Genomic DNA, 41,412 nt, shown 5'->3' on the forward strand with positions numbered 1-41,412 from the left:
GTCGACCTACACCTATCTAGTCAACGGCCACGGTCCGCGCGACAACTGGACCGGCCTGTTCACGCCGGGCGAACGGGTGCGGCTGCGGATCATCAACGGTTCGGCGATGACCACGTTCAACGTCCGGATCCCGGGCCTGACGCTCACCATCGTGCAGGCCGATGGCATGAACGTCCGCCCGGTGACGGTCGACGAGTTCCAGATCGGCGTAGCGGAAACCTATGACGCGATCGTCACGCCAGCGGAGCCAAGTGCCTATACGCTGGTCGGCGAAAGCGTCGACCGGTCCGGCATGGCGCGGGCGACGCTCGCCCCGCGCACCGGCATGGCGGCGGTCGTTCCCCCGCTCCGCCGGCGGCCGGTCGCGACGATGAAGGACATGGGCATGGCGATGGATCATGCCGCGATGAACCATGACGCGATGGCCGACATGCCCATGGACATGAAGATGGACATGCGCGACCTGTCGAAGGCGCCGGGTGTGAAGAAGGGTCCGGGTGTCCAGACGATCGCCCCGATGCCGGTCGATCGCACCGGTGATCCGGGTCAGGGCCTGGACGATGTCGGCCACCGCGTGCTCACCTACCGCGATCTCGTCGCGCTGGATCGCAACCCCGATCTGCGCGCGCCCTCCCGCACGGTGCAGATCCACCTGACCGGCAACATGGAACGCTATATGTGGGCGCTGGATGGCGAGAAACTGTCGGAGGTCACGGCGCCGATCCCGTTCCGCGCGGGGGAGCGTGTCCGCGTGACCCTGGTCAACGATACGATGATGGGCCACCCCATCCACCTGCACGGCCATTATTTCGAACTGGTCACCGGCCACGGCGCCTACAGCCCGCGCAAGCACACCGTCATGGTGCAGCCGGGCGGCATGGTCCGCTGGGACGTCACCGCCAATGCCGGCGACTGGGCGTTCCACTGCCACATGCTCTACCACATGCACGCCGGGATGATGCAGGTCGTGCAGGTCCGCCCGGTCGCGGGCGCGGCGGCATGACGGGGCTGCGCTTCCTTCCGGCCATCGCCACCGTCGCGGTCGTCGCCGCCGGACCGGTCCCGGCCCAGAGGGCGATGGACCATGCCATGATGCCGGGCATGGCCATGCCCGCCGGGAAACCCGCCGCCAGGCCGAAGGCCACCTCCGGGAAACCGGCCGCCGGACCGGCTGTCGACCCCCATGCCGGTCACCGCAGGATGCCGGCCACGGACATGGCGGCTCCCCCCGCGCCCGATCCCCATGCCGGTCATGTCATGGGTGCGATGGCCGGCATGCCCGGCACGCCCGGTGCGCCGCCGCCCTCCGGCGACACCATGCCGGCCACCGGAACGGACCAGAAACCCGGCAACGCCCCTGCCCCCGCGCCTCTGCCAGGCTTGGCGGCGTCGCGCTATTACGGTGCCACGGCGATGCAGGACGCGGACCGCGCGCTGCGCCGTGAACATGGCGGGATGACCTATGGGCAGCTGATCTTCAATCTGGCCGAATATCAGGCGCGGCGCGGCGGCGACGGCTATCGCTGGGACGGTTCGGCCTGGTTCGGCGGCGATATCGACCGCCTGACCGTCAAAACCGAAGGTGAGGGCACGTTCGGCCGACCGCTTGCGCAAGCGGAGGTCCAGGCACTCTACAGCCATGCGCTCGATCCCTATTGGAACCTCCAGGCCGGCGTCCGCCATGATTTCAGGCCTGACCCGTCGCGGACCTATGCGACACTCGGACTCGAAGGGCTGGCCCCCTATTGGTTCGATGTCGAAGGCGCGCTGTTCCTGTCGGACAAGGGCGATGTGCTGGGCCGGGCCGAAGCGTGGCATGACATCCGCATGACGCAGTTCGTCGTGCTGCAACCCCGGATCGAAGCCAACCTGGCGGCGCAGGATATCCCGCGCGACGGGATCGGATCCGGCCTGACTGATCTCGAACTCGGCCTCCGCCTGCGCTATGAACGGTCGCGCCAGTTGGCGCCCTATGTCGGCCTGTCCTGGGAACGCCAGTTCGGCGACACCGCCCGCTCAGCCCGGTCGCGCGGCGATGACACCGGCGGGTTCAGCCTCGTCGCCGGCATCCGGACCTGGTTCTGACCGTCACCCGATACCGGCACCGGATGCCGGTATCAGGCGCGCCGGACTCCGGCTATTTCCCCGTCAGCGCCTGCACCATCAGCTTCCAGTGCGCCACATTGTCGTCCAGCGCGGCGATCGGCAGGCGTTCGTCCTTGCCATGGGCGCGCAGGTCGACCGGCACCCGCACCCACTCGCCCCCGACGCCGTACACCGCCACGCCCGCCGCGCGGAACGGACGTGCGTCAGACGCACCGGTCGACATTTCGGGATAGACCTGCATCCCGGGGTGCAGCGTGGTGACGGCCTTGGTATAGGCGGCGGTCACGTCGCTGCGCAGCGGCGATGCCAGCGACGCCGGGTTCGCGTCCAGCCGCGTGACTGTCACCGCCGGGTCGCCCGCCACCCGCTGCAACACGTCGCGGATCGCATCCGGCGTGATGCCGGGAAAGATGCGGCAGTTGACGGTCGCGGTCGCCAGTTGCGGCAGTGCGTTGTTCGCATGCCCGCCGAACAGCCGGGTCGCGACACAGCGCGTCCGCGTCAGCCCGACATAGGTCTCGTCCGCCTCGACCGCATCGGCCGCGGCGCCGTCGTCCGGGTTCGCCAGCCAGCGCCGGATCGCGTTCCCGGCCGCGCCGGTTTCGATCTTCGCCACCGCCGTGAAATAGGCGCGCGACGTCTCGTTCATCTGCGGCGGGAAGCGATAGGCCTCCAGCCGTTCCAGCGCATGCGCCAGTTGATAGATGGCGTTGTCCGCCCGCGGCTTCGATGAATGCCCGCCGCGGTTGGTGACGCGCAGTTCGTAATCGGCATAGGTCTTTTCCGCCGTCTGCACCGTCGCACCCAGCGGCTTGTCGCCTTCCGTAAACCCGATGCCGCCGCCGTCCGCGTTCAGGCCATATTCGGGCCGACCGAGCCGATCCAGCCATTCGGTCGCACCGCGGGTCGCGCCGATCCCGTTCGTCTCCTCGTCCCCGGTGAAGAACAGCACCAGGTCGCGCGTCGGTTCCCAGCCACTGCTGCGCAGGTCGATCAGCGCCTGCGCGATACCGGTCAGCCCCGCCTTCATGTCGATGGTGCCGCGCCCGTAATAATAGCCGTCACGCACCGTCAGCTTGAACGGATCGGTGGTCGAATCCTCCCGCTTGGCCTCCACGACATCCATGTGTCCCATCAGCATGATCGGCCGCCGGCCGCCCGCCGCCGCCGCCCGCCACCGCACGATCAGCGCGGCGGTATCGTCGGCCTGGCTGCCATCCTTCGCCTGGGTGCGATACGGCACCACCTCGACATCGGCGGCCGGAAATCCCGCCGCCTTGAACTGATCGGCAAGGTAATTCGCCATCTCCGGCACCTTGCCCCGGCCGACCACCGTGGGCGTGTCGACCAGCCGTTCGAACATCGCCAGCGTCGCGTCGTGTCGCACGGGGCTGATCGGCCCGGCCAGCGCGGGCGCCGTCGCCAACATGGTCGTGAGGAAGGTGGCGAGGGGCAGGGCAGAACGGCGCATCATGATCTCCGGCTGAAACCGACGTGCGGTGCTAACGCCCATCCCCGCCGCCGGCAATGGCGCCACCAGCCAGGCCGAGGCCGATGCCCGCAACGACCATGCCGGCTTGAGGCGCAGGCACGCCTCGCCTACCGTGGCCGCAACCTGTTGTTCAAAGGGGCCTTGACCATGAATCGTCGCCAGTTTGTCGGATCCGCCAGCGCCGTCGCGCTCACCGCCACGGTCGCACGGGCGCAAGTCCCCGCCGCCAGCGACGCGGACCGGCAACTCGACACCGCGTTCGACCAGATCTTTCAGCAGACGGTCACGCGCGCACCCGAACTCGCCACCTCGCTCGGCCTTGACAAGGGCGCACTCGCCGCGGCCAAGGGCCAGCTGTCGCCCCGCACGCCCGAAAAGCGTGCGCGCGACATCGCGGAAACCAAGGCCGCGATCGCGCGCCTCGCCGCCTTCGATCCCGCCCGGCTGTCCCCGCCCGCGCAACGCAATCTCGAAGTCGTCCGCTACACGCTGGAAACGCAGATCGCGTCCGCCGACACCTTCGGGATCGACAGCGCGATCCGGCCCTACCGGATCTTCCAGCAGGGTGGCGCCTATTTCTCGGTGCCGGATTTCCTCAACACCGCGCACACGATCGCAACGAAGGCCGATGCCGACGCCTATCTTTCCCGGCTGGATCAGTTCGCCACCGTGCTGGATCAGGAAAGCGCGCGCCAGAAGGAAGAAGCCGCGCGCGGCCTGCTCGCCCCCGCCTGGTCGCTCGACCTCACCCTTGGGCAGATGCGCAAGCTGCGGAGCCAGCCCGCCGCCGGCGCCAGCATCGTGCAATCGCTCGTCCGGCGCGCCGCCGCCAAGGGCATCGCCGGCGACTGGCAGGGTCAGGCCGCGCGCATTCTGGAAACCAGGGTCTATCCCGCGCTCGATCGCCAGATTGCGATGATCACGGCACTGCGCCCGACGACGCGGCCCGGCGACGGCATCTGGCGGGTGCCGCGCGGCGACGCCATCTATGCGATGGCGCTCGCCCAGGCGACCACCACGACGATGAGCCCCGACGAGGTCCACCGCCTCGGCCTGCAACAGGTCGCGGACATCAGCGCGCAGCTCGACACCATCCTGAAGACGCAGGGTTACAGCACCGGCACCGTCGGCGAACGGCTCGCCAAGCTGAACGTCGCGCCGGATCAACTCTATCCCAACACCGCCGCGGGTCGCGAACAACTGATCGCCGGCCTGAACCAGGGGGTCGAGGCGATGTACAAGCGACTGCCGCAGGCGTTCGCGACCGTGCCGACCCAGCCGCTCGAAATCCGCGCGGTACCGGTCGAGATTCAGGATGGCGCCTCGAACGGCTATTACAACCGCGCCTCGCTCGACGGCAGCCGGCCGGCCATCTACTTCGTCAACCTCAAGGACGTCGGCGACTGGCCAAAATACTCGCTGCCCTCGCTCACCTATCACGAGGGCGTGCCCGGCCATCATCTCCAGATCAGCCTCGCCCAGGAATCGAAGGACATCCCGACACTCCGCAAGATCGGCTTCTTCTCGGCCTATTCCGAAGGCTGGGCGCTCTATGCGGAACAGCTGGCGGACGAACTGCAGGCCTATGCCACGCCGCTCGAACGGGCGGGCTATCTGCAATCCTTCCTCTTCCGCGCGACGCGACTGGTGGTCGATACCGGGATCCACGCCAAGCGCTGGAGCCGGGAAAAGGCGACGGACTACATGGTCGCGACCACCGGCTTCGCCCGCCCGCGCACCCAGCGCGAGGTCGAACGCTACTGCACCCAGGCCGGCCAGGCGTGCAGTTACAAGGTTGGCCACATGGCCTGGACCCGCGCCCGCGCAAAGGCCGAAGCGGCGCTCGGCGCCGCCTTCGACCTCAAGCAGTTCCACGAGGTGCTGAAGGAAGGCGCCATGCCTCTCACCCTCCTGGAACGCCGAATCGACGATCGCATCGCCGCGCAGAAGAAGGGGTAAGGGGACGCAGGCAAGGCGACGATCTCACAAGGTGATCGCCGCCTTCAGCCCCAGCACGCCGACATCGCCCGCGTCGCGCACGCCGCCCGGCTGGTGGATCCATTGCAGGTTCGGGCGGATTTCCAGCCAGTCGAGCGGCTGGATGCTGTAATAGAGTTCGGCCGCATATTCCGCGTCGCGCCGGGGCTGATCCGGCATGGTCAGGCGATCGTCGGCGGCGGCCCGGCCGTTGACGTTGGTCCGCGCGACGCCCAGCCCCAGGACGTCGCCCGGCACCGCCGGCATCAACCCCTTGTAGAACAGCCCCAGCGCGATCTGGTTGTCGGTCACCGATGTCTTGCGGTCGGTCTGCGTCAGATTGGCGAACATGCCGAGCCCGGTCAGCGACTTGCCGTCCTTCGATGTCCCGGTCAGCTGCCGCTGGACCGCGACATAGACGCCGTAGCGCCCCGATCGCCGCAGCGGCGCCATCCCCGTGATCGCGATCGGCCGGCGGTCGATGTCCAGCCGCACATCGTCGCTATCCGCCGTCGCGATCCAGCCTCCGATCTTGTAGGACGCGACCCGGCCATCGTCCCCGCCGCGCGACCATCCCGCCTCCACCGGCACCAGCACCCCGGTCGCGCCCTTGAAATGGCCGATGAAGAAACGTTTGCGCAGGTTGCGGGGGTTGATCTCATACGCCCCGCCCTGGACGTAGAAATCCTCCTTCACATCGACCCGGACCCGCGCGCCCCACTGGCTGACCGGCCAGTTGTACCAGTAATCACCCGCCACATTGCCCGGCTGCGCACCGCAGAAACTCAGATTCTGGAAATGGCAGGAAAAGACCGCGAAGTCTTCGCCGGGGTTGGTCCGCCCCAGCTTCACCTCGACACGGCTACCCAGGCGTTGTTCATACCATAGTTGCGTCACGCGCAACGTCTGCCCGCGGCCATAGATTTCCTGCACCTGTTGCAACGCGTTCAAGCCGGCGTCGCTGGTCAGGTCCTGGCCCCGCCGCCAGGTGATCGTCGCCTGGAACGCGCCACCGGTCAGCCCCGCCAGCTTCTCCAGGTCCAGCAGCATGCCGACATCGAACTGCCCGGTTTCGCGGAACAACCGTCGCTCGCCGCCCGTGACGTTATACCCGCTTTCCGATGCATAGCGCGCGGTCACGCCGATCCCCCGCCGGCCTAGCCGGGTGCGGATCTGTTGCCAGTCGCCGATCAGGCCCGGCGGCGGCGTGCTTTGCGTATCGCCGATCAGCGCGGATGGCGACGTGTCGCGCGCCCGCGTCACCGCCAGGCGCGGTCGCTGTTTCGTGTCGGCGGATGCGGTTTGCGGCGCGGTCGGCTCCGGTGCGGGCGCACCCAGGTCGATCGCCTGCGCCTGCCCGGATGCAGCGCTGCCCAGGGCCGCGGCCCCCAACAGCATCCGCATCCCGATCCTGTTCGCCGCCGTCATCCCCGCCCCCTGCCATGCCATCACCCGCCCCTGCGCGGTGTCCTCACCGGACAACCGCCGATGCGCAGGAAAGTTCTTCCTCGCCGTCCGTCGGTCGGAAGAACGGGTCGGTCGTGCCGCAGCTGGCACCTCGGGGGTTCAGCCGCCCGCTTCGGGCACCGGCGCGCCCAGCGCCTTGGCCGCACGCCGTACGGCATCGTCGTCCGGTGCCTCCGGCAGGTCGGCGCCGGGCGACAACGCCTCATCGGCGATGCCCGGCCCGGTGCCGGCGATCGTTTCGTCGACCGCCCGTTCGTTCGCGCCGTCCGTGATCTTCTCGCGATCCGTCATCATCTATCCCCGTGACTGCCCTGCGACGGGCCGGCATCCGGCCGCATCATCCATCGCGTTGCCACGGCCAGGATCGGCAGCGCCAGCAATCCCAGCATTATCGGGCTCGGCCGGCTGCGCTCCAGCGGCCCGGACAGCCGCCGCCAGCCACCGGTGACGCCGCGTCCGTCCCGCACCGGCTCCAACGTGGCGCCGGGTCCATCCTCCGCCGGCTGCGTCTCCAGAAACCCGCGATGCAGCAGGCGCCCCGTCATGCGCGTCGTCAGCGCGGGCGCGATCCGTTTCTGCGCGGCGGCAAACTTTCCCGCTCCGCCGATGATCGTTTCCGCCACCGGCCGCCGCGCCAGCTTCAGCACCGCATCCACCACGCGCTCCGGTGGATAGACCGGTGGCGCCGCGCGCACCCGCTGCCCACTGTAATTGGCGGCATGTTCGAAGAAGGGCGTGTCGATCACCGACGGCAGGATCGTGCAGACGTGGATATTTGGCCGGTCCAGCAACTCCTGCCGCAACGCTTCCGACAGCCCACGGATCGCGAACTTGCTGGTGGCATAGGCGGTCGAATCCGGTTTCGCGATTCGACCGACGATCGACGCATTGTTGATCAGGATGCCATGCCCCTGCCGATCGAACACCGGCATCACCGCGCGCGCACCATGATAGGCACCCAGCAGGTTGGTCGCGATCACCCGGTGCCATACCGCGACCGGGATCGCGTTCAGCTTTCCGAACACGCCGACCCCGGCATTGTTGAACCACAGGTCGATCCGACCGAAGTGTTCGACGGCGCGGCGGGCCACCGCCGCCACGGCGTCGGCATCACCGACATCGGTCGGCACCGCGATCGCCTGGCCACCGATCGCGACGCATTGCTCCGCCACCTCGGCCAGCACCTCGCCGCGCCGCGCCGCCAGCACGACCGCCGCCCCGCGCTCGGCAAAGGCGAGCGCGGTCAGTCGGCCGATGCCACTCGATGCGCCGGTGATGACCACCACCTGCGGTTCGTTCGGTCTGCGCACGCTGTTTCCCATTCTATCCGTCCCGGCCCGATGCCGCGTTGCCGGTGGCGGCATCGCCGGTCGATCCGCCGCCGGTGCCAATGCTGCCGGCACCCGTGCCCGGCCCGCCGCCCGGTGCCGTGCCGCTTGGCTGGAGCCCGGTCGACAACGCGTTGCCACCCGCCCCGGTGGCGGCGGGCGCCGCGCTCGGCCGCTTCAGGTCGACGGGCTGCTCCAGCCGTCCCGGCGTATCGGGCGCATCGGTCGGGCGGGTGTCGGCCGATATGTCACGGTCAGGCATCAGGATCGCCCACCATGGCCGGCATTCTGGTTGCCGGTACGGCTGGCGCTGCTGTCGCCATTGTCCTGCTTCTTGTTTCCGCCGACATCCTCCTTGCCGTTCTTGTGGAAATCGCCCTTCTTCTTGTGGTCGGTCATGTCACGTCTCCATCGTCAGACTGCCGGGATCCGCGCCGGCCGAATGCCGCCAGCTGTTCCGGGCCCTGCGCGTCCGGCGCACCGGTCACTCCGGACGCGTCGTCGCCCTTGGAATAGCGTCGCCGCTGGCCGTCACCGGGGTCGTCGCTCATCGCATTGTTCTGGTTCTGGGTCAGGCCGTCGCCCTCCCCGACATGGCTGCTCTTCGACATGCCGCTTCTCCTGTTCAGGATTTGCCCGCACCGGACCTGCTGCCGCCCGAACGGCCGCCGCCGCCCTTGCCGCCGGTACCGGATCCGTTGCCACCCGATCCTGCGTCACCCCCCTTGCTGGGGATGCTGCCCGCGTTTCCGCCCGCGCCCTTCTGCGCCATGTCGCTGCTCCTGTTCCGTGGAATAGGTGGTCAACGGACCAGACGAGCAGACGTTTCAGGAAATACCGTATCTTATCATAAGCATAGCTGATCCAAATCAGCCCCGGTCCATCACTGCCATGCAACCCGCGTCGCGGCTGGCACGTTGCAGCCGCATCATGAACCAGGGAGAATCCTGATGCGTCTACCCCATGACACGCTGGTGCTGGTCGCCGATGGCCGCAAGATGCTGATGTTCCGCAACCAGGGCGACGCCGACGCCCCCAACCTGATCGTGGAGGATGTCGAAACCAGGTCCAACCCCGCCGATCGCGATCAGAAGACCGACGCGCAGGGGCAACGCCCGTCCAGCACCGGCTATGGCCAGGATTCCACGAGCGAAGCCGATTATCACCAGCTGGAGGAGAACCGCTTCGCCGCCAGCACCGCGGACACGCTGAAGGATCGCGCGCTGCAGGGTGAGTATGACCGGCTCGTCGTGGTCGCCGCGCCCAAGCTGCTCGGCGAACTGCGCAAGCATTATCACAAGGAAGTCCAGACCCGACTGACTGCGGAGATCGCCAAGGATCTGACCGGACATCCCAAGGACAAGATCGAAGCCATCATCGCCGCCGAATGAGTGGTCGCCCGCCCCCCTGTTCCATGATCCGGAGATCCCGATGTCCGATACCGTCGCCGAACTGCTGGTCGACACGCTTGCCGAGATCGGGGTCCGCCAGGTCTTCGGCATCGTGGGCGACGCTCTCAATCCCTTTACCGATGCGATCCGGCGGCAGGACCGCATCGAATGGATCGGCGTCCGGCACGAGGAGGGCGCCGCGCTCGCCGCCGCCGGCCAGGCAAAGCTGACCGGCCGGCTCGGCGTCTGCTGCGGCACCACCGGGCCGGGCGGCAACCATCTGGTCGCCGGCCTCTACGAAGCCCGCAAGGATCATGCGCCGGTCCTCGCCATCTCCGGCGGGGTGCCGGCGGCGATGCGCGGCACCGATTATCTTCAGGAGGATACACCCGACCTGCTGTTCCGCGATGTTGCCGTCTACACCCAGACGATCTCTTCACCGGAACAGGCGCCGGCCGTATTCCACCAGGCGATTGCGGAGGCTTATGGCGCGCGCGGCGTCGCGCATCTCAACATTCCGCCCGACGTGTTCGGCGCACCCGCGGGCAAGGCGGTACCCAGCCTGTCCACGCTGCGCGCGCGCCCTGATGTCGCGCCCGCCCCTGCCGATATCGACGCCGCGGTATCGCTGATCGCGCAGGCGAAGAGCATCGCCATCTTCTGCGGCGCCGGGTGTCACGGTGCGGCGGCCGAACTGATCGCCCTGTCCGAACGGCTGAAGGCGCCGCTGCTCCACACCTACCGCGCCAAGGACATGCTGCCCTATGACGAACCACACTGGATGGGCGGTGTCGGCCTGATCGGCGGTCGTCCCGGCGTCGACGCCGTCGTCGATGCCGATCTGCTGCTGATGCTCGGTACCGATTATCCCTATACCGATTTCCTGCCGAAGCATGGTCGCGTCATCCAGATCGACGAACGCGCGTTCGCACTCGGTCGGCGCACGCCGATCGCGCTCGGCATCGTCGGCTCGGTCCGCCCTGCACTGCTGCAGCTTCTCGATCGCCTGCCTGCGCGTCAGGATGACAGCTTCTTTCAACAGGTTCGCACCGCGCGCGCGGCGTGGGACCGGATGCTGGACGAAAAGGCCGATCCCGGGCGCAGCGGGAACAAGATTCATCCGCAGGCGGTCGCGCGGCTGATCGGCGATCATGCCGCCGCCGATGCGGTCATCGTCACCGACACCGGGGAAGTGACGCTCTGGGCCGCCAACTGGCTACGCCAGACCGGGCGCCAGCGGATCAGCGGGTCGTTCAACAATGCCGCGGTCGGCACCGGCCTCGGCATCGCCAACGGCGCGCAGGCGCTCGATCGGAACCGTCAGGTGATCTGCCAAGTCGGCGACGGCGGCTTCACCATGTTGCTGGGCGAATTCATGACGACGGTCGAACACAAGCTGCCGGTGAAGGTCGTGGTCTACGACAATGCCGGCTGGGGCCTCGTTCATCTTGAAATGGAGCGGGCCGGCGTTCCCGCGGCACCGGGCGCCAGCTTCCCGAACATGGATTTCGCGGCGTTCGCCCGCGCCTGCGGTGCCGAGGGGTTCACCGCGCGGGACCCCGCGGCGCTTGCGGACACCATCCGCCGCTTCCTTTCGGCACCCGGCCCCGCGATCCTCCATGCCGTGGTCGACCCGGACGAGATCCCCGCCATGCCCCATATCGGGGTGGATCAGGCGTGGAAGTTCGGTATCGCGAAGGTCAAGGAAACGCTGAACACCCTTCGCGGACGGTAGATCGGCGTCGCGGTCGCGGGCGGCAGGCTCAGGCCCGCCGCCGCCGCGGCCGCCGTTCCCTCGGCCGCAACATCGCTTCTATCGCCTCCAGTGTCTTGCCGCGTGTTTCCGGAACGAACCGCCGCACGAACAGGATATTGCCCACACCCACCGCGGCGAACAGGAAATAGGTCAGGCTCAGCCCCAGCCCCGCGACCATTAGCGGGAACAGGAACCCGACCGAGAATGTCGCCAGCCACAGCGCCAGCCCTGACAGCCCGATCGCCAGCGGGCGCACCCGCATCGGGAAGATTTCCGACAGCAACACCCACGTCGCGGGCGATACGAACGCCTGCTGAAACGCCAGGAACGTCGCCATCAACGGCAGGACGACGAACGCGCGCATCGCCGACTGGCCCATCATGTTCGATACCACCCCGATCGCGACCAGCGCGCTCGTCGTCCCGCACAGCCCGATCGTCAGCAGCGTCCGCCGCGGCACTTTGGGCAACAGATAGATGCCAAGGAAGGTCGCCGCCACCGATATGACGCCGTTGGAGATGTTGGCCAGCAACGCGCCGTCGCGTCCGAACCCCGACTGGGTCAGGATCTGCGTTCCATAATACATGATGGAGTTGACGCCGGTCAGCTGCTGAACGATCCCGATGCCGATCCCGATGAACAGGATGCGGCGGATCCACGGTTCGCGCAGCACGGTCAGGTCGATCCGCGCCGCCCCGGCATCAGGGTCGCCGATCGCGCGCTCGATCTCCTGCATCTCGGTATCCACCGCCTTGGCATCGCGGATGCGCCGCAACGCCTTGCGCGCGCGGTCCATCTGGTGATGCGCGACCAGCCAGCGCGGGCTTTCCGGCACGCCCAGCATCCCGATCAGCAGGCCGATCGCAGGGATCAGCGCGACCGCCAGCATCACGCGCCACACACCGGCATGCTGCCCCCAGCGCAGGCTGATGAACGCGTTGCACGCAAAGGCCAGCAACTGCCCAGACACGATCATCAACTCGTTGGTGGTCACTAGCCGGCTGCGTCCGCCCGCCGGTGCGATCTCCGCCAGATAGGTCGGAACCGAAACCGACGCGCCACCGACCGCCAGCCCCAGCAGGAACCGCGCGGCGACGAGGCTCGGAATACCCGGCGCCAGCGCCGACGCGACTGTCCCTGCGATGAAGACGATGGCCAGCGTCAGGATCGTGCGGCGACGGCCGGATCGCATCGATATCGGCCCGGACAGCAGCGCGCCGAACGCCGCGCCCAGCAACAGCGAACTGGTGACCATCCCTTCCGTCAACGGCGTCAGACGCAGATCCTGCTGGATATAGATCAGCGCGCCGTTGATGACGCCGGTATCATATCCGAACAACAATCCGCCGAGTGTCGCCACCAGCGTGATCCGGCGGAGCTGCCCGCCCGGGCTGGGCAGGGGTGCCACGCCATCGCCGGCGGAACTGGATGGGGAGGACGTTGCGGACATGCGACACTTTCATTCGTGCCCCGCGTCGACGGCGTCCGTCCGCGGGCGTTTGGCTTGGGATCAATCTTCAAATCCCGAAGCGATGTATAAGTTTCGCAAAATCATGATAGATCCCGTAATTTATTGTTCCGTACTCCTAACAACCATCATACATCTACATCATCAACAATATGTGGAACGTCACGTCAAGATTATGGTTCATCCTGGGATAGCCGATAAGGGCTGATCTATAGTTACGGGTGGATCATGAGGAAGGATGTTCTTGGCATACGTCATGCTACGGCGCCATGGGCGGCATTGCTGCTGGCGGGATTGACCGCCTGCACCACGTCGACGCCCTATCAGCCGATTTCCAGCGCGCATGCGTCGGCCGGCGGCTATGGCGATCAGCAGATCGAACCCAACCGCTTTCGCGTCACCTTTGCCGGCAACAGCATGACCTCGCGCCAGACGGTCGAAACCTACCTCCTGTACCGGGCCGCGCAACTCACGGTGGAACGCGGGCAGGACTGGTTCCAGATGGCCGATCGGAACACGGAACGCCGCAGCAATACCTATGTCGATCAGCCGTTCGGCCCGGGCCCCTTCGGCTATTGGGGGCCGAGCTGGCGGTATCGCGGCCGCGGCTTCGGCTGGCGCGGGTGGGATCCCTTCTGGGGAGACCCGTTCTGGGATAGCACGGTCAATGTCCGGACCGTCGACCGGTACGAGGCGACCGCCGAAATCGTGACGGGCCGCGGTCCCAAACCCAATGATCCTCGTGCCTTCGATGCGCGGGCGGTGCTGGCCAATCTCCGCGCCACGATCCAGCCACCCCGCTGATCGTCACCCCGCCAACGGCGACTGCGCATAATCGGCCAGCAAGGCGGCGGCATCGTCATAGACGGCGATCGCCCCCGCCCGGCGCAGGGTCGCGTCGTCGAACTTCCCCGACCGGACCGCGACCGCCGCGACGCCGCATTTGCCGGCCGCTTCGATGTCGTACGGTGTATCCCCCACCACCAGCGCCTGATCCGGCGCCAGCCCGGTCTTCTTCAGCGCGGTCGCGAAGATGTCGGGCGCGGGCTTGGTCCGTTCGACGTCGTCGGAACTGGTGGTCGCTCCGACCATCGCCTCCGCGCCCAGCAACGCGACATAATGCTCCAGCTCGGCCTGCGACGCGGATGACGCCAGCACCACCTGCTGCCCTGCGGCATGCACCGCCGCCAACAGATCGTGCGCACCGGGAAACGGCCGGACTTCGTCCAGATAGCGTTGCTTGAACACCGTCCCATGCACCTCTCCCAGCTGCGTCTGCGCGGCCGCGTCCAGTTCGGGCAGCAGGGTCGGCACCAGCATGTCGGTGCCCTTGCCGATCTGGTCATGGATCACTTGCCGGTCGAACGATCTGCCGATGCTGCGGAACGCCTCCTCCCATGCCAGGACATGCTGGTCGTTGCTGTCGACCAACGTGCCGTCGATATCGAACAGGATCGCCTTGATCGTCATGATTTCAATCCTTGTAACAACGACTTGGTCAGCGGGCGACACCGGGCAATGTTCCATCCGCGGGGATCATAACGACGACTGATGCGTCTCCTGCCCATGCTGCTCCCGTCCCTGCCCGACTGTCGCCGCGCCGCGCCGTGCTGACGTTCGAGCTTCTGCTCGGGCTGTTCGCGTTCTGCCTCGCGCTGGCGCTGGTTGCGCGTCGCATCGGGGTCCCGCTGGCGGTGGCGCTGGTGCTGGGCGGGATGGCGATCGCCTTCCTTCCGGGGCTTCCGCACATCGCGTTCGAACCGGAACTGGCGCTCGCGCTGTTCCTGCCGCCGCTGCTGCAACTCAGCGCCTATCGCACGGATTGGCCCGCGTTCCGCACCAATCTCCGCCCGATCCTGCTGCTGGCGACCGGCGCGGTGCTGTTTACCGCCGCGGTGGTCGCGTGTGTCGCCAAATGGCTGATCCCCGATCTGCCCTGGGGTGCGGCCATTGCCCTGGGCGCGATCGTCGCACCGCCCGATGCGGTCGCCGCCGCCGCGGTGCTGCGCGACCTGCGCCCGCCGAAACGCATCGCGACCGTGCTGGAGGGGGAAAGCCTGCTCAACGACGCGGCCTCGCTCGTCCTCTATCGCTTCGCGGTCGGCGCGACCATCGCCGGCACCTTCGATCTGAAAGAGGGGGCGCTCGCCTTCCTGCTGTCGGCGGTCGGCGGCACGCTGGTCGGCTATGCCATTGGCCGGCTCGCGATGTGGATCTTCTCGCGGATCGACGAGACCCTGCACGACATCACGGTCAGCGTGCTGGCCGGTTTCGCCGCCTATTTCGCGGCGGAGGCGGTGCATGCGTCGGGCGTGCTGGGCGTCGTCGCCTGTGGCCTGGTGCTCGGCACGCATCAGCATCAGGCGTTCACCGCGCATACCCGCCTTGCGTCCGGTGCGGTCTGGAGCTTTCTGGAATTCGCATTGACCAGCCTGGTGTTCATGCTGATCGGGATGCAGCTGCGCGGGATCATCGATCGGCTGCCCAGCTACGCTCCGGCGCAGCTCGCCACGCTGGCGCTGGCGACATCCGGGGCGCTGATCCTCAGTCGTTTCGCCTGGATCATGCCGATGACCTGGATCCCGCGCCTGCTGTCGCGGCGGTTGCGCGAACGCGATCCCGCCCCGCCTGCCAGCCATCTGGTCGTCATATCGTGGGCGGGTATGCGCGGCGTGGTCAGCCTGGCCGCCGCGCTGGCGCTGCCGATGCGCTTTCCAGGCCGCGACATCATCATCTTCCTCGCCTTCTGCACGATCCTGGCGACGCTGGTGGTGCAGGGGACCACGCTCGGCCCGCTGATCCGCCGGCTCGGCCTCACCCGCCCGGACAATGACGGGGTCGACCCGCGTCAGGTGACCCTGCGTCGCCATGTCGCCGAAGCCGCGCTCAACGCGGTCGAGGAACAGACCGTCGACGATGATCGCGATCCCGCCGCCACCGAACTGGTTGCCCACTACCGCGATCGTGCGCAGCAGGCCGCACGGCTCGACGACGGCGCCGAACCGGAGGCGAACCGCGCCGCCGCGCAGCTCACCCTCCGCCTGACGGCGGTCGAGGCCGCACGTTCGAAGCTTGCGGCGCGGCGCCAGGATCATGACGACGACGCGGCCCTGGGGCTGATGACCGAACTCGATCTTGAGGAAGAACAGATCCGCCGCGAACTGATCGCGCTCAGCCAGCCTGCCCCGCGTCAGCGCTGATCCGGCCCGTCAGTGCGCGACCATCGCCCCGTCAACCTGCGTCAGTCGCCGGCGCAGCCGCAGCGTCGCGCGCAACCCCTCCGGCTCCAGTGCGAAGGTCACCGCACCGCGCAGCTGGCTGCGCACGATCCCGGTGGCCATGCGCCAGCCGAAACCGGTCGCAACCTCCGAATGGACGACCGGCCCGCCACGCTCGATCCACTCGATCGTGACCGACTCCGCATCGGGCATCCACCACCGGATATCCACGCGGCCATTGGGCGCCGACAGCGATCCATGCACCACCGCATTCGACAGCATCTCATGCAGGACCAGCGCCAGCGGCTGCACCTGCGCCGGTGGTATGGCGATCGGATCACCGCCGGCCATGATCTGCTTTCGCCCGAACGGCTCCATTTCCGCGCGCACGATCGTATCCAGGTCGACATCCTGCCATCCGCCCGCCGCCAGCAGGCCATGGGCACGCGCCAGCGAATCCACCCGCCCCTGCACCGCACGGGCATAGCTGGCGGAGTCGTCCGCCTGGCTCAGCCGGACGATGCCCTGCACCAGCGCCAGCGCGTTCTTCGCGCGGTGGTCCACTTCCTTCAACAACCGGTGTTCGACCTGTTCCAGCGCCTGCGCCTGCCGCCGGTCGGTCACGTCCATCTGCGACGCGAAATGATAAACTAGCTGCCCGTCATCGTCATGGATCGGGCTGATATGCAGCTCGTTCCAGAATGCGGTCCCGTCCTTCCGGTAATTCAACAGTTCGATCGTGATGTCGCCGCCCTCGGCCAGGCGGTCGCGCAACGTCTGGATTGCGGCGGGGTCGGTCCGCGGCCCCTGCAGGAAGCGGCAGTTGCGACCGACCACCTCGTCCGCGGTATAGCCGGTCAGTTTCAGGAACGCGCTGTTCGCCAGCACGATCGGGTTATCGGGCTGCAACGGGTCCGACACGATCATCGGCATCCGCGTGCGCTCGACCGAGATCAGCGCCAGCGCGCTGCGATCCACCAACCCGCTTGCCGATGCCGCCGCGGGGTTGTCCCCTGTCAGACGGGATGCATGGCGGGCCTTGTCGATCACGAGCGCGGCGAACTTTCAACGGGTTGTGAGAGGATGTGCGGTTTGAACGCCCCGTCTTCCTGTCGGTTCACGACAATCGTCGTTCGGCGTTCCGAAACACCCTCTTGCCCCCGCCCCGCGCCGCATCGGGCGGGTCCGCCGCGCGTCAGCGATGTTGCCAGAGCTGCTCCATCGCCTCCAACGTCCGGCCTTTGGTTTCCGGCACGAACCGCCAGACGAAGATCGCCGCCAGCACGCTCATCCCGGCATAGACGAAATAGGCGAAGCCATGGTTCAGCCACGCGTTCAGCGCGGTCGATCCGTCCATCACCTCGAACGTCGCGGATACGAACAGGTTGGAAATCCACTGCGCCGCCACCGCGATCGCCATCGCCTTGCCCTTGATCGCGTTCGGAAAGATCTCGGCCAGCATCACCCACACCACCGGACCCCAGCTGAGCGAGAAGGCGGCGATATAGACCATCACCGCCACCAGCGCCCATTGCCCGACCGATCCGCTGGCGAACAGCAGGCCCAGCGCCAGCATCGATACCGCCATCCCGACCGCGCCGATCATCAACAGCGGCTTGCGCCCCCAATTGTCGACGGTCACCAGCGCGACCAGCGTGAAGACGGTCATCACCAGCCCGACGACGATCGTCTGCAACAATGCGACATTGCCCGACACGCCGGTATTCTGGAACATCTGCGGCGCATAATAGAGCACCGCATTGATGCCGACGAACTGCTGAAAGATCGACAGCGCCAGCCCGACACCGATGACCGTCCAGCCATAGGACCCCAGCGGACGCGTCTTCTCGACCAGCGTCCCCTCGATCTCGCGCAGGATCACGTCCGCTTCGCTGGCGGTGGTCAGGCGCGTCAGCACCGCACGCGCTTCTTCCGCCCGGTTCTTCAGCACCAGCCAGCGCGGAGAATCCGGTACACCGAACAGCAGGACGAAGAACAACGCCGCCGGAATGACACCCGACAGCAGCATGTAGCGCCACCCCTCCGCCAGCACCCAGACCTCGTCGCCCTGCGCCGCGATCGCCCAGTTGACGAAATAGACCAGCGTGATCCCGCTGACGATCGCGACCTGTTGATAGGTCACCATCCGCCCGCGCACGTCGGCCGGCGCGATCTCCGCGATGTAGAGCGGCGACAGCACGGAAGCGAGGCCGATGCCCACCCCGCCGATCAGGCGGTAGAAAATGAACCACGGCAGCGCCGCCGGCCCCATCCCGCCAACCACGCCATGCCCGAATTCGGGGAAGGCCGATCCGACCGCCGACAGGATGAACAGGACCGCGGCGACCAGCATGCCGCCCCGCCGTCCGATCCGGTTCGACAGCGACCCGGCAATCCCGGCGCCCACCGCGCAGCCCAGCAGCGCACACGAAATCGTCCACCCGGCCAGGCCGGATGCCGCCACCTCGCTCAATCCGCGCGGTGCGATGAAATTCGCCTTGATCGCCCCGACTGCGCCGGAAATTACGGCGGTATCGTAACCGAACAACAACCCGCCCAGCGCCGCCGTGATCGTCAGGCGCGTCAGCAGCGCCTGGTTATGGTCTGTCCTCGTCGACACGCGTCTCTCCCGATTGCGGATCTTGTGCCCGCGTCAATCCCTGTTTGATCTCACATCCGGCCAGCCCCGGCGTCGTGACCGGAAACGCGAACAGCGCACCGGCCAGCGGCTGTGCCGCCAGCGCCTCCGCGTCCAGGCCCTGGCGCGCCGTGGTGGCAAAGGCGGTGCACAGGTCCGGCCCGCCGAACGCCACCTTCGTCACGTTCGCGACCGGGAACCGAACGCTGTCCACCAGCGTCCCGTCGGGTGCATAGCGCCGCGCGCTCCACCCGCCGTACAGCCCGACCCAGACGTGCCCATCCGCATCCATGCTGACCCCGTCCGGATGGCCGTCCGCCGGATCGATCGTCGCGAAGACACGCTGCCCGCTCAACCGGCCCGCCTCGTCCAGGTCGAACGCGTGGATCGTGCGGCCCAGTGTGTCGACATGGTACAGGATGCGCCCGTCGGGGCTGACCGCGGGGCCATTGGTGATCGTGCACTGCCCGCCCATCACGCGCGGCACCCCATCGGCATGCAGGCGGTACAGCGCGCCGCTGGCATCGCTCTCGCCATTATCCATCGTCCCGAACCACAAACGCCCGGCCGGGTCGACCACCGCATCGTTCAACCGATTCCGGGGCAGATGCGGCTCCACCTCGGCCAGCGGCGCGAACGCGCCCGTTCCCGGATCGAACCGGTGCAGCCCATCCGACAGGCCGACCACGAATCCGCCATCCGCCGCGGGCAGGCAGAAACCCGGCATGTCCGGCGCGTCCCAGCTCAACTGCCCACCGGTGGCGGGATCGAACCGGTGCAGCTTGCGCCGCTTGATATCCGTGAACCACAAGGCGCGGTCGCGTTCGACCCACACGGGACCTTCGCCCAGTTCCGCACCGACGTCCCAAACAGGCTCCGCCGTCATACCGTCCGTCATCATCGCCATCCCGCATCCACGAAATAATCATGCGCAGTACACATACGCGCATCATCCGAAGCGAGGAACAGGGTCAGTGCGGCGACGTCGGCCGGCATCACCCGCGCCTTCAGACACTGGTTCGCAAGGATGCGGGCTTCCTCCTCCGCATCGTGCCACAATGCGTCCTGCCGCGGCGTGCGGACGCCGCCCGGCACGATCGTGTTGACGCGGATGTTCGCCCCGCCCAGGTCGCGCGCCATCGCACGCGTCATGCCCTCGATTCCTGCCTTCGCGGTCTGGTACAGCACGATATCGGGCAGCGCGAGATGCCAGCTGATCGATCCGAAATTCAAAATCACGCCGCCGCCCGCGCGCTGCATCGCCGGCACCACCGCCTGCGCGCAGAAGAACAGATGGCGCAGGTTGACGGCGATCCGCTCGTCCCAATACTCCGGCGTCACGTCCGCGATCGCGTGGCGATCGTCGTTCGCGGCATTGTTGATCAGGATATCGATCCCGCCGAAATCCGCCTCGATCCCCGCGATCGTGCTGCGCAGGGCGGCGAGATCGCGCAGGTCGCACGGCCGAAACCGCGGCGGGTGCTCCGCATCACTCAGCCGCGCGACCAGCGCCTCCGACGCATCGGCCGCAATGTCCAGGAACGCGACCCGCGCGCCCTGCCGCACGAACGCTTCGGTCAATCCTTCGCCGATCCCGGATCCGCCGCCTGTTACCAGGACACGCTTGTCGCGCAGGCTGGGATAGGAAGCCCGCATCGCCGCATCCAGCGTCTTCGGTTCGCTCGTCATGATGGCCCTCACTCCGCCGCCGCCGGCAACAGGCCGCGGCCGGCCAGGTTGCGGATCAATGCCGATATCCCGAACGTCCATGGCGGCGCCGCCTTCGCGGTCGTCACACGGTTGACCAACATGCCCAGCGCCGGCGTCGCGATCCGCACCACGTCACCCTCGCGGTGCGTGAAACCGCGTCCCGCCACATCGCGGTCCTGCACCGGCGCGAACATCGTACCCAGGAACAACACGAATCCGTCGGGATATTGATGTTCCGACAACGCCTGCGCCACCAGATCGGCGGGATCGCGGCTGATCTGGTCCATCGAACTCGATCCGGTCAGAACATAGCCCTCCGGCCCGTCGATGGTCAGGTCGATCACGGCGCTGCGGACATCGTCCATCGTGAACCGGTCATCGAACAGCCGGATGAACGGCCCGATCGCGCAGGACGCATTATTGTCCTTCGCCTTGCCCAGCAACAACGCGGAACGTCCCTCGAAATCGCGCAGGTTGACGTCGTTGCCCAGTGTCGCCCCCACCGCGCGTCCGGCGGGATCGACCACGATCACGATCTCCGGCTCCGGATTGTTCCAGGTCGAATCGGATCGCACGCCGATGTCCGCGCCCCATCCGACCGACGACAGCACCGGCGCCTTGGTGAAGATTTCCGCGTCCGGGCCGATCGCGACCTCCAGATATTGCGACCAGCTGCCTTCCGCGATCAACGCGGCTTTCAGCGCGCCGGCCTCCGCCGACCCCGGCTTCACCGCGCGGATGTCCCCGCCCATGCTCGCTTCCAGCCTGGACCGGAACGTCAGCGCGGCATCCGCATCGCCCCGCGCGCGTTCCTCGATCACGCGTTCCAGTGCGGACACCGCAAAGGTCACGCCCGCCGCCTTCACGCATTGCAGGTCGATCGGCGCCAGCAGCGTGGGCCCCGCCGCGCCGTGGCCCTGCGGCGCCAGCGTCAGCATGTCCAACGGCCCCAGATCGCGGCCGGTCAGCGTCAGGAGATCCGTACGGGCCAGCAGGTCGGCGACCGTCGGCGCCGTCCGGGATACGTCATGGGCGACCCCGCCGCGCACCAGCACCGGGATCGGTCCGGCGCCCTGGTCGATCCGCCCGACCAGCACCGCATCGCGCCAGTCGGCCGGCAGCCCGGTCTCGATCAGGTCGAAGGTCATGCCTCCGTCTCTCCCACTCTTCCATTATGATAGCGCTAACAGACTGCCTGCCCCGGCGTTTGTCAAGGGCGTGGATCAGGCGTTCGCGCGATCCGCCACGCTCGACCCGCGCTCGATCAGCTCGAACCCGATGCTTTCCATCGCTACCGGTGTCGGCACGTCCGCGCGAACCCCGCGGATGCGATCGCACAGCAGATCGACGGCGCGCCGCGCCATCTGCGCGATCGGCTGGCGGATCGTCGTCAATTCCGGAAAAATCGCGGTCGCCAGCTGCGTATCGTCGAACCCCGCCACCGCCAGGTCGCGGGGCACGTCCAGGTGCAGGCGGTGCGCCATCGCAGACACGCCCGCCGCCATGTCGTCGTTGCTGGCGAAGATCGCGGTCGGCCGATCGCTCAGCGCCAGGATCCGCGCCGCCGCCTCCACGCCCGATTGATAGGTGAAATAACCCTGTTCGATCCACGCCGGGTCGATCGGCAGCGCCGCGGCCGCCATCGCGCTGCAATAGCCACGCTCGCGCTCGGCGCTGGCGGTCTGGTTGGGATGACCGCGCACGAACGCGATCCGGCGATGCCCCAGCGCGATCAGATGCGCCGTCATCTGCCGTGCCGCCGCGTGATCGTCGATGCGGATCGCCGCTCGCCCCGCGCCCGGCCGTCCCGACGCGATCAGGACGAACGGCATGTCCGCCACGTCCAGCAACGCGCACAGGTCCGCCGAATCGCATAGCGGCGGCGGGATCAGGATCCCGTCCACGCCGGCACGCTGCAGCTTGCGGACGGCGCCTGCCGCTCCGGCCTCGTCCCCGCACTGCTCCAGCACCAGCTGCGATCCCAGCCGCCCGGTCTGCATCAGCGCACCGATCAGCAACTCGCCCAGATAGCTGGAACTGGGGTTGTTATAGAGCAGCCCGATCCGCATCGTCTCGGCACTCGCCAGCGTGCGCGCGGCATGGTTCGGCGCGTAATTCAGCGCCCGGATCGCGTCGGCCACCTTGCTGCGCGTCGCCGGGCGAACATTGCCGCCGTCGTTGATGACCCGCGATACCGTCATGGCGGAAACGCCGGCGATCCGGGCCACGTCCGCGATCGTCGCCTTGCCGCCGCCACGCCGTACGCTCCGCTCCGCCAATCGCATGGTCCTCATCCGGCCTGATACCCGAATGCCTTCAAACCAGCGGCCCTGCAATCATCGCCGCAACGATCATGGACGAACGAAACGGTCGCTTCCGCTTATCCCGCGACGGCCGCTTTCCACGCGGCCACCAGCGCGCGCGCCTTGTCCGCCACGGCCGCCACGCTGTCGCCGGGCCGGAACAGGGCGCCGCCGACGCCGATGCCTTCGGCCCCACCGGTCAGCCATGCCCCGATATTGTCGGCGCCCGTGCCGCCCACCGCCCACAGCCGGACATGCTTGGGCAACACCTCGCCGACCGCCTTCAGGTAAGCCGGGCCAAACGCCGTCGCCGGGAACAGCTTCAATCGCCGCGCGCCCGCCGCGATCGCCGCGAAGGCCTCGCTGGGCGTCGTGAAGCCGGGCATCACCTCCAGCCCTGCCGCCACCGCATGCGCGATCACCACGGTGTCGGTGTTGGGCGTCACCATCAGCCGTGCGCCGGTCGCGGCCAATGCGCTCGCCGCTTCGGTGGTCAGCACCGTTCCCGCGCCGATCAGCGCGCGTCCGCCATGGGCGGCCTGGATCGCACGGATGCTGTCGAACGGATCGGGAGAATTCAGCGGCACTTCGATCAGCAGGATGCCCGCCTCCACCAGCGCGCCGGCGACCGCCACCGCCTCGTCCGGCCGCACCCCGCGCAAGATCGCCACCACCGGCGGCGCACCCTGCGCCAGCACGCTGTCCACCGTCATTCCGTTCATGTCCGTCATCATCCTGCCTCCGCCAGCAATCGCAGCCCGGCCAGCGCCGCCGCCGATCCATCACATAGGTGCGCGACGCGGTCGTGCCGCGCCAGCGCCTGGACATACAGTCCGGCCAGCACCGGATCTCCGACCAAGGTCAGGCTGTCGACATCCGGAATCGTCACCAGCGCTTCCCGTACTTCATGGCCGATTGCCAATCCCGACAGGAACCCGATGGCCCAGCCGCGCGACCGGCCCAGCCGCAGCTGCGCACTGCGTGCTTCGAACAGCGCGCCGAGCATGCCGCCGGCGTCTGACCGCGCCAGCCCGGCGGCGAACCCGGCCTCGCCGTCGCCCGCATCCGCACCGGCACGCGTCAGCGTGGACCGGTCGCGCAGCAACGCGAACAGTTCGCCGGTCAGGAATGTCTGGAACCGGATCACCCGTCCCGCCTCCACCAGCGCCCATTTGCCATGCGTACCCGGCAGCGCGATAGCGTGCCGCCTCGTCGCCAGCGCTGGCGCCAGCGCCATCGCGCCGAAAATCTGCGTTTCCTCGCCGCGCATGACGTCGGGTGCGCCGTTCACGCGGGTACAGGCCAGCCCCGGCGCGATCCAGACGGACAGATCGCCGGCCACCACCGTTGCCATCTCGGCCCGCCAGCCCGCGACATCCACCGGGCATTCCACGTAACCGACCTCCGCCAGCCCGTTGCGCGATCCCACCATTCCGCACAGCAGAACGTGCGTGTCGCGCAGACCCAGCGCGCGCCACGGCGCCAGCGTCGTCATCAGCGCGTCGGACGGGCTGCCGGTCAGCGTCCCGATCCCCGGTCCGTCCAATTGATCGATCACCGCTCCGCCGCGCACGCGGAACAGGCGCAGCCGCGTCGTGCCCCAATCGCCATGGATCTGGTCGTCCGGCCCCCATGCCGCTCGGTCTTCCATCGTCCGTCTCCTCCAGCGGCTTGATCCGGCCTCTGTTATTCCATAGGTAATTGTCGGACAAGAAGCATCGGCCGAAGCGCCGGGGGGAGACGATATCATGAACGCGCATCGATCCGGACTGCGGACCTTGGCCACCGCCTGGCTGCTCGCCACCCTGCCCGCATCGGCCATCGCCCAGGGCCCTGCCGTCGATGCGACCCTGACGGTCCATGCCGATCGTCCGGGTGCGAAGATCAATCGCCAGATGTTCGGACAGTTCGCCGAACATCTCGGCACCGGCATCTATGGCGGCCTGTGGGTCGGCGAATCGTCGAAGATCCCGAACGTGCGCGGTTTCCGCAAGGACGTCGTCGGCGCCCTGCGCGCGTTGCAGGTTCCGGTGGTGCGCTGGCCCGGCGGTTGCTTCGCCGACGAATATCATTGGCGCGAAGGCATCGGCCCCCGCGCCAAGCGCCCGGTGAAGATCAATACCCATTGGGGCGGCGTCACCGAACCCAACACCGTCGGCGTGCATGAGTTCATGGACCTGGCCGAACAGATCGGAGCCGAACCGTATATCGCCGGTAACGTCGGCAACGGCACGCCCCAGGAAATGGCCGAGTTCGTGGAATATATGACCGCCCCCGCCGGCACGCTGGCCGACGAGCGCGCGAAGAACGGCCACAAGGCGCCGTGGAAGGTGCCCTATTTCGGCGTGGGTAACGAGCTTTGGGGCTGCGGTGGCGAAATGCGGCCCGAATATGCCGCCGATCTCACCCGCCGGTACGCCACCTTCATCAAGGCGCCGGCCGGCACCCGCATCCTGAAGATCGCCAGCGGCGCCAATGTCGACGACTATAACTGGACCGAGGTGATGATGCGCCAGGCCGCCGAACGCGTCGACGGCCTGGCGCTGCACTATTACACCTTCGGCGCAGGCTGGAAGAACAAGGGCTCGGCCACCGATTTCGACGAAGACGGCTGGGCACACATCCTGTCGAACACGCTCCGGATGGAAGACCTCATCACGCGGCATTCCGCGATCATGGACAAATATGATCCGCAGAAGCGCGTGTGGCTGCTGGTCGACGAATGGGGCACTTGGTACGACCCGACGCCCGGCAGCAATCCGGGCTTCCTGCAACAGCAGAACTCGCTGCGCGACGCGCTGGTTGCGGCACTCAACATCAACATTTTCGCGCGCCATGCCGATCGCGTGAAAATGGCCAACATCGCGCAGATGGTGAACGTGCTGCAGGCAATGATCCTGACCGAAGGCGACAAGATGGTGCTGACGCCCACCTATCATGCCTTCGATCTCTACAAGCCGTTCATGGACGCGACCTATCTGCCGATCGACCTGAAATCACCGTGGTACAACAAGAACCAGTGGACCATGCCCGCGGTCAGCGCCGCGGCCGTGCGCGGCACCGATGGCAAGGTCCATGTCGCGTTGGTCAACCTGGATCCCAACAAGGCCGCGACCGTCTCCGCGAAACTGGCGGGGTTGACCGCCACGGCCGTCACCGGCCGGCTGCTCACCGCACCCGCGATGAACAGCATCAACACCGTCGCGCAGCCGAACGTCGTCCGTCCCGTCGCCTTCACCGGCGCACAGGTCGCCGGCGACACGCTGTCGGCCACGCTCCCGCCGATGTCGGTCGTGATGCTCGACCTCAACTGACGCAGAAAAAACCCCCTCCTTTCCTGGGAGGGGGTTTGGGTTTGAGCTACCGCAAAGCCATCGGCACGACGGGCTGCGGCGCTACCCCTCAGTCCTCGAACGGCTCCACCATCACCCGCGCACCGCGCAGATAGGCGTCGGCCACATGGCGCAGCGGGGCGACATCGACATCGCTGGCGCCGTCCGCGATCAGCGTGGCAAAGCGATCATAAAGTCCGCGATATTCCGCTTCGGGCGCCGTATCCTGCAACACCCCGGCGATCGTCAGCACGCTCCCGCCCTTCGACAACACCAGTTCGCCGTCGTCGGTGTCGACCCGGATGTCCCAGGTCTGCGGCCCGGTCTGACGGAAATCGAATGCCGCGTTGATCGGCACGCCTGCCTCGTCGCGGAACGACAGGTCCGCCGCGATCGCCGCCTGACAGTTCGACGGAAAGGACAGCGTCCCGTCCAGCAGGAAGAACGGACGCGGCAGGATATGGGTCATGATCGACAGGGCGTTGATCCCCGGATCGAACACACCCAGGCCGCCGGCTTCCCAGATCCATTTCTGGCCAGGATGCCATACCCGCACATCTTCCTTCCAATCGATCGTGACGGATCGGATCGCGCGCTCGGCGATCCAGCCCTTCGCGGTCTCGACGCCCGACGCATAGCGCGAATGCCAGCTCGCAAACAGCGTCACGCCGTGCGCCCGCGCCAGTTCCGCCAGCGCCTCGACCTCGCTCAGCGTCGCGCCCGGCGGTTTTTCCAGAAACACATGCTTGCCCGCCAGGATCGCGGCCCGCGCCGCATCATAACGCGCCTGCGGCGGTTGGCAGAGCGCGACCGCGTCGATCGCGACATCCCCGGCCAGCATCGCGTCGATATCATGATAATGCGGCATGTCGGGCAGCCCGGCGCTCCGGCTGGCGATCGCGACCAGTTCATAAGCGGGCGATGCCGTGATGACCGGCACATGCTGGTCCTGGGCGATCTTGCCCAGTCCGACGATCGCGATCCTGACAGCCATTTCAGAGTACCTTGATCTGGACCGGCGTGGGTTCCGCCACGGCGATCGGGTTTAGCACCGGCCGCGTGAACGGCGCGGCCGATATCTCGAACACGTCGCCTGCCTGCGTCTGCACGCCTTCGCTGAACGACAGGGTCGCCGTGCCATAGAAATGAACATGGACATCACCGGGCCGGCGAAACAATCCATATTTGAAATGATGATGTTCCAGGTTGGCGATGCTGTGCGACATGTTCGCCTCACCCGACAGGAACGGCTTTTCCCAGATCACGGCGCCGTCGCGCAGGATCCGGCTGGTACCGCGCACATCGTCCGGAAGATCCCCGACCAGCAATTCCGGGCCCAGCGCTGCCGGGCGCAGCTTCGAATGCGCCAGCCACAGATAATTGCCACGCTCCGTCACATGATCGGAAAACTCGTTCGCCAGCGCAAAACCCAGGCGCACCGGAACACCTGCGGCGTCGATCAGGTAGATACCGGCGATTTCCGGTTCCTCGCCGGCGTCCAGCGCGAACGATGGCGACAGCAACGGCGCGCCCGGCGCCACCAGGCAACTGCCGTCACCCTTGTAGAACCATTCCGGCTGCACGCCTTCGCTGCCGTCCGCCGGCTTGCCGCCCTCGACACCCATCAGGAACATCTTCATCGAATCGGTCGGTGCGGCATCCACCTTGGCGGCGCGGTGCATCTTGTCGCGCCCCTCGGCCGATCCCAGGTGCGTCAGGCCGGTCCCGGTCATCGCCAGATGCGCGGGATCGTCATGATCGATCGGCGGCAACAGCGTCACTGCATCCAGATCGATGATCGCGCCGTCGCCGGCGGCCGCGACGGCGTCGGCCAGGCCGCGCCCCGCCGCCATCGCATCCAGCGCCAGCGCGCGGACGGACACCGCGCCGGGCACCATCCGCGCCTGCCCATCTTCACGAATGGCCGCGACGCCGCGGACACCATCCGCATCCCGATATTGAACGAGCGACAGACGCATCGGACCTATTCCTCTTCCTGATGTTTTCGTGTCGGCGCGGCGGATCAGGCCGGCGTCACCACACCGTCGATCCGCCGTGTCACCTGCCACGGATTGGCGTCGCGCAGGACGGGCGGCAGCAACGAGTCTGGGATCGACTGATAACAGACCGGCCGCAGGAAGCGTTCGATCGCCAGTGTGCCGACCGACGTGGTCCGCCCGTCCGACGTCGCCGGGAACGGGCCGCCATGCACCATCGCATGCGCCACCTCCACGCCGGTCGGCCAGCCATTGGCCAGGATCCGTCCCACCTTTTGCGCCAGCACCGGCATCAGGCGCGCCGCCATGTCGGCATCGCCGGCATCATGGTGCAGCGTCGCGGTCAGCTGCCCTTCCAGCGCGGTCAGGACGGCAGCGATCTCGTCGGCATCACGGCACGCGACGATGATCGAAGACGATCCGAACACCTCATGCGCCAGTACCGCATCGCCCAGGAAGCTCTGCGCATCCGTGCGGAAAATCGCACCCCGCGCCTGGTTGACCCCGTCGCCGACGCATCCGCGCGCGATCGTCGTCACCGCGGCGTGGCTTTCCAATGCGGCCACGCCCTGCTCGAAACTCGCATGGATGCCGGGCGTCAGCATCTGCACCGGCTTCGCCTCGGTCAACGCCGCCGCGGCGGCCTCGGCAAACGCGTCCAGTTCCGCTCCGGCAATCGCCAGGACGACGCCGGGATTGGTGCAGAACTGCCCCGCGCCCATGGTCAGCGACTGCACGAATGCGGGCGCCAGCGCCGCCCCGCGCGTCCTGAGCGCTTCCGGCAACAGGATCACCGGGTTGATGCTGCTCATTTCGGCATAGACCGGAATCGGCTCGTCGCGGCCCGCCGCGATCTTGACCAGCGCCAGCCCGCCGCCCCGCGATCCGGTGAAGCCCACCGCCTTGATCCGCGCATCGGCCACCAGCCCGCCGCCCAGCGCATTGCTCGTACCCGGCAGCAGGGAGAACACGCCTTCGTGCAGGCCACAGGATTTCACCGCCGCCTGGATCGCGCGCCCGACCAGTTCGCCCGTGCCCGGATGCGCGGGATGCCCCTTCACCACCACCGGGCAACCTGCGGCGAATGCCGACGCGGTGTCGCCACCCGCAACCGAGAAGGCAAGCGGGAAATTGCTCGCGCCGAACACCGCGACCGGGCCGAGCGCCACATTGCGGCGGCGCATGTCGGGCCGTGGCAACGGCGCCCGATCGGGCAAGGCGGGATCGATCGTCACATCCAGGAAGTCGCCGGCGCGCACCACGCTTGCGAACAGCTTCAGCTGCCCCACGGTCCGCCCGCGCTCTCCCTCCAGGCGCGCGCGCGGCAAGCCGCTTTCGGCCATCGCCCGCACGATCAGGTCGTCGCCGATCGCCACGATCGCATCGGCGATCGCCTCCAGGAACGCCGCGCGCGTGTCCAGATCGGTTTCCGAAAAGCTGGAATACGCCGCCGCCGCCAGCGCGCATGCGGCATCGACCTCGGCCGCGCCGGCCTCGGCGAACATCGGGTCCAGCGTGGCGCCGCTCGACGGATCGACCGCGGCGAACTGCTCCCCGCCGTCACGCTCGGAACCGCCCAGAAGGATCTTGCCGTTGATCATGTTCGTTCCCGCTTCGTCTGATTACTCGGACAAGCGGTTAGCGGCTGGCCCCGCCGCGTGCAAGGTGAACCGCGCATGCAGCATCACCGCCAGCAACAGGATCAGCGGCACCGCCAGCGTCAGCGCCGCCCCGCGCGGATCGGGCACGAACCCCGACAGCGCCGCCGCCTGCGCCGCGATCCCGCCCGCCTTGCTGGCGCCCGCCACCAGTCCGGTCGCGCGCCCGCGCATCGCCGCCGTGCTGCTTTCGGCCGCGAACGGCAACAGCATGGCGATCGCCGCGTTCACGCCGACCAGCACCAGCAACGCCCCGCCCGCGACCCACCCCGCGACCGCGACCAGCAGCAGCCCGGCCAGCGTCAGCGCCATCGCCGCCATCACCGCGCGGGCGCCGCCGATCCGCTCGTACAGGATCGTCGCGGGCAGGATCGTCAGGAACGCCACGAACGCCGCGCTGGCCAGCAACTGCCCCGATGCGCCGACCGCCAGCCCCGATGCCGCCAGCATCGCCGGCAACCAAAGCAGGAACCCGAAATTGACGAGGCCCCAGATCAGCCCCGTCGCGACCAGGATCGGCAAAGCATGCCGCCCGAACCCGCCGTCGCGCCGGCCACGGTCCGGTGCGGCGGCCTCCACCGTCAACGCCCCGCCATAGCGCGCCAGGCTGGCGCGTGCCGCCGCCGTCCGCCCCTGCGCGATCAGGTGATAGGGCGATTCCGGCAGGCGGAAACTGCACGCCAGCACGAACAGGCCGGTCGGCAACCCGATCAGCCACAGCATCCGCCATCCGAAGATCGGCTCCAGCACCGACGCAAGGCCGCTCGCCGCGAAGAATCCGCCCGCCGAACCCAGCCCGCCGACCAGGACCAGGAAGAATCCGCGCCGCCGGATCGGCAGCAATTCGGTCAGCAGCGCATAGGCGACCGGCAACAGCCCGCCTGCCGACGCCCCCATCACGAAACACATCGCGATGTTCCAGCCGAGCGTCGGCATCGCGCCGCAGACCGACGTGCCGACGAACAGCAGCGTCGACAGCAGGATCGCCGCGCGGCGCCCCTGATGATCCGCAAACCATCCCCATAGCAGCGATCCCACCGCCGTACCGGTCAGCGCCGCGAACGGTAGCCAGGCGATCGTGGCGCGCGGCAGGCCATATTCAGCCACCATCCCCGGCACCACGAAACCCAGGGTCGCCGGCTTCATCGTGTCGATCACCAGCACCGCCACCAGCACCGCGATCAACGTCCAGTGCCGCGCCGTCAGCCGTAGCGGCGGCACCACCCGCACATCCACCGCCGCCGTTCCCGCCGGCTGCCACAACGACCCCGCCGCCAGCAGCGTGCCGACCGCGATCAGGGCCATGCCCGCCCGCATCGCACCGTCGAACGCCATCGCCATCAACCGCCGCCCGGCGGCCAGTTCGGGCAGGAACATCGCCAGATGCAGCCAGACTCCCGCCGTCAGCAGCAGGCACCCCAGCGCGAAGACGGCACCACGGCGGCGGCGATCCGCGATCACTTCGCCCACGGCGCCCGGACTTTTGAAGGTTTCATGCCGTCTCCCTTTTCAGGGGCCGGCTATGCCGCGCCGCCCGCGCGCCCACAAGTCGCGGATGACGGCGTTCCGCATCAAAGACGCGCTACCGCAGCCCGACGGCGCGCCGCACCGCGCTCCAGGCGACCAGCTTGAAGTTCTGCGTGGCCGGAGCGTTGTCGCCGTCCTGCGCCACCATCAGCCCGCCGGGATAGGCCGGGCCGAAATCGCCCAGGATCACATCGATCCCGTCGGTTTCCGATGTTCCATCGACGGTGCCGTCGCCGATCCGGAACCGTCCGGCAAACCGCATGTCCGGCAACCGGTACAGGGCATAGCTGCTGTCGCCCTGGCTCGATACCACCAGATACCCGCCCGCGCGCCCCGCGGGGGCCAGTGCCATCCCCTCGGCATCGGCGAACAACTGGGCGGTGTCGACCTTGGCCACCGAGCGGGGCGTCGTCGGCGCGCCGGGATCGGCATCGAACCGCCACAATCCGACATCCTCTTCGGATACATAGAGCTGCCCGGTGCGATCGTCGGCGACGCAGCCTTCGGATTGCGTCCCCAGCTTCAGGCTCCGCACCCGTCGCGCACTCGGCACCGCGCCGCTCAGGTCGAACGCCATCTGGTCGATGCGGCCATCCTTCATCACCACGAACCCGAACAGCGCGCCATCGCGCTTCCGCTGCCACAGGCACATGCCATAGGCTTCCCCCGGGCCGACCGCCACGGACGCCAGCGGCACCAGCCGGCGCGCGGCGGTGTCCAGCCGGAACAGCGCCATCTTCGCCTGGGTGACATCGGCCCGGTCGCTGGCCGCGATCAGCACGCCCGACACCCCACCGATCCGCACGCCGCTCCGCAGGTCGACATTGTTCAGCCGCGGCGACGCGCTGAAATCCAGTCGTTTGCCGGCCAGGTCATACAGGTGGAGCCCCGCGCGCTTGTCGGTCGCGACGATCAGGCTGCGCGCCGGATCGACCGGGTTGCGCCAGATCGCCGGATCGTCGGCCGCATCGTCGCCGCTGCCGACCGGATCGGTCTCCGCCACCGCCTGCACCACCGCGGTCGCGGGCGGCATCTCGGCCGGCGCGCTGACACATCCGCAGAGCACCGTAAGGCAGAGCACCACCGCCCGCATCAGAAGTTCACCCGGACACCACCGGTGTACCGCCGGCCGAACGTCTCATGTTCGATCGTCCGCGCGCTGATCCCCGCATAGCGTCGCCCCGGGCCGTTGAGCAGGTTCGCCCCGTCGACATAGATCTCGACATTGGGGGTCAGGGCATAGCGCGCCGACGCATCCAGCTCGTCGTCGGTGTCCCAATATTGATTGCCGCCGTCGCCCACCGCGCCCAGCGCGTCGATCCAGGGCGTCCGCTTCTGATAGCTGACCCGCGCCGAAAATCCGTGTTTCTCGTAATATCCGCTCAGGTTATACGAGAATTTGGACGTGCCCGGAAACCGCACCTTGCTGCCGTCCGGTGTGTTCGCATTGCTCTTGTTGTAGGTCGCGTTGGCCTGGATGCCGAACCCGCCCATCCAGTCCGGCAAGCCCAGATCGCCGACGAACGGGTCCAGCTGCTGCTGGAACGCACCTTCCACGCCGTAGATATAGCCGTCGCCGCCGTTGATGATCGTCGACAGCGCATATTGCGACCGGTTGACGCCACCGGTGTTCAGCACATCAAGCCCGAAGGTGCGCGTGTCGTTGAACAGCACGTCACGCACGTCCTTGTAGAAGGTGCCGATCGATACGAACCCCTGCGGCTGGACATACCATTCGAAATACAGGTCGACGCCGCGCGCCTTCTCCGGCTTCGCTTCCGGGTTGCCGCCCGACACGGTCTGATTGGCGTCGTTCACCGTGAAATTGGGGCGCAGATCGTCATAATCGGGCCGTGCCGCGCCGGTGTTGAACGACAACCGCAGCTTCTTCGACCGATCCAGGTCAAAATTGAAATGCAGGCTGGGATAGACCAGCGTCCGGCTGCTCGCGATGTCGACCCGCGTCACCGTGGCTCCGATCGTCGGCGTGGCGGCACTGTCGTTGCGGATATGCTCGATCCGTGCGCCGCCGACGATGTTGCCCCAATCGAACTTGGTCAGCGCCATCGCGTAGCCGGCGAACACTTCCTCGCGTACCTTGTAGAAGTTCCCGGTCTGCGGAACGAAGGTCCCGATCGCACGCGCCTTCGCCACCAGATCTTCCACCCGCTCCTCGCCGAAATAGCGGAAGTCGTAGCCCAGCGGGATCTTGCCGCGGAACGGACCGGAAATGGCGATCGCGGAAAAGTCCCGGTCGATGCCGGCCGTCGCAAACTGCTGCGCACTGTTCAGCGTCAGCAGCAGTTCGTTCGCCTCCTTGGTCCGGCGATCATATTGCCCGCCCAGCGACAACACCGTCTCACCCCCGAACAGGTCGCTGGCATAGGACAGGTCGATCTTGCCGGTATAGGCGCGGGTCACGTCCTCCGCCTGCAATGACGTCAGCGCCGACAGCGTGCGGGGGAAATCCTCGATCTGCCGCACTGCCGCGCCGGCGCCATAGGTGCCGTTGGCGTTCACGACCGTGCGGAACAGCTGCACCTTCGCCAAGTCCGGGTCGGTCAGGTCATAGGCGACCGTCGGCCGGTCGCGGGCCGCGCTCGGGCTGTCATAGTTCAGCTGCGCCGGCACCGACCGGTCGTCGACCGACCGCGTGTAATTGGCGCGCCACCGCAGCTTCAGGCGATCGAAGGCATGATCCCCGCCGATCGTGTTGGTGAAAATCGACTGCTTGAACTTGCGGACGTTGAACCGCGAATTGATGTCGATGCCGTACACCGTGCCCTGATAGGGCGTATTCCCGGTGCAGATGTCGGCATAGCCCGTGCTGCCCGCCGCCGGTGCCGCGGGGCCGCTGGTCGGGCATGCCGTCGTCGCGGTCGGCACGCGTGCCTGCTGATCGTCCAGGTCGAAGATGTAGTTGGATCGCAATTCATGGTCGGTGAATGCGGAATAGATGGATGACAGGAAGAAGCGATTGTCCCCGTCCGGCTTCCATTCCAGCTTGGCCGATGCCGAATAGTTGCGCCGTGTCAGGCGATAAAGCTTGTTTTCGGTTTCGCGCGCCCACACCCGGTCGGCGGCGCCCGGCCGCCGATCCTGCGATACGGTTTCCCAATCCGTCTCGAAATTGTCGGTCACCATCCCGCGCTGATAATAGCTGCCGGACACCAGTACGCCGAACTCGCCGATCCCGGTGTCGAACCGGTTGGCGAGTACGACCGAGCTATCATATTCCACGGTGTCGCCCAGCGCGACATAGCCGGCGCCGGCCTTGCCCGCGACATGGAAGCCTTTGTAATCGAATGCCGACCGGGTGACGATGTCGACATTGCCGGCGATCGTCTCGCCGGTCATGTCGGGCGTCACCGCCTTGCGCACCACGATCTGCGCGGCGATCGCCGACGGGATCGAATCGAACCGCGCGTCGCGGCCCTCAGGGCTCACCACGTTGATCCCGTCGAACGACAATGTCGTCCAGTTGATCGGCGCGCCGCGCAGGTTGATATAGCGCGCCTGGCCCTGATCGCGCTGCACCGCCACGCCAGGCAGGCGGCTGACCGCCTGTGCGATATTCTGGTCCGGCAACCGCCCCACCGCGTCGGATGCCACGACGCTCACCAGCGCTGGCGACGCCTTCTGGATCGCCAGCGCCGCGGCCTGCGACTCCGCGATCGGGCGGCTGCCGAGGATCACGATTTCCGACCCGTCGTCGTCCACCGCCGCGGCCGGCGCGGTGTCCGCCGCCCATGCCGGCGCGACGGCGATCAGCGCGGTTCCCGCCGCCAGGATGATGCGCAGCGACCGGGCACCGGCGGAGCGCCGGTTGAACAGCATGGACACGATGTGATTTCCCCTCAGACGGTGGCGTCTGTCGGGGATCGACTAGGGTTGCACCATGACAGCGCCATGGCCGGAACATGACCGAACAGTTACATCTGCGTTACGATCCGGTTACCAGAGGATCCCCTTGACCGGCTCCAGCGGCGACGGCGGCGAATCGCCGATTGCTTCCAGCAGGTCGATTTCGATCGTCCGGCACATCGCGGCCAGGGGCACGTCGTGCACGTCGTTGGCGAACGGATCGACCAGGTCGTCACCGATCTGCAGGATCGCCAGGAACATCAACCCCGCGACCGTCGACCCGACGGGTGTCGCCAGGCCCAGCGTCTCGACCAGCCCGATCGGCAACAGCACGCAGAACAGCCGGGTGAACAGCGCCGGAAAGAAGCGGTACTGGCTCGGCAGCGGGGTATTCTTCAGCCGCTCCATGCCGCCCTGCGCATTGGCGATGTCGATCAATACCTGTTCCAGCTGCGCCTGCTGGATCGTATCCAGATGCCCGCGGCGCTGCGCCTCCGCGATCCGCCGGGCGGTCCCATCCAGCAGGCCGTTGGGCGGGTTCTGCCGGCCTAGTCCTTCCTCTGCCTCGTCCGCCGACAACAGCCGCAACACGTCCGGGGCGGGGTCCTGCTGGCGCAGCCGGCAGCGCAGCGCATGGACATAGGCAATCTGCCGCAGCACGATCGTCCGCTTCAGGTCGATCACGCCGGGTCGATCATCGTCCAGAAAGGCGTTGGCCGCGCGCGCCAGGCTGCGCGACGCGTTGATCATCGCGCCCCACAGGGTGCGCCCCTCCCACCAGCGTTGATAGGCGCTGCTGTCGCGAAACCCCAGGAACAGCGCCAGCGCCGATCCGAACAGCGTCAGCGGCAGCGACGGCGCCTTGAACGGCAGCACATAATAGACGAGCGTCACCGCCACATCCCAGATGAACAGCCCCAGCAGGGGGCGCCAGACCTCCTGCACGATCCGGGTCAGCCGCGGTGTATCCGGAATGATCATGGTCGCCGTTCCCTTTCGATGATCCGTGCCTATGCCGCGAACGCGGCAACGCTGTCACCCTTCATCGGTGCCGCCCTCTCGACTTCGCGCGCGGCAGCGGCCATGACGCGGCGATGATGACGGGCAAGCGCATCCTGCTGATCGTCGGTGGTGGTATCGCTGCCTACAAGGCGTGTGACCTTGTCCGCACGCTCCGCCATGCGGGCGCCACCGTCACCTGCGTCCTGACCGATGGCGGCGCCCGGTTCGTTACCGCGATGACGCTGGCCGCCTTGTCCGAACAACCGGTCCACACCAGCCTGTGGGATCTGGACGAGGCCGAAATGGGCCATATCCAGCTCAGCCGTCAGGCCGATCTGATCGTCGTCGTTCCCGCCACCGCCGATCTGCTCGCGCGCATGGCGGCCGGGCTGGCCGATGATCTCGCCACCACCCTGCTGCTCGCCACCGACAAACCGGTGCTGGTCGCCCCCGCGATGAACGTCCGCATGTGGCTGCACCCCGCGACGCGCCGGAACATCGCCACGCTGCGGACGGATGGCATCATTGTTCTCGATCCGGACGATGGTGCGATGGCTTGTGGCGAATATGGCCCCGGTCGTCTGCCGGCGGTGGATGCGATAGCCGCCGCCCTCGCCGGCCACTTTACGATTGCGCAACCGCTGGCCGGCCGCCATCTGCTGGTCACCGCCGGGCCGACCCATGAACCGATCGATCCGGTCCGCTACATCGCCAACCGCTCGTCGGGCAAACAGGGGTTTGCGATCGCCGCCGCGCTCGCGGACCGCGGCGCGCGCGTCACGCTGGTCGCCGGCCCGGTCGCATTGCCGACACCGCCCGGGGTCGACCGGATCGATGTCGAAACCGCACGCGACATGGCGGCGGCGGTCGACGCCGCTCTCCCCGCCGATGCCGCGATCCTGGTCGCCGCCGTCGCCGACTGGCACGTCGCCCCACTCACGCAAAAGATCAAGAAGACGCGCGACGGTACGCCCGCGCTCGTCCTCCAGGAAAATCCGGACATTCTCGCGACGCTCGCCAACGGCCCCCGCCGCCCCCGCCTGCTGGTCGGGTTTGCCGCGGAAACCGAGGATGTGATCAGCCATGCCACCGCCAAGCGCGCGCGCAAGGGATGCGACTGGATCATCGCGAACGACGTATCCGGTGATGTGATGGGCGGCGACCGGAATCATATTCACCTGATCAGCGCCCATGGCATCGAAAGCTGGGATCCGATGTCGAAAACCGCGGTCGCCGAACGGCTTGCCGATCATATCGTGGAGGCTTTGGCATGACCGACATCCGCATTCGCCTGCTGCGCCTGTCGCACGGTGCCGGCCTCCCCCTGCCCGCCTATGCCACCGCACAGGCCGCGGGGCTCGATGTCGTCGCGGCGGAGGATCTGACCATCCCGCCTGGCGGCCGCGCCGCTGTTCCCACCGGTTTCGCCATCGCCATTCCCGACGGATATGAGGTGCAGGTCCGGCCGCGTTCGGGCCTCGCGCTGAAGCACGGCGTCACCTGCCTCAACTCCCCCGGTACGATCGACGCGGACTATCGCGGTGAAATGCGGATCATCCTCGCCAATCTCGGGTCGGATTCCTTCGTGATCGCGCGTGGCGACCGCATCGCGCAACTTGTTCCCGCCCCGGTCCAGCGCGCCACCCTGATCGAGGTCGCCGAACTCGATGAAACCACGCGCGGCAGCGGCGGCTTCGGCTCCACGGGCGGCTTCGGCTCCACGGGCGTTTGATGCCCGCACAGTCGCTTCGACGTGAAGCTACGCCTTCTCGACAAGCTCGAAGCGAACGGAAATAGCGATATCATCCCCCTTCCCCGTTCGGTTCGAACTGGTCCAAACCCTCCAACCGGCTCAAGAAACCTGTCACCATGCTGACTGACGCACAGCTTGAACGCTATGCCCGCCACATCGTGCTGCGCGAAATCGGCGGCGGCGGGCAGCAACGCCTGCTGGATGCGCATGTCGCGATCGTCGGCGCCGGCGGAATTGGATCACCGCTGATCCAGGGGCTTGCCGCCGCCGGCATCGGCCGGTTGACGGTGATCGATGACGATCATGTCGCGCTGTCCAACCTCCAGCGCCAATATCTGTTCGCCACCGCCGATATCGGCCGCGCAAAGGTCGCCGCTGCTGGCGATGCCGTCGCCCGTCTCAACCCGGACGTCCGATTTTGCCCGCTTGAACAACGGCTTGGTGCAAACAACTTCGACAGCTTCGCGGGTGATGCCGGCGTGATCGTCGATGGATCCGACAATTTCGCTACCCGTCTGATGGTGGCCGATGCCGCGCTCGCCCGCCACCGCCCGCTGGTGTCCGCCGCGGTCGGCCAGTTCGAAGGCCAGATCGCCGTCTATCGCGGCTGGGAGGCTGACAAGCCCTGCTACCGCTGCCTGGTGGGTGACGATCCCGATCGCGGCGATGCCTCCTGCGCGGATCAGGGCGTGCTCGGCGCGCTCACCGGCGTCCTCGGCAGCCTCGCCGCGATCGAGGCGATCCGCCAGATCGTACCGTTCGGCGACGACACCGCCGGCAAGCTGCTGCTGGTCGATGCGCTCGCCTTCCGCTTTCGCACCATCACGATCGCAAAGGATCCCGCATGCCGATGCGCGGCCTGACCATCGTCGTCGCGGATGTGTCGTCCGAACGCTTCCGCACGGCACTCTCGCTCGCCAGCGCGACCGCCGCGCTCGGCGCTCGCGCCCGCATCTTCCTGCAAGGGGAATCGGTATCGATCCTGCGCGAGCCGATCGTGGGGTGGGAGGATGACGCCTGTGCCAACGCCGGCCTGCCCACGCTTCGGGCGCAATATCGCGACGCGCGCGATCTCGGCGTCCGCTTCATCCTCTGCCAGTCCGGCCTGCACCTCACCGGCGCGGAACCCCGCGACTATGATCCCGCCACCGAATTTGCCGGCATGGTCAGCGTCCTCACGGATCTCGGCGACGACCGCCTGCTCGTCGTCTGACCTCAGCCCGCCACGATCCGCGTCCGAAACCAGTCCGCCAACTCCGCCTCGGTCAACTCGCCGGCGGCCAGCGCCAGGAACGCCACCACGACCTCGGCGTCCGTCGCACTCAGCGCAAGACCGTTGAGAACCAGGAAGGTTTCGCTCACCACCGCCGCCGTCCGCTTATTCCCGTCGACGAATGGGTGGTTGCGCGCAATACCATAAGCATAGGCCGCAGCTAGATCGGCCGCATCCGGTTCGCCGTAAACCGCAAGATTCTCCGGTCGCGCCATCGCGCTCTCGACCAGTCCAGCGTCGCGCACGCCCTGTCCACCGCCATGCGCGGCCAATTGCGCCTCATGCGCTGCCAGCGCCGCACGCGCACTCACCCATTTCCACGTCATGTTCGGCTTACTTGGCGAGTTCGCGCAAGGCCGCACGCCGGCGATGCATCACCTCGCGCGCGACCTCCATCTGCTCCTCGAAATCCGCTTCATGCCGCCGCAGTTCGATCGCGTCCTGCGTCGCCGTAACGCTAAGCGTGTCGCCCTGCGCCACCTGCAACTTGGCAAGGACCTCCTTCGGGAGAATGACTCCGGTGGAATTACCGACGGCGACGAGTTTGACGGGCTTGTTCATACAGCAGTTATAACAGTGCTCGGCAATCGGAACAAGCCCTCCGCAATCACTCCGCCGCCGCCTTCTTCGCGGCCGGCTTCCGCGCCGGTGCCTTCTTCGCCGCCGCCGGCTTCGTTGCGGCCTTCTCCGCTGCCGCCTTCTTCGGTGCGGCCTTCTTCGCCGCCGGCTTCTTCTTGCCCTTGGCCGGCCCCTTCGCGGCACGTTCCGCCAGCAGCGCCAGCGCCTCGTCGGCCGTCATTGTCGCCGGATCGGCGGTCTTCGGCAGCGTGGCGTTGGTTTCGCCATCGGTGACATAGGGGCCGAACCGCCCTTCCATCAGCTTGACCGGCTTGCCCGTCACCGGACTGTCGCCAAATGCCGCCAGCGGCTCCTTTGCCGCGCCGCGTCCGCGCCCGCCGCCTGCCGCGGCTTCCGCCAGCTTGACGACGGCGGCATTCATCCCGGTTTCGAATACGTCGGCGGTGGTCTGCAACCGCGCATATTTGCCGTCATGCAACAAATAGGGTCCATATCGCCCGATTGACGCGGTGATGTCCTTGCCCGTCTCCGGATGCGCGCCCACCGTCCGCGGCAGCGACAGCAGCTTCAGTGCCCCTTCCAGGTCCACCTCAGCCCCGAAATCCTTCGGGATCGACGCGCGCTTGGCATCCTTCTCGTCGCCCAGCTGGACATAGGGCCCGAACCGCCCGGTCCGCCGGCTGACCTCCAGCTGCGTCTCCGGATCGATGCCCAGCGCGACCGGCCCGGTATCCGCGCCCGCCTCGGCTCCGCCCGCCTGCGCGAACCGCCGCGTATATTTGCACTCGGGATAGTTGGAACAGGCGACGAACGCCCCGAACTTCCCGCCACGCAGCGCCAGCTTGCCATCGCCGCATGCGGGGCATGCCCGCGGATCGCTGCCATCCTCCTTCTCCGGGAACAGATAGGACCCCAGGAACTGGTCCAGCTCCGCCGTCACCTCGGACGGCTTCTGCTCCATCACCTCGGCCGTCTTCGGCTTGAAATCGCGCCAGAACGCATCCAGCACCGCCTGCCACTGCGCCCGTCCACCCGACACATCGTCCAGGCTGTTCTCCAGCCCGGCGGTGAAATCATAACTGACATAGCGCTCGAAAAACCGTTCCAGGAACGCCGTCACCAGCCGCCCGCTCTCGTTGGGCGTGAATCGGTTCTTCTCGACCGCGACATAATCCCGGTCCTTCAACACCTGCAGCACCGACGCATAGGTCGATGGCCGCCCGATGCCCAGTTCCTCCATCTTCTTGACCAGGCTCGCTTCGGAATAGCGCGGCGGCGGCTGCGTGAAATGCTGCTCGGCGCTGACCGACTTGCGCGCCGGGCCGTCGCCCGCCTGCATCCGCGGCAGACGGCGGCTTTCCTCGTCCTCGGCATCGTCGCGGCCTTCCTCGTACAGCGCGAGATATCCGGGGAACAGCACCACCTGGCCGGTCGCGCGCAGGCCGTGCTGGCCTGTGCCGTCGAGCAGCTCGATCGTCGTCCGCTCCAGCCGGGCGGACGCCATCTGGCTGGCCATCGCGCGCTTCCAGACGAGGTCGTAGAGACGCGCATGGTCGCCAGAGCCGGCCTTGTC

40 protein-coding genes are annotated in these 41,412 nt (G+C 67.5%); 12 read left to right on the forward strand and 28 right to left on the reverse strand.

Annotated features, from left to right (window positions below; all coding sequences use genetic code 11):
* Together VF649_RS03525 and VF649_RS03530 are read left to right on the forward strand one after the other, a co-directional pair.
* A partial coding sequence (locus VF649_RS03525; RefSeq protein WP_331010575.1) for a multicopper oxidase domain-containing protein occupies positions 1-1,003 on the forward strand: 1,003 nt, incomplete at its 5' end.
* 212 nt (positions 1,004-1,215) lie between these two features.
* Complete coding sequence (locus VF649_RS03530) at positions 1,216-2,085, forward strand: copper resistance protein B (protein ID WP_331010576.1); 870 nt, start codon at positions 1,216-1,218, stop codon at positions 2,083-2,085.
* Between the two features lie 52 nt (positions 2,086-2,137).
* Here VF649_RS03530 and VF649_RS03535 read toward each other — a convergent pair whose 3' ends face one another.
* Positions 2,138-3,577: a M20/M25/M40 family metallo-hydrolase gene (locus VF649_RS03535; protein WP_331010577.1), complete on the reverse strand. Its 1,440-nt coding sequence runs from the start codon at positions 3,575-3,577 to the stop codon at positions 2,138-2,140.
* A gap of 168 nt (positions 3,578-3,745) precedes the next feature.
* Here VF649_RS03535 and VF649_RS03540 point away from each other — a divergent pair, with 168 nt between their 5' ends.
* Positions 3,746-5,557, forward strand: a complete 1,812-nt coding sequence (locus tag VF649_RS03540; protein ID WP_331010578.1) for a DUF885 domain-containing protein — start codon at positions 3,746-3,748, stop codon at positions 5,555-5,557.
* Positions 5,558-5,581: 24 nt separating this feature from the next.
* Here VF649_RS03540 and VF649_RS03545 read toward each other — a convergent pair whose 3' ends face one another.
* The 7 genes from VF649_RS03545 to VF649_RS03575 all read right to left on the reverse strand — a co-directional run bounded on the left by VF649_RS03545 (position 5,582) and on the right by VF649_RS03575 (position 9,142).
* A complete protein-coding gene (locus VF649_RS03545) occupies positions 5,582-7,057 on the reverse strand; it encodes a carbohydrate porin (RefSeq protein ID WP_331010579.1) in 1,476 nt (491 codons plus the stop codon).
* Between the two features lie 84 nt (positions 7,058-7,141).
* Positions 7,142-7,333 (reverse strand): hypothetical protein, encoded by a 192-nt coding sequence (locus VF649_RS03550; RefSeq protein ID WP_331010580.1) that lies wholly within the window; start codon positions 7,331-7,333, stop codon positions 7,142-7,144.
* Positions 7,333-8,352 carry an SDR family oxidoreductase gene (locus VF649_RS03555; RefSeq protein ID WP_331010581.1) on the reverse strand — a complete coding sequence of 340 codons (1,020 nt, stop codon included), beginning with the start codon at positions 8,350-8,352 and terminating at the stop codon, positions 7,333-7,335. Before VF649_RS03555 ends, VF649_RS03550 begins: the two co-directional genes overlap by 1 nt.
* 13 nt (positions 8,353-8,365) lie before the next feature.
* The gene (locus VF649_RS03560) at positions 8,366-8,632 is read right to left on the reverse strand and encodes a hypothetical protein (protein WP_331010582.1); all 267 of its coding nucleotides are present in this window, start codon (positions 8,630-8,632) and stop codon (positions 8,366-8,368) included.
* A complete protein-coding gene (locus tag VF649_RS03565; RefSeq protein WP_331010583.1) occupies positions 8,632-8,769 on the reverse strand; it encodes a hypothetical protein in 138 nt (45 codons plus the stop codon). Before VF649_RS03565 ends, VF649_RS03560 begins: the two co-directional genes overlap by 1 nt.
* Positions 8,766-8,981, reverse strand: coding sequence for a hypothetical protein (locus VF649_RS03570; RefSeq protein ID WP_331010584.1), 216 nt, complete (start codon positions 8,979-8,981; stop codon positions 8,766-8,768). The genes VF649_RS03565 and VF649_RS03570 overlap by 4 nt, the downstream gene beginning before the upstream one ends.
* A 14-nt stretch (positions 8,982-8,995) precedes the next feature.
* On the reverse strand, positions 8,996-9,142 hold the full coding sequence (locus VF649_RS03575; RefSeq protein WP_331010585.1) for a hypothetical protein: 147 nt from the start codon (positions 9,140-9,142) through the stop codon (positions 8,996-8,998).
* Between the two features lie 178 nt (positions 9,143-9,320).
* Here VF649_RS03575 and VF649_RS03580 point away from each other — a divergent pair, with 178 nt between their 5' ends.
* Together VF649_RS03580 and VF649_RS03585 are read left to right on the forward strand one after the other, a co-directional pair.
* The gene (locus VF649_RS03580; protein WP_331010586.1) at positions 9,321-9,761 is read left to right on the forward strand and encodes a host attachment family protein; all 441 of its coding nucleotides are present in this window, start codon (positions 9,321-9,323) and stop codon (positions 9,759-9,761) included.
* A gap of 40 nt (positions 9,762-9,801) precedes the next feature.
* Positions 9,802-11,496: a thiamine pyrophosphate-binding protein gene (locus VF649_RS03585; protein WP_331010587.1), complete on the forward strand. Its 1,695-nt coding sequence runs from the start codon at positions 9,802-9,804 to the stop codon at positions 11,494-11,496.
* Positions 11,497-11,524: 28 nt separating this feature from the next.
* Here VF649_RS03585 and VF649_RS03590 read toward each other — a convergent pair whose 3' ends face one another.
* Complete coding sequence (locus VF649_RS03590; RefSeq protein WP_331010588.1) at positions 11,525-12,967, reverse strand: sugar porter family MFS transporter; 1,443 nt, start codon at positions 12,965-12,967, stop codon at positions 11,525-11,527.
* 246 nt (positions 12,968-13,213) lie between these two features.
* Between VF649_RS03590 and VF649_RS03595 the strand changes: the two genes are divergently transcribed.
* Positions 13,214-13,789 carry a CC0125/CC1285 family lipoprotein gene (locus tag VF649_RS03595; RefSeq protein ID WP_331010589.1) on the forward strand — a complete coding sequence of 192 codons (576 nt, stop codon included), beginning with the start codon at positions 13,214-13,216 and terminating at the stop codon, positions 13,787-13,789.
* A gap of 3 nt (positions 13,790-13,792) precedes the next feature.
* On the opposite strand, the gene VF649_RS03600 is transcribed toward VF649_RS03595, so the two are convergent.
* Positions 13,793-14,455, reverse strand: a complete 663-nt coding sequence (locus VF649_RS03600; protein WP_331010590.1) for an HAD family hydrolase — start codon at positions 14,453-14,455, stop codon at positions 13,793-13,795.
* A gap of 137 nt (positions 14,456-14,592) precedes the next feature.
* On the opposite strand from VF649_RS03600, the gene VF649_RS03605 reads away from it, so the two are divergent.
* Entirely contained in the window at positions 14,593-16,185 is a 1,593-nt protein-coding gene (locus VF649_RS03605; protein WP_331010591.1) for a Na+/H+ antiporter, read from the forward strand.
* A 9-nt stretch (positions 16,186-16,194) separates the two neighbouring features.
* Here VF649_RS03605 and VF649_RS03610 read toward each other — a convergent pair whose 3' ends face one another.
* The 8 genes from VF649_RS03610 to VF649_RS03645 form a co-directional block, all read right to left on the reverse strand.
* A complete protein-coding gene (locus tag VF649_RS03610) occupies positions 16,195-17,181 on the reverse strand; it encodes a PAS domain-containing protein (RefSeq protein ID WP_331010592.1) in 987 nt (328 codons plus the stop codon).
* A 217-nt stretch (positions 17,182-17,398) separates the two neighbouring features.
* Positions 17,399-18,823, reverse strand: coding sequence for a D-xylose transporter XylE (gene xylE / locus VF649_RS03615; protein WP_331010593.1), 1,425 nt, complete (start codon positions 18,821-18,823; stop codon positions 17,399-17,401).
* Entirely contained in the window at positions 18,801-19,739 is a 939-nt protein-coding gene (locus tag VF649_RS03620; protein WP_331010594.1) for an SMP-30/gluconolactonase/LRE family protein, read from the reverse strand. Before VF649_RS03620 ends, xylE begins: the two co-directional genes overlap by 23 nt.
* Positions 19,739-20,530, reverse strand: a complete 792-nt coding sequence (locus tag VF649_RS03625; protein ID WP_331010595.1) for an SDR family oxidoreductase — start codon at positions 20,528-20,530, stop codon at positions 19,739-19,741. The genes VF649_RS03620 and VF649_RS03625 overlap by 1 nt, the downstream gene beginning before the upstream one ends.
* 8 nt (positions 20,531-20,538) lie before the next feature.
* Positions 20,539-21,699, reverse strand: coding sequence for a fumarylacetoacetate hydrolase family protein (locus VF649_RS03630; protein ID WP_331010596.1), 1,161 nt, complete (start codon positions 21,697-21,699; stop codon positions 20,539-20,541).
* Positions 21,700-21,774: 75 nt separating this feature from the next.
* Complete coding sequence (locus VF649_RS03635) at positions 21,775-22,845, reverse strand: LacI family DNA-binding transcriptional regulator (RefSeq protein ID WP_331010597.1); 1,071 nt, start codon at positions 22,843-22,845, stop codon at positions 21,775-21,777.
* A gap of 86 nt (positions 22,846-22,931) precedes the next feature.
* Positions 22,932-23,567 carry a 2-dehydro-3-deoxy-6-phosphogalactonate aldolase gene (locus VF649_RS03640; protein WP_331010613.1) on the reverse strand — a complete coding sequence of 212 codons (636 nt, stop codon included), beginning with the start codon at positions 23,565-23,567 and terminating at the stop codon, positions 22,932-22,934.
* 17 nt (positions 23,568-23,584) lie between these two features.
* On the reverse strand, positions 23,585-24,505 hold the full coding sequence (locus tag VF649_RS03645; RefSeq protein WP_331010598.1) for a 2-dehydro-3-deoxygalactonokinase: 921 nt from the start codon (positions 24,503-24,505) through the stop codon (positions 23,585-23,587).
* Between the two features lie 97 nt (positions 24,506-24,602).
* Between VF649_RS03645 and VF649_RS03650 the strand changes: the two genes are divergently transcribed.
* Entirely contained in the window at positions 24,603-26,168 is a 1,566-nt protein-coding gene (locus tag VF649_RS03650) for an alpha-N-arabinofuranosidase (RefSeq protein WP_331010599.1), read from the forward strand.
* Between the two features lie 88 nt (positions 26,169-26,256).
* On the opposite strand, the gene VF649_RS03655 is transcribed toward VF649_RS03650, so the two are convergent.
* The 7 genes from VF649_RS03655 to VF649_RS03685 all read right to left on the reverse strand — a co-directional run bounded on the left by VF649_RS03655 (position 26,257) and on the right by VF649_RS03685 (position 36,213).
* Positions 26,257-27,180, reverse strand: a complete 924-nt coding sequence (locus VF649_RS03655) for a Gfo/Idh/MocA family oxidoreductase (protein WP_331010600.1) — start codon at positions 27,178-27,180, stop codon at positions 26,257-26,259.
* Between the two features lies 1 nt (position 27,181).
* Entirely contained in the window at positions 27,182-28,165 is a 984-nt protein-coding gene (araD1, locus tag VF649_RS03660) for an AraD1 family protein (protein ID WP_331010601.1), read from the reverse strand.
* A 44-nt stretch (positions 28,166-28,209) separates the two neighbouring features.
* Positions 28,210-29,784, reverse strand: coding sequence for an aldehyde dehydrogenase (NADP(+)) (locus VF649_RS03665; protein ID WP_331010602.1), 1,575 nt, complete (start codon positions 29,782-29,784; stop codon positions 28,210-28,212).
* A gap of 21 nt (positions 29,785-29,805) precedes the next feature.
* Positions 29,806-31,311, reverse strand: coding sequence for an MFS transporter (locus VF649_RS03670; protein ID WP_331010603.1), 1,506 nt, complete (start codon positions 31,309-31,311; stop codon positions 29,806-29,808).
* A 112-nt stretch (positions 31,312-31,423) separates the two neighbouring features.
* Positions 31,424-32,461 (reverse strand): phytase, encoded by a 1,038-nt coding sequence (locus VF649_RS03675; protein WP_331010604.1) that lies wholly within the window; start codon positions 32,459-32,461, stop codon positions 31,424-31,426.
* The gene (locus VF649_RS03680) at positions 32,461-35,205 is read right to left on the reverse strand and encodes a TonB-dependent receptor (protein WP_331010614.1); all 2,745 of its coding nucleotides are present in this window, start codon (positions 35,203-35,205) and stop codon (positions 32,461-32,463) included. Before VF649_RS03680 ends, VF649_RS03675 begins: the two co-directional genes overlap by 1 nt.
* 117 nt (positions 35,206-35,322) lie before the next feature.
* The gene (locus VF649_RS03685) at positions 35,323-36,213 is read right to left on the reverse strand and encodes a bestrophin family protein (RefSeq protein WP_331010605.1); all 891 of its coding nucleotides are present in this window, start codon (positions 36,211-36,213) and stop codon (positions 35,323-35,325) included.
* A gap of 116 nt (positions 36,214-36,329) precedes the next feature.
* Between VF649_RS03685 and coaBC the strand changes: the two genes are divergently transcribed.
* From coaBC to VF649_RS03705, 4 genes are all read left to right on the forward strand, one after another.
* On the forward strand, positions 36,330-37,508 hold the full coding sequence (gene coaBC, locus VF649_RS03690; RefSeq protein WP_331010606.1) for a bifunctional phosphopantothenoylcysteine decarboxylase/phosphopantothenate--cysteine ligase CoaBC: 1,179 nt from the start codon (positions 36,330-36,332) through the stop codon (positions 37,506-37,508).
* Positions 37,505-37,966, forward strand: coding sequence for a dUTP diphosphatase (gene dut, locus VF649_RS03695; protein ID WP_331010607.1), 462 nt, complete (start codon positions 37,505-37,507; stop codon positions 37,964-37,966). The genes coaBC and dut overlap by 4 nt, the downstream gene beginning before the upstream one ends.
* A 137-nt stretch (positions 37,967-38,103) precedes the next feature.
* The gene (locus tag VF649_RS03700; RefSeq protein ID WP_331010608.1) at positions 38,104-38,850 is read left to right on the forward strand and encodes a HesA/MoeB/ThiF family protein; all 747 of its coding nucleotides are present in this window, start codon (positions 38,104-38,106) and stop codon (positions 38,848-38,850) included.
* Positions 38,832-39,200 (forward strand): DsrE family protein, encoded by a 369-nt coding sequence (locus tag VF649_RS03705; protein ID WP_331010609.1) that lies wholly within the window; start codon positions 38,832-38,834, stop codon positions 39,198-39,200. The genes VF649_RS03700 and VF649_RS03705 overlap by 19 nt, the downstream gene beginning before the upstream one ends.
* A 2-nt stretch (positions 39,201-39,202) precedes the next feature.
* Here VF649_RS03705 and VF649_RS03710 read toward each other — a convergent pair whose 3' ends face one another.
* From VF649_RS03710 to VF649_RS03720, 3 genes are all read right to left on the reverse strand, one after another.
* Positions 39,203-39,586, reverse strand: a complete 384-nt coding sequence (locus VF649_RS03710; RefSeq protein WP_331010610.1) for a type II toxin-antitoxin system death-on-curing family toxin — start codon at positions 39,584-39,586, stop codon at positions 39,203-39,205.
* 7 nt (positions 39,587-39,593) lie between these two features.
* Positions 39,594-39,821, reverse strand: a complete 228-nt coding sequence (locus VF649_RS03715) for an AbrB/MazE/SpoVT family DNA-binding domain-containing protein (RefSeq protein WP_331010611.1) — start codon at positions 39,819-39,821, stop codon at positions 39,594-39,596.
* A gap of 46 nt (positions 39,822-39,867) precedes the next feature.
* Positions 39,868-41,412: DNA topoisomerase (locus VF649_RS03720; protein WP_331010612.1), on the reverse strand; the 1,545-nt coding region annotated here is incomplete at its 5' end.

The organism is Sphingomonas sp., from assembly GCF_036387535.1.
Classification (GTDB): domain Bacteria; phylum Pseudomonadota; class Alphaproteobacteria; order Sphingomonadales; family Sphingomonadaceae; genus Sphingomonas_R.

Excerpts from the sequence above, each read along its gene's own strand:
- VF649_RS03680 (WP_331010614.1), bottom strand. The coding sequence starts at position 35,205 with ATGCTGTTCAACCGGCGCTCCGCCGGTGCCCGGTCGCTGCGCATCATC.
- VF649_RS03580 (WP_331010586.1), top strand. The coding sequence starts at position 9,321 with ATGCGTCTACCCCATGACACGCTGGTGCTGGTCGCCGATGGCCGCAAG.
- VF649_RS03645 (WP_331010598.1), bottom strand. The coding sequence starts at position 24,505 with ATGGAAGACCGAGCGGCATGGGGGCCGGACGACCAGATCCATGGCGAT.
- VF649_RS03590 (WP_331010588.1), bottom strand. The coding sequence starts at position 12,967 with ATGTCCGCAACGTCCTCCCCATCCAGTTCCGCCGGCGATGGCGTGGCA.
- araD1 (WP_331010601.1), bottom strand. The coding sequence starts at position 28,165 with ATGCGTCTGTCGCTCGTTCAATATCGGGATGCGGATGGTGTCCGCGGC.
- VF649_RS03710 (WP_331010610.1), bottom strand. The coding sequence starts at position 39,586 with ATGACGTGGAAATGGGTGAGTGCGCGTGCGGCGCTGGCAGCGCATGAG.
- VF649_RS03560 (WP_331010582.1), bottom strand. The coding sequence starts at position 8,632 with ATGCCTGACCGTGACATATCGGCCGACACCCGCCCGACCGATGCGCCC.
- dut (WP_331010607.1), top strand. The coding sequence starts at position 37,505 with ATGACCGACATCCGCATTCGCCTGCTGCGCCTGTCGCACGGTGCCGGC.
- VF649_RS03640 (WP_331010613.1), bottom strand. The coding sequence starts at position 23,567 with ATGACGGTGGACAGCGTGCTGGCGCAGGGTGCGCCGCCGGTGGTGGCG.
- VF649_RS03565 (WP_331010583.1), bottom strand. The coding sequence starts at position 8,769 with ATGACCGACCACAAGAAGAAGGGCGATTTCCACAAGAACGGCAAGGAG.
- VF649_RS03625 (WP_331010595.1), bottom strand. The coding sequence starts at position 20,530 with ATGACGAGCGAACCGAAGACGCTGGATGCGGCGATGCGGGCTTCCTAT.
- VF649_RS03685 (WP_331010605.1), bottom strand. The coding sequence starts at position 36,213 with ATGATCATTCCGGATACACCGCGGCTGACCCGGATCGTGCAGGAGGTC.
- VF649_RS03650 (WP_331010599.1), top strand. The coding sequence starts at position 24,603 with ATGAACGCGCATCGATCCGGACTGCGGACCTTGGCCACCGCCTGGCTG.
- VF649_RS03675 (WP_331010604.1), bottom strand. The coding sequence starts at position 32,461 with ATGCGGGCGGTGGTGCTCTGCCTTACGGTGCTCTGCGGATGTGTCAGC.
- VF649_RS03665 (WP_331010602.1), bottom strand. The coding sequence starts at position 29,784 with ATGATCAACGGCAAGATCCTTCTGGGCGGTTCCGAGCGTGACGGCGGG.
- VF649_RS03530 (WP_331010576.1), top strand. The coding sequence starts at position 1,216 with ATGGCGGCTCCCCCCGCGCCCGATCCCCATGCCGGTCATGTCATGGGT.
- VF649_RS03705 (WP_331010609.1), top strand. The coding sequence starts at position 38,832 with ATGCCGATGCGCGGCCTGACCATCGTCGTCGCGGATGTGTCGTCCGAA.
- VF649_RS03655 (WP_331010600.1), bottom strand. The coding sequence starts at position 27,180 with ATGGCTGTCAGGATCGCGATCGTCGGACTGGGCAAGATCGCCCAGGAC.
- VF649_RS03595 (WP_331010589.1), top strand. The coding sequence starts at position 13,214 with ATGAGGAAGGATGTTCTTGGCATACGTCATGCTACGGCGCCATGGGCG.
- VF649_RS03540 (WP_331010578.1), top strand. The coding sequence starts at position 3,746 with ATGAATCGTCGCCAGTTTGTCGGATCCGCCAGCGCCGTCGCGCTCACC.
- VF649_RS03585 (WP_331010587.1), top strand. The coding sequence starts at position 9,802 with ATGTCCGATACCGTCGCCGAACTGCTGGTCGACACGCTTGCCGAGATC.
- VF649_RS03630 (WP_331010596.1), bottom strand. The coding sequence starts at position 21,699 with ATGACCTTCGACCTGATCGAGACCGGGCTGCCGGCCGACTGGCGCGAT.
- VF649_RS03570 (WP_331010584.1), bottom strand. The coding sequence starts at position 8,981 with ATGTCGAAGAGCAGCCATGTCGGGGAGGGCGACGGCCTGACCCAGAAC.
- VF649_RS03600 (WP_331010590.1), bottom strand. The coding sequence starts at position 14,455 with ATGACGATCAAGGCGATCCTGTTCGATATCGACGGCACGTTGGTCGAC.
- VF649_RS03700 (WP_331010608.1), top strand. The coding sequence starts at position 38,104 with ATGCTGACTGACGCACAGCTTGAACGCTATGCCCGCCACATCGTGCTG.
- VF649_RS03550 (WP_331010580.1), bottom strand. The coding sequence starts at position 7,333 with ATGACGGATCGCGAGAAGATCACGGACGGCGCGAACGAACGGGCGGTC.
- VF649_RS03620 (WP_331010594.1), bottom strand. The coding sequence starts at position 19,739 with ATGACGGACGGTATGACGGCGGAGCCTGTTTGGGACGTCGGTGCGGAA.
- VF649_RS03635 (WP_331010597.1), bottom strand. The coding sequence starts at position 22,845 with ATGAGGACCATGCGATTGGCGGAGCGGAGCGTACGGCGTGGCGGCGGC.
- coaBC (WP_331010606.1), top strand. The coding sequence starts at position 36,330 with ATGACGGGCAAGCGCATCCTGCTGATCGTCGGTGGTGGTATCGCTGCC.
- VF649_RS03715 (WP_331010611.1), bottom strand. The coding sequence starts at position 39,821 with ATGAACAAGCCCGTCAAACTCGTCGCCGTCGGTAATTCCACCGGAGTC.
- VF649_RS03575 (WP_331010585.1), bottom strand. The coding sequence starts at position 9,142 with ATGGCGCAGAAGGGCGCGGGCGGAAACGCGGGCAGCATCCCCAGCAAG.
- VF649_RS03535 (WP_331010577.1), bottom strand. The coding sequence starts at position 3,577 with ATGCGCCGTTCTGCCCTGCCCCTCGCCACCTTCCTCACGACCATGTTG.